Origin of the sequence: Agrobacterium sp. SORGH_AS 787 (assembly GCF_030819035.1) — a bacterium.
GTDB lineage: Bacteria > Pseudomonadota > Alphaproteobacteria > Rhizobiales > Rhizobiaceae > Agrobacterium > Agrobacterium larrymoorei_B.
In genome coordinates this window covers 173,015-230,685 of the sequence record NZ_JAUTBG010000001.1, presented here as the reverse complement: position 1 = coordinate 230,685, position 57,671 = coordinate 173,015, and the positions used below count along the sequence as shown (strand labels likewise).

53 protein-coding genes (1 of these 53 cut by a window edge) are annotated in these 57,671 nt (G+C 57.9%); 25 read left to right on the top strand and 28 right to left on the bottom strand.

The genetic code is table 11. The features are described 5' to 3' along the window. The 11 genes from QE435_RS00970 to QE435_RS00920 all read left to right on the top strand — a co-directional run. Positions 1–726: the 3' portion of an ABC transporter ATP-binding protein gene (locus QE435_RS00970; RefSeq protein WP_349039876.1), read on the top strand. The gene continues 42 nt to the left of window position 1, outside the view; only the last 726 of its 768 coding nucleotides appear in the window; the start codon falls outside the window, past its left edge; its stop codon occupies positions 724–726. A gap of 178 nt (positions 727–904) precedes the next feature. After that, positions 905–1,096: a hypothetical protein gene (locus tag QE435_RS00965; protein WP_349039875.1), complete on the top strand. Its 192-nt coding sequence runs from the start codon at positions 905–907 to the stop codon at positions 1,094–1,096. 128 nt (positions 1,097–1,224) lie between these two features. Further along, complete coding sequence (locus QE435_RS00960; protein ID WP_349039874.1) at positions 1,225–2,673, top strand: FAD/NAD(P)-binding protein; 1,449 nt, start codon at positions 1,225–1,227, stop codon at positions 2,671–2,673. A gap of 119 nt (positions 2,674–2,792) precedes the next feature. Next, on the top strand, positions 2,793–4,001 hold the full coding sequence (gene ssuD / locus QE435_RS00955; RefSeq protein WP_349041101.1) for an FMNH2-dependent alkanesulfonate monooxygenase: 1,209 nt from the start codon (positions 2,793–2,795) through the stop codon (positions 3,999–4,001). Positions 4,002–4,077: 76 nt separating this feature from the next. After that, entirely contained in the window at positions 4,078–4,671 is a 594-nt protein-coding gene (locus QE435_RS00950) for an alpha/beta hydrolase (RefSeq protein ID WP_349039873.1), read from the top strand. Positions 4,672–4,960: 289 nt separating this feature from the next. Then, positions 4,961–5,758, top strand: coding sequence for a MetQ/NlpA family ABC transporter substrate-binding protein (locus tag QE435_RS00945; RefSeq protein ID WP_306929989.1), 798 nt, complete (start codon positions 4,961–4,963; stop codon positions 5,756–5,758). Positions 5,759–5,868: 110 nt separating this feature from the next. Beyond that, positions 5,869–6,912: an ATP-binding cassette domain-containing protein gene (locus QE435_RS00940; RefSeq protein WP_349041100.1), complete on the top strand. Its 1,044-nt coding sequence runs from the start codon at positions 5,869–5,871 to the stop codon at positions 6,910–6,912. Beyond that, positions 6,893–7,546, top strand: a complete 654-nt coding sequence (locus QE435_RS00935; protein ID WP_309769077.1) for a methionine ABC transporter permease — start codon at positions 6,893–6,895, stop codon at positions 7,544–7,546. The genes QE435_RS00940 and QE435_RS00935 overlap by 20 nt, the downstream gene beginning before the upstream one ends. Positions 7,547–7,581: 35 nt before the next feature. Next, positions 7,582–8,832, top strand: a complete 1,251-nt coding sequence (locus tag QE435_RS00930; protein WP_349039872.1) for an SfnB family sulfur acquisition oxidoreductase — start codon at positions 7,582–7,584, stop codon at positions 8,830–8,832. A 3-nt stretch (positions 8,833–8,835) separates the two neighbouring features. After that, positions 8,836–10,068: an SfnB family sulfur acquisition oxidoreductase gene (locus QE435_RS00925; protein WP_349039871.1), complete on the top strand. Its 1,233-nt coding sequence runs from the start codon at positions 8,836–8,838 to the stop codon at positions 10,066–10,068. Positions 10,069–10,201: 133 nt separating this feature from the next. Continuing rightward, on the top strand, positions 10,202–11,572 hold the full coding sequence (locus QE435_RS00920; protein ID WP_349039870.1) for an LLM class flavin-dependent oxidoreductase: 1,371 nt from the start codon (positions 10,202–10,204) through the stop codon (positions 11,570–11,572). A gap of 29 nt (positions 11,573–11,601) precedes the next feature. On the opposite strand, the gene QE435_RS00915 is transcribed toward QE435_RS00920, so the two are convergent. The 14 genes from QE435_RS00915 to QE435_RS00850 form a co-directional block, all read right to left on the bottom strand. Next, complete coding sequence (locus QE435_RS00915; protein WP_349039869.1) at positions 11,602–12,390, bottom strand: ATP-binding cassette domain-containing protein; 789 nt, start codon at positions 12,388–12,390, stop codon at positions 11,602–11,604. 31 nt (positions 12,391–12,421) lie between these two features. Beyond that, on the bottom strand, positions 12,422–13,201 hold the full coding sequence (locus QE435_RS00910) for an ABC transporter permease subunit (protein ID WP_306929996.1): 780 nt from the start codon (positions 13,199–13,201) through the stop codon (positions 12,422–12,424). Positions 13,202–13,319: 118 nt separating this feature from the next. Then, a complete protein-coding gene (locus QE435_RS00905) occupies positions 13,320–14,276 on the bottom strand; it encodes an aliphatic sulfonate ABC transporter substrate-binding protein (RefSeq protein ID WP_349039868.1) in 957 nt (318 codons plus the stop codon). 307 nt (positions 14,277–14,583) lie between these two features. Beyond that, positions 14,584–17,343 (bottom strand): LuxR C-terminal-related transcriptional regulator, encoded by a 2,760-nt coding sequence (locus tag QE435_RS00900; RefSeq protein ID WP_349039867.1) that lies wholly within the window; start codon positions 17,341–17,343, stop codon positions 14,584–14,586. A gap of 92 nt (positions 17,344–17,435) precedes the next feature. Beyond that, complete coding sequence (locus QE435_RS00895; protein WP_349039866.1) at positions 17,436–18,524, bottom strand: DUF917 domain-containing protein; 1,089 nt, start codon at positions 18,522–18,524, stop codon at positions 17,436–17,438. A 1-nt stretch (position 18,525) separates the two neighbouring features. Continuing rightward, positions 18,526–19,614, bottom strand: a complete 1,089-nt coding sequence (locus tag QE435_RS00890) for a DUF917 domain-containing protein (protein WP_349039865.1) — start codon at positions 19,612–19,614, stop codon at positions 18,526–18,528. Between the two features lie 10 nt (positions 19,615–19,624). Next, positions 19,625–21,166 (bottom strand): hydantoinase/oxoprolinase family protein, encoded by a 1,542-nt coding sequence (locus QE435_RS00885; RefSeq protein ID WP_349039864.1) that lies wholly within the window; start codon positions 21,164–21,166, stop codon positions 19,625–19,627. 97 nt (positions 21,167–21,263) lie between these two features. After that, a complete protein-coding gene (locus QE435_RS00880) occupies positions 21,264–22,322 on the bottom strand; it encodes an ABC transporter ATP-binding protein (protein ID WP_349039863.1) in 1,059 nt (352 codons plus the stop codon). A gap of 93 nt (positions 22,323–22,415) precedes the next feature. After that, a complete protein-coding gene (locus QE435_RS00875; RefSeq protein ID WP_309769051.1) occupies positions 22,416–23,519 on the bottom strand; it encodes an ABC transporter substrate-binding protein in 1,104 nt (367 codons plus the stop codon). Positions 23,520–23,573: 54 nt separating this feature from the next. After that, a complete protein-coding gene (locus QE435_RS00870) occupies positions 23,574–24,377 on the bottom strand; it encodes an ABC transporter permease (RefSeq protein ID WP_349039862.1) in 804 nt (267 codons plus the stop codon). After that, a complete protein-coding gene (locus tag QE435_RS00865; RefSeq protein WP_349039861.1) occupies positions 24,377–25,309 on the bottom strand; it encodes an ABC transporter permease in 933 nt (310 codons plus the stop codon). The genes QE435_RS00870 and QE435_RS00865 overlap by 1 nt, the downstream gene beginning before the upstream one ends. 27 nt (positions 25,310–25,336) lie before the next feature. Beyond that, positions 25,337–26,110: an aspartate/glutamate racemase family protein gene (locus QE435_RS00860; protein ID WP_349039860.1), complete on the bottom strand. Its 774-nt coding sequence runs from the start codon at positions 26,108–26,110 to the stop codon at positions 25,337–25,339. A gap of 715 nt (positions 26,111–26,825) precedes the next feature. Next, positions 26,826–28,232, bottom strand: coding sequence for a PAS domain S-box protein (locus QE435_RS00855; protein WP_349039859.1), 1,407 nt, complete (start codon positions 28,230–28,232; stop codon positions 26,826–26,828). 282 nt (positions 28,233–28,514) lie between these two features. Continuing rightward, complete coding sequence (locus QE435_RS00850; protein ID WP_349039858.1) at positions 28,515–28,793, bottom strand: HU family DNA-binding protein; 279 nt, start codon at positions 28,791–28,793, stop codon at positions 28,515–28,517. Positions 28,794–29,285: 492 nt separating this feature from the next. On the opposite strand from QE435_RS00850, the gene QE435_RS00845 reads away from it, so the two are divergent. Together QE435_RS00845 and QE435_RS00840 are read left to right on the top strand one after the other, a co-directional pair. Then, the gene (locus QE435_RS00845) at positions 29,286–30,479 is read left to right on the top strand and encodes an HlyD family efflux transporter periplasmic adaptor subunit (RefSeq protein WP_349039857.1); all 1,194 of its coding nucleotides are present in this window, start codon (positions 29,286–29,288) and stop codon (positions 30,477–30,479) included. 3 nt (positions 30,480–30,482) lie between these two features. Then, positions 30,483–32,456 carry a glycosyltransferase gene (locus tag QE435_RS00840; RefSeq protein WP_349039856.1) on the top strand — a complete coding sequence of 658 codons (1,974 nt, stop codon included), beginning with the start codon at positions 30,483–30,485 and terminating at the stop codon, positions 32,454–32,456. Here the strand turns inward: QE435_RS00840 and QE435_RS00835 are convergent. Together QE435_RS00835 and QE435_RS00830 are read right to left on the bottom strand one after the other, a co-directional pair. Then, positions 32,431–33,582 (bottom strand): cache and HAMP domain-containing protein, encoded by a 1,152-nt coding sequence (locus QE435_RS00835; protein WP_349039855.1) that lies wholly within the window; start codon positions 33,580–33,582, stop codon positions 32,431–32,433. The two genes, QE435_RS00840 and QE435_RS00835, sit on opposite strands and share 26 nt — an antisense overlap. A gap of 437 nt (positions 33,583–34,019) precedes the next feature. Further along, positions 34,020–34,715, bottom strand: coding sequence for a TetR/AcrR family transcriptional regulator (locus QE435_RS00830; RefSeq protein ID WP_349039854.1), 696 nt, complete (start codon positions 34,713–34,715; stop codon positions 34,020–34,022). Between the two features lie 121 nt (positions 34,716–34,836). Here QE435_RS00830 and QE435_RS00825 point away from each other — a divergent pair, with 121 nt between their 5' ends. From QE435_RS00825 to QE435_RS00785, 9 genes are all read left to right on the top strand, one after another. Continuing rightward, positions 34,837–35,772, top strand: coding sequence for a hypothetical protein (locus tag QE435_RS00825; RefSeq protein WP_349039853.1), 936 nt, complete (start codon positions 34,837–34,839; stop codon positions 35,770–35,772). After that, positions 35,769–36,704 carry a hypothetical protein gene (locus tag QE435_RS00820; protein WP_349039852.1) on the top strand — a complete coding sequence of 312 codons (936 nt, stop codon included), beginning with the start codon at positions 35,769–35,771 and terminating at the stop codon, positions 36,702–36,704. Before QE435_RS00825 ends, QE435_RS00820 begins: the two co-directional genes overlap by 4 nt. 22 nt (positions 36,705–36,726) lie before the next feature. Beyond that, positions 36,727–38,148, top strand: coding sequence for an MFS transporter (locus QE435_RS00815; RefSeq protein ID WP_349039851.1), 1,422 nt, complete (start codon positions 36,727–36,729; stop codon positions 38,146–38,148). 7 nt (positions 38,149–38,155) lie between these two features. Beyond that, entirely contained in the window at positions 38,156–39,661 is a 1,506-nt protein-coding gene (locus QE435_RS00810) for an amidase (protein WP_349039850.1), read from the top strand. After that, the gene (locus tag QE435_RS00805) at positions 39,658–39,855 is read left to right on the top strand and encodes a hypothetical protein (protein WP_306930032.1); all 198 of its coding nucleotides are present in this window, start codon (positions 39,658–39,660) and stop codon (positions 39,853–39,855) included. Before QE435_RS00810 ends, QE435_RS00805 begins: the two co-directional genes overlap by 4 nt. A 101-nt stretch (positions 39,856–39,956) precedes the next feature. Next, a complete protein-coding gene (locus QE435_RS00800; protein ID WP_306930034.1) occupies positions 39,957–40,796 on the top strand; it encodes a transporter substrate-binding domain-containing protein in 840 nt (279 codons plus the stop codon). Positions 40,797–40,825: 29 nt separating this feature from the next. Continuing rightward, on the top strand, positions 40,826–41,572 hold the full coding sequence (locus QE435_RS00795; protein ID WP_349039849.1) for an amino acid ABC transporter ATP-binding protein: 747 nt from the start codon (positions 40,826–40,828) through the stop codon (positions 41,570–41,572). A 5-nt stretch (positions 41,573–41,577) separates the two neighbouring features. Next, a complete protein-coding gene (locus QE435_RS00790; RefSeq protein ID WP_309769033.1) occupies positions 41,578–42,258 on the top strand; it encodes an amino acid ABC transporter permease in 681 nt (226 codons plus the stop codon). Further along, a complete protein-coding gene (locus QE435_RS00785; protein ID WP_349039848.1) occupies positions 42,258–42,917 on the top strand; it encodes an amino acid ABC transporter permease in 660 nt (219 codons plus the stop codon). The genes QE435_RS00790 and QE435_RS00785 overlap by 1 nt, the downstream gene beginning before the upstream one ends. Before the next feature lie 74 nt (positions 42,918–42,991). Here the strand turns inward: QE435_RS00785 and QE435_RS00780 are convergent, their stop codons facing one another. From QE435_RS00780 to QE435_RS00740, 9 genes are all read right to left on the bottom strand, one after another. Continuing rightward, on the bottom strand, positions 42,992–43,792 hold the full coding sequence (locus tag QE435_RS00780; protein WP_349039847.1) for a Crp/Fnr family transcriptional regulator: 801 nt from the start codon (positions 43,790–43,792) through the stop codon (positions 42,992–42,994). Between the two features lie 326 nt (positions 43,793–44,118). After that, positions 44,119–45,060 carry a LysR family transcriptional regulator gene (locus QE435_RS00775; RefSeq protein ID WP_309769030.1) on the bottom strand — a complete coding sequence of 314 codons (942 nt, stop codon included), beginning with the start codon at positions 45,058–45,060 and terminating at the stop codon, positions 44,119–44,121. After that, positions 45,057–45,728 (bottom strand): aspartate/glutamate racemase family protein, encoded by a 672-nt coding sequence (locus QE435_RS00770; protein ID WP_349039846.1) that lies wholly within the window; start codon positions 45,726–45,728, stop codon positions 45,057–45,059. The genes QE435_RS00775 and QE435_RS00770 overlap by 4 nt, the downstream gene beginning before the upstream one ends. Next, on the bottom strand, positions 45,729–47,186 hold the full coding sequence (gene hydA, locus QE435_RS00765; protein ID WP_349039845.1) for a dihydropyrimidinase: 1,458 nt from the start codon (positions 47,184–47,186) through the stop codon (positions 45,729–45,731). A gap of 16 nt (positions 47,187–47,202) precedes the next feature. Continuing rightward, entirely contained in the window at positions 47,203–48,129 is a 927-nt protein-coding gene (locus QE435_RS00760; protein ID WP_349039844.1) for an N-carbamoyl-D-amino-acid hydrolase, read from the bottom strand. Positions 48,130–48,157: 28 nt separating this feature from the next. Beyond that, positions 48,158–48,823, bottom strand: a complete 666-nt coding sequence (locus QE435_RS00755) for an amino acid ABC transporter permease (RefSeq protein ID WP_349039843.1) — start codon at positions 48,821–48,823, stop codon at positions 48,158–48,160. A 2-nt stretch (positions 48,824–48,825) separates the two neighbouring features. Next, complete coding sequence (locus QE435_RS00750) at positions 48,826–49,503, bottom strand: ABC transporter permease subunit (protein WP_349039842.1); 678 nt, start codon at positions 49,501–49,503, stop codon at positions 48,826–48,828. Positions 49,504–49,510: 7 nt separating this feature from the next. Then, the gene (locus tag QE435_RS00745; RefSeq protein WP_349039841.1) at positions 49,511–50,254 is read right to left on the bottom strand and encodes an amino acid ABC transporter ATP-binding protein; all 744 of its coding nucleotides are present in this window, start codon (positions 50,252–50,254) and stop codon (positions 49,511–49,513) included. A gap of 49 nt (positions 50,255–50,303) precedes the next feature. Next, positions 50,304–51,149 carry a transporter substrate-binding domain-containing protein gene (locus QE435_RS00740; RefSeq protein WP_349039840.1) on the bottom strand — a complete coding sequence of 282 codons (846 nt, stop codon included), beginning with the start codon at positions 51,147–51,149 and terminating at the stop codon, positions 50,304–50,306. Between the two features lie 313 nt (positions 51,150–51,462). Here QE435_RS00740 and QE435_RS00735 point away from each other — a divergent pair, with 313 nt between their 5' ends. Both QE435_RS00735 and QE435_RS00730 read left to right on the top strand, forming a co-directional pair. Next, complete coding sequence (locus tag QE435_RS00735) at positions 51,463–52,335, top strand: D-amino-acid transaminase (protein WP_349039839.1); 873 nt, start codon at positions 51,463–51,465, stop codon at positions 52,333–52,335. Positions 52,336–52,582: 247 nt separating this feature from the next. Next, positions 52,583–52,984 (top strand): MarR family transcriptional regulator, encoded by a 402-nt coding sequence (locus tag QE435_RS00730; RefSeq protein WP_306930065.1) that lies wholly within the window; start codon positions 52,583–52,585, stop codon positions 52,982–52,984. Between the two features lie 3 nt (positions 52,985–52,987). On the opposite strand, the gene QE435_RS00725 is transcribed toward QE435_RS00730, so the two are convergent. The 3 genes from QE435_RS00725 to QE435_RS00715 form a co-directional block, all read right to left on the bottom strand. Beyond that, a complete protein-coding gene (locus QE435_RS00725; protein ID WP_349039838.1) occupies positions 52,988–53,398 on the bottom strand; it encodes an ester cyclase in 411 nt (136 codons plus the stop codon). Positions 53,399–53,856: 458 nt separating this feature from the next. Then, positions 53,857–55,275 carry an ATP-binding protein gene (locus tag QE435_RS00720; RefSeq protein WP_349039837.1) on the bottom strand — a complete coding sequence of 473 codons (1,419 nt, stop codon included), beginning with the start codon at positions 55,273–55,275 and terminating at the stop codon, positions 53,857–53,859. Beyond that, positions 55,276–55,941 (bottom strand): response regulator, encoded by a 666-nt coding sequence (locus tag QE435_RS00715; RefSeq protein ID WP_306930070.1) that lies wholly within the window; start codon positions 55,939–55,941, stop codon positions 55,276–55,278. It abuts the gene before it with no gap. A gap of 266 nt (positions 55,942–56,207) precedes the next feature. On the opposite strand from QE435_RS00715, the gene QE435_RS00710 reads away from it, so the two are divergent. After that, positions 56,208–57,506, top strand: coding sequence for an MFS transporter (locus QE435_RS00710; RefSeq protein WP_349039836.1), 1,299 nt, complete (start codon positions 56,208–56,210; stop codon positions 57,504–57,506). Positions 57,507–57,671: the final 165 nt, after the last annotated feature.

The following is a 57,671-nucleotide window of genomic DNA, read 5'->3' as shown; positions in this document are numbered from 1 at the left end:
ACGCAAGCGATCAGCGGCTTCAGTCTTGAGATTAAACCGGGAGAAGTGGTCGCCATCATTGGTGGCTCTGGATGTGGCAAAAGCACGCTGCTGCGGCTTGTGTCGGGTCTTGAGAGCGCGACGCGCGGCCGCATCATCCTCCAGGCTAAGACGCTTACCGAACCCGATGAACGTGTAAACCTTGTTTTCCAGGAACCAAGGCTCTTTCCGTGGTTGAGTGTTGCGGACAATATCGGCTTCGGGCTGACGCACCTCTCTCGCGAAGATCGTCACCTTCGCGTTTTGCAGGCGTTGGACCGTATGGGTCTGTCAACCTATGGAGACCGGTGGGTGCGCGAGCTTTCTGGCGGTCAGGCACAGCGCGTCTCGCTGGCCCGGGCGCTGGTGGTCGAGCCTGCGGTTCTGTTGCTGGACGAACCGTTTTCAGCGCTTGATGCGATGACGAGGACAGCGCTGCAAGATCATCTCTCCGATCTGTGGCTGGAACAGCGAACGACCATGCTGCTTGTCACGCATGATATCGAGGAGGCCGTGGTGCTGGCCGACAGGATCGTCGTGATGCAGCCATCGCCCGGACGAATATTCGAAACGGTCAATGTCGATCTCCCACGTAAACGGGATCGAAACTCCACCGCCGTCACCACGCTGAAACGCCAGCTGTCGGAGCTGCTGGAGCGTTCCTTAAGTGCGGGTGCACGTCATGACAGGCCAGCGGATGCTGCTTGAGTGCAACTCAAACAGTCCGCCCCTCAGAACGCTGTTTGGTCCGTTTCCAAGCGACACGCGGGAAAGCGAAGAGCTTTGTCAGAAATGGGTCAAAAATAGAATAGTGATCTTGTAGAGAATGTTGACCCGAGCGTCTTAGCTGGCGAAACTATACGTCTCAGTAGAAGGAGAACGTGAAATGTCTATCGGTTTCAATCTGTTTTCGCTCGATACATTCAGGATATTCCGAGTAAACGATCGCAAGGCGGAATTCGATGCTTTTGAAACGCCGCTGCCTCCTATCGAAAGCCTCGATCAGAGTAACGATCGGGATCGTGAGCAAGAAGCCGAAATTGCCTTCTGGGGTCTTGCCTGCTACCCCGTTATTTAGGCAATGATCCGTCTTCAGCATTTGTGGTGTCACCGGTTTTTGCGTCCTAAAATGCCTGGACAAAGAGAGTGCGAGCAATGGAGGTAACCCGTGTGTGCCCCAATTGCTTCGGGAAAGACGTAAAAACCATGAGGTCTTTTTCTCCAGCATCGTCTGGTCATGTGAGTGTGGCAATTGTTGGCGGTGGCTTTACGGGTGCTGCCGTTGCGGTGCATCTTGTGGGGGGCAAAGACATTCCCGCCGATGCATCCGTCGTGATCGTTGAGCCGCGATCTGAATTGGGGCGCGGTCTGGCCTATAGCGCGATCGATCCAGCACACAGGGTCAATGTCCCTGCGGCGCGAATGACCCTATTTCCCGATATACCAGATGATTTCGAGAATTATCTGAGAGGTCTGCCCTCCCATAACGATGATGAGTTGATCGCTCACGATGGTTCCCCCTATCCCCGGCGGTCCGTCTTCGGTGATTATGTTTCGGCACGTATTCAACCGTTTCTGAAGAGCGGGCGTATCGGACACTGGCGGACAAAAGTGGTGTCGATATCGAATAAAGCAGGCCGTTACGAAATGATCGGGGCTGATGGAAACGTGCTGCTGGCCGACATTGTCGTGTTGGCCGTCAGCCATCCGCCACCTTCTCTGCCGCGGGTGCTTCAGCCTTTCGAGAAAGATCCGAAATTGATTGGGGATTTCACGGTGGCTGACGCGGCAAACGCGATCGATCCGGCAGATCGCGTTCTCATCGTTGGAAATGGGCTGACCGCTGCCGATGTCGTTGCCTCTCTCAAAAGACGTCGGCATACAGGCCACATCACCGCCGTTTCTCGCAGAGGGCTGAGATCGCGTGGCCACGGGCCAGCGGGGCAGGAGCCTTTCGGCGATTTCCTGGCGGAGCGATTCCAGTCAGCCAGCGCGCTGCTTCATGCCGTTCGCCAACGTCTACAGGAGGCGGAGGATCTGGGTATGACCTGGCACAGCGTTGTCGACGCGCTCAGAGGGCAGGGGCAGGACATCTGGAAAAACCTGCCGGTTGCCGCGCGCAGACGCATTGCCCGACACCTGCGGCCGTTCTGGGATGTCCATCGCTTTCGGATCGCGCCGCAGGTCGAAGCCGCTGTGGAGGAGGCGATCTCAACCGGCCAGATGGATGTGCGTGCCGCCTCGCTTTCTTCCGTTACGAAAAGCGCCGGAGGCTACCGGGTTATGCTGCGGCCTCAACGCAGCAAAAATATTGAAGCGCTCGATGTCGATGCTATCGTCGTCACCACGGGCCCGGCCCATGGCGGCATTCTTCAAAGTCAGACAATGCTTCAGCAACTTGAAGACGCCGGCGTCTTGCAGGCTTGCCCGACCGGACTCGGTATCCTGGTCGATGCTCAATCTCATCCAGTATCGACTTCAGGCGAGAGCACGAGCTCGCTCTTCATTGCCGGTCCCCTCGCGCGCGGGACGTTTGGAGAGTTGATGGGGCTGCCCCAGGTGACGGAACATGCGATCTTCGTCGCGAGCGGTGTGGGTGATCTGATTCAAAAGGACGAAATCTCGCGTCGTGCAGATTACGTGGCCGCAGGCTGACGATCGGCGCTTTAAGAGAGATTTGTTCCGCTGTTGGTGCTCGTGTTGGAACGGGATTTCTTATCAATTTGGCAGACTTTTATAAGATCGGCGTCTACTCGATGCGCCCATAGGATATGATTATGACAGTTGATAAGCCTCTCGATTTTCTCTGGTTTATTCCAAGCTCTGGAGATGGGGCCTATCTCGGCTCCGATGAGCTGAGCAGGCCTTCCGACCCCGGTTATTTTCGTGAGATCGCCAAGGCTGCGGATCGTCTCGGCTATTCCGGTGTGTTGATCCCGACGGGTGTGGCCTGTGAGGAGTCTTTCATTCTGGCTGCTGATCTTGCGGCGCATACCGAGAGATTGAAGTTTCTTGTGGCGATCCGGCCCGGCGTCGCGTCTCCCGCCTATTACGCACGACTGGCCTCCACGCTCGACCGCGTTTCGAATGGCCGCCTGCTTCTCAACATCGTTGTAGGCGGGAGCGCTCAGGAACTTGCGGGTGATGGGATATTCCTGCCCCATGACGAGCGGTACGATCACGCGGATGAGTTCTTCCAGGTCTTCAACTCGCTGATAGCCACCGGCCACGCTCATCTCGATGGGCGCTATATCAAGGCCATCGATGCGCGCCTTGGTCTGCCGCCGGTTCAGCAACCCCATCCACCGATCTATTTCGGCGGCTCCTCGGATGCCGCGATCGATTTTTCCGCAGGGATCACCGACAAGTACCTGACCTGGGGCGAGCCGCCGCAGCAGGTCGCGGAAAAGATCGCCAAGGTACGGAAAGCTGCCGAGGCGCATGGGAAGAAGGTCACCTTCGGTATTCGGTTGCACTTCATCGTACGGGAGACGGATGAGGAGGCCTGGGCTGCGGCCGACAGGCTGATCTCCAAACTGTCAGACGAGACGATTGCCGCTGCGCAGGAGGTCTTCGCCAAGAATTCGGACTCGGTCGGTCAGGCCCGCATGGTTGCTCTTCATCAGGGGCGGCGTGACAGGCTTGAGGTTTCTCCGAACCTCTGGGCCGGTATAGGTCTCGTCCGCTCGGGTGCCGGCACGGCGCTCGTCGGTTCACCGCAGACAGTCGCGGCGCGGCTGCGCGAGTATCAGGACATCGGCATCGACACCGTCATCGCCTCGGGTTACCCACATCTGGAAGAAGCCTATCGCGTCTCCGAGCTGCTTTTCCCCGAAATCGGCCTTCCCGGCCCAAGAGGACAGATCCGTTCTTCCTTCGGAGAGCATCAGGTTTTCGGCGGCGGCGGGCATGGTGGCAACGTGAAGACGGCTTCCGCTTCTGCGCCTGAGCATCCGAAGGTGGCGGCCGCGTCACAGGGCTGACACCTGAAATCGTACAACACCAAACGCCCCGTCGCACATCCTCCGAGACAGCGGAGTCCGCACTCATGGATATCACATGTGTACGACCTTGATTGTTCCTGGACTGAATGGCTCACCTCCCGGTCACTGGCAGGACCATTGGCTTCGGGATGATCCTACCGCGAAGCTGGTCGATCAGGATGATTGGCAGTGCCCGGTGCTGGAAGACTGGCTGACGCGGTTTGAGACCGCGCTGGCCGGTGCGGAGGAGGCTTATGTGGTGGCACACAGTCTCGGCTGCCTGCTGATCGCGAACATGGCCAGCCGGCCGCTGGCGACCAGGATCAAGGCAGCTCTTCTCGTTGCACCGGCCTCGCTGGAGAAGGTAGAGGCGCTGCATCCATGCATCGTCCGCTTTGGCAGTTTTCCGGCTTTGACGCTTCCCTTTCCGAGCCTCGTTGTCGGCAGCACGACCGACCCTTACATGGATGCGGAGGAGGTGGCAGGGACTGCTGGGCTCTGGGGCAGTGAACTCGTTAATCTGGGTGCCGTCGGCCATCTCAATATCGCCAGCGGTTTCGGGCGATGGCCGCAAGGCTATGCGCTTTTCGAGCGCCTCATCAGGCCCACGTCCTTTGCGCTGGATCATTCCGAACGCCTCGTCTCGACAAAGACCGAGCAGGTAGCGTGAAACCTGTCATCACCTCACGACCTTTGTGTGTTGATTCCGCGAAGCGCTTCACAATGTCTGTCGGGTGAGCCTCTCAGGATGACCTCGTTTCGCTCAAAATTTTTCCCGTTGGTGCGCAATAGAGCAATTCAGTCTGCCGCTGATTTATTCCACACGATCGATTCTGCTGTGTCGGCTTACGATTTTTGAAACGTTTTTTCTCCAAGGCGTGAAGAAAAAGCGGTTCCTTTCTCCCAAAACGAATTAAATCTACTAATTTTCTATACAAATAAATTTTGAAGGGGCTTCCATGAAATTAACTGCTTTTCTTCTCGGCTTGATGCTTGCTTTCACCGGGTCCGCCTTTGCCGAAACTGTAAAGATCGGAGTCGTTCCCGGCGTTTACGGTGACTCTGTAGCCGCACTTGTGCCGGAGGCTAAGGCTGCTGGCATCGATCTTCAGGTCATTGAATTCAGCGACTGGACGACGCCTAATGAGGCGCTTCAAGCGGGGGATCTGGATCTGAACTACTTTCAGCACATCCCCTTTCTGACGAATGCTATAAAACAAAAGGGGTATGACATAACGCCTATCGGCGTTGGTACGCTGGCAAATATCGGAATCTACTCACTTAAACACAAGGATTTCGCCAGCGTTCCTGAGGGGGCGACGGTGGCGATTGCCAATGACCCGGTCAATCAGGGGCGCGGACTGCTGCTCCTCCAGAAGGGTGGGCTGATCAAGCTGAAAGACGGCGTCGGCTTTCTCGGCACGCTTGATGATATCGTCGAAAACCCGAAGAATGTCACGTTCAAGGAAGTTGAGGGTCCTCAGCTTGCGCGCATCACGGCCGACGTAGATCTAGCACTTGGATATCCTCACTTCATCATTGCCGCCAAGACCTTCGATCCCGGCTCTGCGCTCATCTTTTCCGGTGTCGACGATAAGCAGTTCGCCATTATTTTTGCTGCAAACAAAGCCAAGGCGGACAATCCAGCCCTGAAGAAGGTGGTGGAATTGTATCAGAACTCCAAGGCCGTCCGAGAGGCGATCGATAACGGCTTCGCTCATAATCCTAAGCTTTATACGATCGCGTGGGAAAAATGAGTGTGGCTCATTTCGATGCCTTCAATGATGTTGCGCTCCGAGCTACGGCGACGGCGCGCCCATCTGAGGATTTAGCCCCGTCACGCGTATCGAAGCCATTGCCGGGTACGGTGGGCTCGATCCGCTTTGATGCGGTTCAAAAAACTTACATCTCTTCCGCAGGCGCGGTAAGGGCGCTCAGCGATATTAGCGTTGATGTGCCCGCAGGTTCCGTCTTCGGTATCATAGGGCGCTCCGGTGCAGGTAAGTCCAGCCTGCTGCGTTTGATCAACCGGCTTGAGAGACCGAGCGGGGGACAGGTGCTTGTCGATGGCGAGGACATCTCCACCTTCGACGAAGATCAGCTTGTGGCGCTGCGCCGCCGCATCGGCATGATTTTTCAGCACTTTAATCTGCTGTCGGCCAAGACAGTCTTTGGCAATGTCGCGCTACCGTTAGTCGTTGCCGGTGTGCCAGCCCAGGAGGTGCGAGAGCGTGTTGCGGAAGTCCTGAAGCTTGTGGGATTGGAAGGGAAGGAAAATACCTTTCCATCTCGCCTGTCCGGCGGGCAGAAGCAACGTGTCGGTATCGCTCGCGCACTCGTCAGCCGGCCGGAAATCCTGCTCTGTGATGAGGCGACCTCCGCCCTTGACCCTGAAACGACGCTCTCTATCCTGTCCTTGCTGAAGGACATAAACCGTCGTCTCGGTCTCACGATCGTTCTTATTACCCATGAGATGAGCGTTATCCGGGAAATCTGTGACCACGTGCTTGTGCTTGAGGCGGGGGAGATCGCCGAAACAGGGCCAGTGTGGCAGGTTTTCGGCAATCCCTGCCATGAAGCGACGCTTGCGCTTTTGAAACCGCTTGATCGCGGTCTGCCCGAAGAGGTGACGGAACGGCTGGCCTCCTCTTGGAGCGGTCAGCGCGCAACAGCGCTGATCGAGTTCACCTACAAGGGGACCGACGGCTTGCAGCCCGACCTCAGTCGTCTGTTGCGTGTTCTCGGAGAGGGGACACACATCATCCAGAGTAATCTCGACCGAATTCAGGGCCATGTCAGCGGTCGGCTAGTCGTGGCATCTCCCGCCCGCGCAGACTTGGAGGATCTGATCAAGAGTCCCGATCTGGCCCACGCAGCAAGGATCATTGGTTATGACACCGCAGATGTTTAACCGCCTCTGGCAGGCTTTCCTCGATACGCTGACGATGGTGGGGGTCTCTGCGCTCGTCGCGCTTCTCGTCGGCATTCCGCTTGCGGTTTTTCTGGTGCTGTCCTCACCCGGTGGGCTTATCAATGCGCCCCGCGCAAACCGTGTGCTTGGAGCTGTCATCAACGGCTTCCGCGCAACGCCCTTCATCGTGCTTCTAGTGGCGCTTTTGCCCTTCACGCGTCTGGTGACGGGAACCACGATCGGCGTGTGGGCTGCCATCGTACCCTTATCGATCAGCGCAACGCCTTTCTTCGCTCGGATCGCGGAAGTCAGCTTGCGTGAAGTGGAACATGGATTGATCGAGGCGGCCCAGGCAATAGGTTGTCGGCGTTGGCACATCATCCGGCATGTGCTGCTCCCGGAAGCATTGCCGGGGTTGGTAGGCGGCTTTACCATAACGGTGGTGTCCATGATCGGTGCTTCGGCCATGGCTGGAGCAGTCGGCGCCGGAGGGCTCGGCGATATGGCGATCCGTTACGGTTACCAACGCTTTGACACCACCGTCATGCTGGCGGTGATCGTGGTGCTGATCGCCACTGTGTGCGTCGTCCAGTTCGTCGGCGATGTAACCGTGCGGCGTTTACGCGCCCGTTGACCGAGCGAGTTGGCAAGGCAGGCAGGAGTACAACATTGCCTCATAAATACGATATTGGCGCCATCGGCGATCCCGAGGCGTCACGGCGGCCACGGCCTCCAAAACCGGTACACCGAATTCGCGATGATAAGGAGGCCATCGAGATAGCCTATGCACTCGCCGAAAGCTTCCATCCGGGCGCTTCGGAAAGGGACAGAGAGCGGCGGTTGCCGTGGGAAGAGATCGAGGCTTATACGGAGAGCGGTCTTGGAGCGATCACCGTTCCGCGTGCTTATGGCGGAACGGGCGCGAGTTTCGAAACCTTAAGCAAAGTATTCGAAATTCTGTGCAGTGCGGATCCAGCTCTTGGACAAATTCCGCAAAATCATTTTGGCGTGCTTGCACTGGTTCACGATATCGGTACCGAAGAGCAAAGGGCGCGTGTTTATGCCGACGTTCTGGCCGGTTATCGTATCGGCAACGCCGGGCCGGAGCGGAAGACCAAACGTGTCAACATCGCAACCACGCGGCTTGAGCAGTGTCGCGAGCGTCTGCTGCTGAGTGGTGAGCGTTTTTATTCGACTGGCGCCATTTTCGCCCATTACATTCCCACTCGGGCATTGGATCATGAGGGCCGGGCAGTTCAGGTCTGGGTGCGAAGCGATGAGCCAGGCGTGACGGTGATAGACGATTGGAATTCTTTCGGTCAGAGAACGACCGCAAGTGGAACGGTGATCTTCGACAAGGTGGCGGTCGATCCGCTATTCGTCTTTCCCGTCCACGCTTTCCTGGATAAGCCGGGCCTCGCAGGACCAGTCTCTCAGATTATTCAAGCGGCAATCGATGCGGGCATTGCCTCAGCAGCACTGAGGGATACGCTCGATTTCGTGCGCGAAAAAGCCCGTCCCTGGGTGGACTCGGGCGTAGAGCGAGCAGTGGATGATCCGACCATCGTTCACGAAGTAGGGAGCCTCTTCACCAACCTGAATGCGGCACAGGAAATCCTCTATGAAGCGGGACGTTTGCTGGATGCCGTTGCGAAGGAACCGGTAACCGCTGAGAGCAGCGCTCGTGCCTCCGTGGCGGTGGCGGAGGCGAAGATCCTGACGACGGAGATTGCTCTTGAGGCCAGCGAGAAGCTTTTCGATCTTGCGGGGTCCGCCGCCACGCGTGCCGGTCATAACCTTGATCGCCATTGGCGGAACGCCCGCGTGCACACGCTGCATGACCCTGTCAGATGGAAGTACCATCTCATTGGTAATTACGAGTTGAATGGTGCATTACCAGCACGCCACCAGTGGAACTGAGATATGACCGATCCGCGCGTTGCAACACCTGCACCTGCACCCAGTCTGAGGCCGCATCTTATTACATCCGATGTGGAGGCGCTCGAGGTGGCACAGAATTTCGCAAATCGGGTTCGAGCCGATGCTTCTGCCCGTGATGCGGAGCGACGCCTTCCATGGAAGGAACTGGATGATTTCGTTGCGACGGGTCTCTGGGGAATAACCGTCCCCAAGGAATATGGCGGAGCCGGGGTATCAGCGGGCACGCTTGCACGGGTCACCGCCATAATCGCCGCTGCTGACGGGTCGCTTTCTCAGATCCCGCAAAACCATTATTACTCGCTCGAAGTCCTTCGGGTCGGCGGAAGCGAGGCTCAGAAACGGTATTTCTATGACCGTGTTCTGGCTGGTGAACGTACCGGCAATGCTTTGGCGGAAACTGGTCATAAGGATTTCAAGCGCCGCACGCAGCTCTCGCGAAACAAGGGTGAGCAATGGCGTGTGAACGGCACGAAGTCCTATTGCACCGGCGCAATCTATGCACATTGGATTCCGACGCTGGTATCGGCAGAAGAAGGTGAAGAGGTCAGAACCTATATCGTCTTCATCCCACGGACCGCACAGGGCGTCACCGTTCTGGACGATTGGGATGGCTTCGGACAGCGGGTCACGGGCAGTGGCACCGTGCGGTTTGATGACGTCGCAGTCGAGCCAGAATGGGTCATACCGTTTCAGGCTTCTTTTGAAGTGCCAACGACAATCGGCCCGCTGGCACAGATCATCCATGCGGCAATCGATCTTGGAATTGGCGAGGGCGCCTATGGGGAGATGCTGGCTTTTGTCCGCAGCAGAGCTCGACCCTGGATCGACGCCAAAGTTGAAAGTGCTGCCGAAGATCCTTTGACCCTTAGCGAGATAGGGCAAGTCCGCGTAAAGCTTCGCGCTGCGGATGCATTGTTGCGGAAGGCGGGGCGTGCCGTGGATGAGGCTATGGCCAATCCGACAGAGGACACGGTTGCCGCGGCGTCCGTCGCCGTTGCACAGGCTAAGATCTTGTCCACCAAGGCAGGTCTGCTTGCATGCAACAAGCTGTTTGAACTCTCCGGCACATCATCAACGACGATGGAAGACAATTTCGACCGATACTGGAGGAATGTCCGCACGCACACGCTCCATGATCCTGTGCGCTGGAAGTACCAAGCGATTGGCCAATACATACTGAATGGCCGCCTGCCGCCTCGCCACGGCGCGATCTAGTTTAGTCCTGGCCGCGTTGTCATTGATGCGTCCAGTAACATGAACCCGACGACGTCTCTCTAAATCTCTATTTTCGCAATTCCAATTGGAAAATCGATTGCCCGCTGGAAACGCTTCAACTCCTGGGAAAGTCATGCCGCCTCGTAAGAAGATACTCCTCAACGCCTTTAGCATGAACTGTGTCGGCCACATCAATCACGGTCTGTGGACGCATCCGCGTGATCGGTCGCACGAGTACAAGCGGCTATCCTACTGGACGGATCTGGCGAAGACCCTGGAGCGCGGTCTGTTCGACGGCCTGTTTCTGGCGGATATCGTTGGAGTTTACGATATTTATCAATCTTCGGTCGATCTCACATTAAAGGAGTCGGTGCAGCTTCCCGTCAATGATCCCACCCTGCTGGTGTCTGCCATGGCGGCGGCCACGCAGCATCTCGGTTTCGGTATTACCGTCAACACCAGCGTTGAAGCGCCTTATACTTTTGCGCGCCGCATCTCAACGCTCGACCACCTGACTGAAGGCCGTGTTGGCTGGAACATCGTGACTGGATATCTCGACAGCGCCGCCCGCGCGCTTGGTCAGACTGGAATGAGCGAGCACGACAACCGCTATGACCGCGCCGACGACTATCTCGACGTGCTCTATAAGCTATGGGAGGGAAGTTGGTCGGATGATGCCGTGGTTGTTGACAAGGCGCGCCGCGTGTTTACCGAGCCGGGTCGCGTGCGCAAAATCCATCATCAAGGCCCCTATTACCAGAGCGAAGGATATCATTTGTCGGAGCCCTCGGCGCAACGTACGCCGGTCCTCTACCAGGCGGGTACCTCCGGGCGCGGCCGACAGTTTGCGGGTCGCCATGCCGAATGCATTTTCATCAACGCCACCGATAAGGCCGCTGCTGCCAAGACGTCCCGCACCCTGCGCGCCGAGGCCGTCGCAGCCGGGAGGCGTCCAGAGGACATCAAGATATTCGTGGGCATAACGGTTGTGCCTGGACGAACCATCTCAGAGGCAAAAGCGAAGCTGGAGGATTACCTGGACCACGCCAACCCCGAGGCAGGATTGGCACATTTCTCCGCTGGCAGCGGTATCGATTTCTCTCGTTATCAACTGGACGAGACTATTGAGTATGCGGCCGGCAACGCAATTCAGTCCGTTACAAAATTGGCTCAGCAAAGAGGCTGGACCAAGCGTCAATTGCTCCAGGAGTTGGCGATAGGAGGGCGTTACCCTGTGATTGTTGGCGATGGCGCCCATGTTGCAGAGGAATTGATTTCCTGGCTAGACGAGGGCGAAATAGACGGCTTCAACCTGACACGAACCGTTGTACCTGAAAGCTATGTCGATTTTATTGACATCGTCGTGCCGGAATTGCAGGAGCGCGGCGCATACAAGACGGCTTACTCAGACGGCACACTGAGGAGTCGGTTGTTTGACGCTGGTAACAGATTGCCGGACAATCACTATGGCAGCAGGTTTAGGTGGACCGCTACGGAACAGTAACCTTGGCTTGCTCCCCATCTCACCATCGATCATGTGAACAACGCGTTCAATATCTTACCCTCGAGTGCGGCGAGTTCCGGCGCGCCGTGACGACGTGGGCGCGCGAAGGGGACCTCGACATCGAGCGTGATCCGGCCGGCATCGATAACGATAATCCGGTCGGCCAGCGCCACGGCCTCGGTGACGTCATGGGTAACGAGCACGGCCGTAAATTTCTGCTGCTGCCAAATATCTTCCAATAGCCGCTGCATCTCGATCCGGGTCAGCGCGTCGAGCGCTCCAAGTGGCTCGTCGAGTGCCAGAACCTGCGGCCGGGCGACAAGTGCTCGGGCGAGCGCGACGCGCTGCCTTTGTCCTCCCGAAAGAACAGATGGCCATTCGTCTGCGCGATCCTCAAGGCCGACATCGCGCAGGATCGAAAGCGATCGCTCTCGGACCTCGGAGCCCTTCGATATGCCGGTCAAGCCGACGCCCACATTTTTGGCTACCCTTGCCCAGGGTAACAAACGAGGTTCCTGAAACATGATCCGGGTGCGCCCGCTACCATCTTGTGAGGTTACTGTCACCGATCCGGAAGTCGGTTTGTCGAGTCCTGCCAACAGGCGAAGCAGGGTACTCTTACCGCAGCCGCTTTTGCCGATCACAGCCAGGAACTGGCCTGCGGGAATGTCGAGGTCGATGCCCTTCAAGACCTGCTTGTTGCCGAAGTCGCGGGTGACGCCTCGAAACGACACTGCAATCGGTAGACGCACCGGCTCCGGGCCTGCGGGTTCGGCAAAAGACGCTTTTGACACACTTGGGATGTTGACTACGGACATTGGTTCTAAGTTTCCCATCGATCTGGAGGCGTCAAGCGGGTTGAAAGGCAGGGTGCCATTTCAGGGTCAGCCGTTCGAGCAGGCGCGCAAGTGAGTCGGCAAGTTTTCCGAGCAGCGCGTAGATGATAATCGACAATAAGACGACATCGATCAGTAGGAACTCTCGGGCTTGCATCGCCATGTACCCGAGGCCGGAAGAGGCAGCAATGGTCTCGGCAACAATAAGCGTCAGCCACATAATTCCAAGCGCGTAACGCAACCCCACAAACATCGACGGCAGGGCACCGGGAAGAATAACTTGGAAAAAAAGCGTCCAAGGCGTCATGCCGTAAGTGCGTCCCATCTCAACGAGTTGGCGGTCGACGGTCTGTATGCCCAGCACTGTGTTCACGTAGATCGGGAAGAAAACGCCGAGCGCTACCAGGAACAGTTTGGCTTCCTCATCGATACCGAACCAGAGGATGACCAGCGGGATCAGTGCCAGATGTGGAATGTTGCGGATCATCTGCAGCGTCGTGTCGGTGAGATTGCGCGACAAGGCCGACAAACCGTTCATCAGGCCGAAAACAAGGCCGATAGTTCCGCCGATGACAAAGCCGGACAGAGCACGCGCCGTGCTGATGGCGATATTGTGCAGCAGTTCGCCGGATAGCAGCAGCCGCCAGAAAGCCTCTGCAACCGCGGAGGGCGGCGCCATCGTATTCGGGGAAATCCAGCCGAGGCGGCTCGCAATCTCCCACAGAATGATCAAGAGGGCGGGCAATATCCAGCCCGATATCTTTTCTATGACAAAGCGATCTATGCGAACCATTAAAACTGCTTCTCTGATGTGCAACGCCTAGCCTACAGCCAGACGGTCATATTGAATGGATACCGGCGCGCCACGGTCAGCGCGCCGATCAACTCTAGGAGAGATCGATTGGAAAACCTTAATTGGTACCTGGTGCCTTCCAGATCGCGTCAGCCACATTGATTTGTTTGGGAATCAGGCCAATTTTGAAGAACCGGTCCGCAGTTTCCTGCTGGCTTTTAACGATCTCTGGCGTAATGGGGCCAATACCGAATTCGGCACGGTTAGCAGCCAGTGTCTGCGCCTCAAGAGGTACATTTGTCACGTCATGCAGTGCCTCTGCCACTTTATCGCGATTGGCAGCAGCCCATGTTGCGGCGACTTTCAGGGCATCGATTGTTGTCGTGACCACGTCTGGATGGGCGATTGCGAACTTGCTGTTCGCCAAGAAGTAGGTCTTGACCTGCAGGGTTTCGGCAGAGGTGGTCAATACGCGTGGCTTGTATCGCGTTTCGGCGATCGCGAAGAAGGGGTCCCAGACCGCCCATGCATCGATCTTGTCGCTCGCAAAGGCGGCTGCCGCGTCCGGCGGGCTAAGATAGACTGGTGTGATATCCGAAAACGCGACGCCCGCCTTTTCGAGTGCTGCAACCAAAAGGTTGTGTGCGCTGGTTCCCTTACCGACCCCAACCTTTTTGCCTTTCAGATCGGCAACCGTTTTGATGTCTGACTGAGGCTTCACGAAGATTGCCTCGCCCGCGCCGTTGGAAGGAAGCGCGGCAACATAGGAGATCGCCGAGCCTGCTGCTTGCCCGAAGATCGGGGGAGCGTCGCCGGTCCAACCCAAGTCAATGGAACCCACATTGAGTGCTTCGATGATCGGCGGCCCTGCGGTGAATTCCACCCACTTAACAGTCGTTCCCTTCGGCTCGAGTGCTTTCTCGATGACCTTCTGCTGTTGGGCTATGACTGGAAGATTGGTCTTCTGGAAACCGATCCTGAGTTCCTTCAGATCTTCAGCAGAAGCAGGTGACAGCGAAAGCATGACGAGCATGGCGATGCCCGCTCCGATGACGCGTCGTATGGCAGCAAACATTAATGTATCTCCAACCGGGGTTGTCCTTGATCCAGATCTTGATCCTAACGACGCGGCGTGACGAGCGAGCCGTTTGTTTTTCTGATCGGAGCGGCTTGCGTGGAAAAATTTTGCCGGTTTGCGGCGTGTGCAGCGGTTGGATTCTGATGTCCGGATTTGTGTGGATATCATGCCTATAGTTGGCGTGCTCCCCGTCTGCCTTGTCGGGTCGCGATGCAATTTTAGTTTTGGCGACCTAGAGAACCGGTTAGCGCCCTAGTTGATGGACGGATTATCCTAGCCGTGCATCGCGTACCCACAACCTCTGTCAGTTGCTCTCTGTCAGTTTAAGATGCGCACTTACAGAAACCGCCATGCCGCGACGGCTGACGCCGAGCTTGGCGAAGATGTTTTTCAGATGAAATTTGACGGTGGTTTCCGAGATATGAAGTTCGCGCGCGATCTCCTTATTGCTGCGGCCATCGGATAAAAGCTTAAGTACGGTAACTTCGCGAGCGCTCATTAGGCCCGGCGTGGGTGAAGCGGACTCTTCATCCGTCGTTTTAAGGCGCGTCGTTCGCTGCTGACGACCAAGGCCGTGGCCGACGATGCGGCTCATGAATAAAACCGCGTCAGGGCTGAAGACCTTCAAGCCGAAACGGCGGACGATGGCGCGTAGCGTGGCGGCCAATTCCTGTCCCTCATCAGTAAACAGTTGCGTGGCCTCGTGGGTGCGGGCAAGAGCGATGGTCGATTGCAGATAGGCGAAGGCCTGTTGTTGCCGCCCCGCCTTCCAAGCAGCCTGTACCGCCATGATCTCGGCCAGCATGCGGTGATAGGCGTGGCCCAACGCGCGCGCTGAGACGATCAACGCCTCAAGCAACCGCAACGCCTCCGGCGCCTGTCCCTGGGCAAGGGCTAGGCGCGCCGCCGCGAGATCGAAATCATAGGCCTCACGCCATGTCCAGTTATCCGGTACGCTTGCATCTCTCAGCGATTTTGCCCGCTCAATGGCCTGTGTGGCGGATTCGAGCATGCCTGCCCTGACGAGCAGGTCGATGCGCATAATGGCAGCGGCAGTCTTCAATCGCGGCAGATTGCGTTCGACCGCCACTTCCTCCGCTTTGTCGAGCGCGGACGCTGCGGCATCGAAGCCGCTGACCTGCAGACGGCTGCGGGCCAGAAGCCAGAAGAGCCGCGTGAACAAATCCACCCAGCTTTCCCCGCGGATGAGCGGCTCCATGCATTCCGTGAGGCTTCGCTCCACCTGCAGCACCTCGCCCTGTTGATAAAGCGCATCGGCCATGGCCAGACGTACGATGGCAAGCAGGTTGCGGTCGGTCCAGTGCACCCGCTCCACCAGTTCCTCCGCCTCCCGGCAGAATTGAAGAGCGGCGGAAAACTCGCCTTTCAGCGTGCTGACGAGGCCAAGATGGATGAGCATGAAGACCTGGGCATAAGGCGTCTTTTCCTCCCGATAATAGCCGAGCGCCCTCAGCGCGACGCGTCGTGCCTCCTCCAGATCACCAGTACGTGTGTAGATGATGCAAAGGTGATTGAAGAGCCAGGCCAGTTCCCAGGTGGCGTGTGGCGGTAAGGCGGCTGCGGTGTGCTCCAGCCGTACCGCATGCTCGCGCGTCATGCGGCGATCTTCATAGACGTCGATCAGGCTGTCGATATGGTCGAGAACGCCGCGATCGACGGCAGCAAGCGCGGCTGGCGACCATTCGCCGTTCGTCTTCAACGTATCCAGCCGTTCGCGCCCGGCAGTGGCATTTCCGCGTTTTGACAGCACCACGGCATAGCAGACCATCAATCCGGGCGAGGCATGCAGGACATCGGGTGGGAAATTGTCGATCAAATGCTCCAGCACCTGATGACCCGCCCGAAGGAAGATGTCGACGCCTCCCGCCTTGCCGATGATTTCCTCGGCCATGCGGAAATCGCCGCTCTGTGCCGCATGAGAGACTGCGCGTTCTAGATGGGCACGGGTGGCAAACCACAGCGCTGCTTGCCGATGCAGCCCTTTCTTTTCCGCATCGGAAACGAAGACCGCATCCCTTTCGAGCGAGGTGCGCAGGACCGGATGCAGTGACAGCCAGCCATTCTGCCCGTTCTCGATGACCGGATGCATGCTCTCGATCATCGTCAGGTCCTCTTCCGAAAGCTTGTTGAAGCCGAGGTCGGAGGCAAGGTCGAGACGGAACTCCTGAAAGGGCGTGACGCCGCGCAACATTGTCAGGAGAGCGGGAGAGAGCCGGTTGACGACGGTTTCGCGCGCATAGTCTGTCAGGTCCGGATGTGTTCCGGCAAGAAGCACGCGCCGCTCCTCCTCGTTTGGCTCGTTGGCGAGGATGCCGGAAGCGAGCTGGGTCAGCGCCGGCCACCCGCGCGTGACCTCCATCAGAGGGTCGACAAGCGCCGTCATGGCATTGCCCGCCAGCAGCCTTCTTACCTCGGAGCGCCCGAATTCAAGATCCTTCGCCGTCAGTTCGGCCAGCACGCCGCGGGCTTTCAGCCGCGCCAGAGGCAGTCGCGCCGGGGAGCAGGAGGAGACCGCGATCCTGAGCCGGTCGGGTGCCGAGAGGATCAGTTCCTCCAGAAGGCCATTCCGACCAACCGTTTGGCTGTCACTGGTTTCGATCTCGTCGATATTGTCGATGAAGAGCACGGTGTCGCCGTCGCGGCGCGCAATGGCTTCCATGGCTTGCGTCAAGGCGTCCTGTTTATCGACCAGAGCGGCAAGGCCGAGCGACTTGAGCAACTCCCCGAGGAAGCGCTCAGGCGAAGCGATGCCGGATGCGGTGAGCCATGAGCAATGAGACAAGGCCGTGTCCGACATGCCGGGCAGCATCAATCGACGATCCATCAGCCTCTCATAGGCGGCCTTCATCAGGGCTGTCTTGCCGAAACCGGGCGGTGCGCGCAGGACGACAATCTGGCGTGCGAGCCCGGATGCTAGTTTCGATAGCAGATAGGGCCGCTCGATGCCGGAAAAGAGCATGCGCGGCGGGCCGAAACGCAATCCGGCTGCCGCGAAGGTTCTGACGGGATGCAAGGATTTTTCACGCAGGACACGGCTCGGCATCGGCTCTCTTTTCATTCCGGAACCAGCCTCATCCTCCGCCGTCTTTGGCCGGGAGATGAGCGCTGGTATCAGTGCGCGATGCTGGCCTTTCGTCAAGAGCCGAGTGGTTGGTAGGCTTGCGTCAGGCCAAAAGCGCTGGGGCCGAAGACGGCGAGCGCTTCCGGCGTGCGCATGATCGGCGGGACGCGCACCGCCAGTACGTTGACACGCTGTCCATAGCGTAGCCTCTCGGTGGTGATTGCTTCTGCCGTGTCGATATCCAGAATGGTGATGAGATCGGGCACGATGGCAAGCATGCGCCCGCCCTCTTCCTCGGCGACGAGATTTTCGTTCTGAATGCGGATTTTCACCTTCGGCTTGGAGGTGTCGAATGGCTCGATCGTGGCAATGCCCACGGACCAGCCATTTTGCTCCTTGCGCGCCACATCCGCCACCTTGCCGGAGGTTATGACCTCAGCATGACCGTAATGGGTGCCGGAAAAGAATGCGATCAGCGCCTCGACGGGATTGAGGTGCTGCGCTGCTGCTTCCCTCAGTGTCCGGCCAATGCCGATCGCAAGCGACATAGTGGCCGGGACAGAGACCCTCTTGGTCGTCTGCCCATCCATGCCGTAATTGACGATATAGGCTTGGCCACCCATGCGGATCGTTACGCCGCGCGCCAGCCATTCGGCCTTGGCGGCATCCGCCGTCTCGATCAGCACGCGGTTGCCACGCTCATCTGCGACTGCGACCGGGCTTGCCGGCACGCCATAGACGTTGAAGGTTTCCATTTCGAGCTGCGGGAAAGCGCGGCCCATGCCGTCGGCATCGATGACCGGCACACGCTTCTTGGCGGCAAGGATGATCGGCACCATGGAGTTGATGCCGCCTGCCTCGAAGGGGATGATGGCGTCCGCATTCAGGCCGGTGTGATCCTCATAGGTTTCGAGCGCCAGATTGCCTTCGTCGCCGGAGGGGATCTTCTCGATCAAGATGGTCGGTGCGCCCATGGCGCCACAAGCGACCACTGTCGCGCCATCGGGCACGTCTTCCAGCGCCATCAGATCCACAGGGCCGTATTTTTCTATGGCAGCCTTCGCCAGAAGCTTGCCGATATAGGGATCGCCGCCGCCACCGGTGCCGAGCACCGCGGCTCCCACGGCCAGATCGTCAATGTCCTGATCAGTGATGCGTGCCATTTCAGACGATCTCCTCAATGGAGGTGAAGGGTTCTTTCAGCCCGAAACAGGCTGGCCCGAAGACGTCGAGCGCTTCCGGTGTGCGCATGATTTCCGGCACGGAGACCGCGACCACGGTCACGCGCTGACCATAGCGCAGGTTCTCGCTGGTGATCGGCTCGGCGGTTTCGGTGTTCATGATCGAGATAAGATCCGGCACGATGGCCCTGACCTTCCCGTCCTGCCGGGCAATCAGGTTCTCGTTCTGGATTTCGATCTCCATCTGCGAGGAGAAGGGTGCGATCCCGTCGATGAGCGCACGGCCGATGGTGAAGCCTGCCTTGGTCTCGCGCAGCACGTCGACGATCTTGCCCTTGAAGATGACGCGGCCATAGCGATAGAGCGTCGAGGGCAGGAAGCCGAGGAGCGCCTCGATCGGATTGCGATGCTCGTCGTGTGCCTTGCGCAGCACCTCGCCGATGCGGATCGCGAGGGTAAGTGTATTCGGAATGGCAGTGCGCTTCACATCGGCACCGCTCATGGCATATTCGGCAATATAGGCGCAGCCGCCCATGCGGATGGCGACGGCGCGAGACAGCCACTCCATCTGCCGGTTGTCGACAGCCTCGATCAGGGCGCAATCGCCCCACTCGTTGCTGACTGCCATGGGCGAACCGGAGACGCCGTAAACGCCAAAGGTCTCCATCTCAAGGAACGGAAAGGCGCGCCCCATACCGTCCGCATCGACGATCGGCAGGCCAAGCCGTGCGCCGACGACCAGCGGAATGGTGGAGTTGATGCCGCCGATCTCGATCGGCATCGTATAGTCGGCCTTTTTGCCAAGGCGCTTTTCCAACCGCCTGAGTGAAGCCACCGCCTCCTCGCCGGACGGAATTTTCTCCACCAGCACGGTCGGCGCGCCCATCATCGCCGTCGGGATCACCAGGCAATCATCGGAAAGCTCCCTGGGATCGATCAGCTCCACCTCGCAGCCCTCATCCAGGCATTGCTGTACCATCAGGCGCCCGACGTAGGGGTCGCCGCCGCCGCCGGTACCGAGAAATGCCGCACCCACGGCAAGATCGGCCAAATGTTCTCGTGTCAGTTTCATTGCCGTCCCCTCAACCAATCACCAAATCGCCGACCGCCTTGACGCGGATGCGTGTGGCGCTGCCCGGTAGATAGGCGAGTGGCACTTCTTCGATATCCATGATCTTGACGGAGGAAGGGGTGGCACCTGCCTTGATCGCGCGTTCGGATGCTTCCGCCTTGGCCCCTGCCAGAACCGCGTCGCGCGAGGTTCCCTCCAGCGAGAAGATACGATCGACCTCGCCGCCAACCTGGGCAATGGCCGCGCCGATGGCATTGGCCACAGATGCGTTTTCGGGTCTCAGCACCTTGGAGGCGGAGGGCAGGTCGCGCGAGACGAGGATTGATCCGCCCCCGACGAGGATGACAGGCAAAGGCTCGGCGCTGGTCTTCATGCGGTCCACCGCCTCATCGACCATGCGGTGCATGGTGGCGAGCGCGGTTTCGATCGTCTTTGCCGGAATGTGCGCGACACGGGAGCGGTCGCCGATATCTTCCAGGCCCGCGGCCACCACGATATCCGTCGTCGTCATCGTGTCACCGCCGAAGACGAGCGCTTTGGTGGTGATCTCGTAACCGACCGAATCCGGGCCGATGCGCTCCCCATCGTCGCGCACCAGCGAACCGCCGCCGAGACCGATGGCCAGCACGTCCGGCATGCGGAAATTGGTGCGCACGCCGCCAATATCGACGGCGACAGCGGATTCGCGCGGGAAGCCGTGCACCAGCATCCCGACATCCGAAGTGGTGCCGCCAATGTCCACCACCATTGCTTCCTTGGCACCTGCCAGCATTGCAGCGCCGCGCATGGAGTTGGTGGGGCCAGAGGCGAAGGTCAGCACCGGATAGCGCTCCACATAATCCGGCGACATCAGTGTCCCGTCATTCTGGCTAATGAAAAAGGGAGCCGTGATCTCCAGTTCCTTCAACGCCTCGCGGAAGGACGAGACGACCTTGCGTGACAATTCCGCGAGAGATGCGTTCATGATCGAGGCGTTTTCGCGCTCAAGGAAACCAACGCGGCCGATTTCGTGGCTGAGCGAGAGGGCGATATCCGGCACCTCGTTCTTGAGGATTTCAGCGGCGCGCAGCTCCATTTCCGGCGTGACCGGTGAAAAAACCGAAGTAACGGCAGCCGTTTTCAGGCCGCGTTCGCGTACGGTGCGGGCGACCTCCATCAGGCCCTTCTCATCAAGCGGGGCGATGGTACGGCCATCGAATTCATGGCCGCCGCGCAGCATGAAGGTATGGCGGCCGAGCGTATCGGCAAGATCCTTGGGCCAGTCGGTCAGTGGTGGCAGGCCCTTGGTGGCTGGCAAACCGAGGCGGATCGCCGCCACTTCCAGCAGCCGCTTGCGCTCTACCACCGCATTGGTGAAATGGGTGGTGCCAATCATGACCGCCTGGATTTGCGAAACCGAGACGCCGGTCATGCCGAGAAGCTTCTTCAGCACCGCCACGATGCCCGAGCCGACATCGGCGGTCGTTGGACTCTTGCAGGCGCCCAATACCGCCGCGCCATCCATAAGGGCGGCGTCCGTATTCGTGCCGCCCACGTCAATGCCTATACGCATGTCTTTCTCCTATGACTGACAAAGGAAACCGGCCGCCCGTACGCTTCATCCGAGGGCGTTTCGTTTCGCTCGATTGTTTGTTTGGATGCTTTGGCCGTCAGGCCATCAGCACCTCCGACCGTTCGGGGTCCCAACTGACCCCGCAAAGTTGCCCTGGCGAAAGTCTTGCGACATGGGACTGGTTCTGTCTCTCAGCGACCATGTCCTGCCCGCCCACCGAAAGACGGTAGCGCACCAGTGCGCCCTGATAGGTTTCCGAGACCACGGTTGCGGGAAGGCCGGTTCCGGGCTCGCCGATGATGAGGTTTTCCGGCCTGACCACCAGCTTGACGGAAGACCCGCCCGCAAGGTCACTGGCGGGAAGGCGCGTCAGCGCCGTCTGTCCGCCGAAGCCGACAGCCAGGCGATCTCCCTCGCGGCCCTTCACAGTGGCATCGATCACGTTGGACTGGCCGATGAAGGTGGTAACGAAGAGGGTTTTCGGCCGCTCATAGATTTCCTGCGGCGTGCCGACCTGCTCGACCCGAGCCTTTTGCATCACGCCGATCCTGTCCGACATGGTGAGCGCCTCGTCCTGATCATGCGTGACATAGACCGTGGTGATGCCGAGTGTCTTTTGCAGTTCCTTGATCCAGTATTTCATTTCCTCGCGCAGCGCCTTGTCGAGTGCTGAAAGCGGTTCGTCCAGAAGCAGGATGCGGGGTTGGGTCACCAGCACGCGGGCAAGTGCCACACGTTGCTGTTCCCCGCCCGACAATTGCCGCTGATAGCGGTCTTCGTAGCCCATGAGGCCCACCTGTTTCAGTGCGAAGGCCACAGCCGTATCGATTTCGACGGGCGACTTCTTCCGAAGTTTCAGCCCAAACGCGATGTTTTCAGCCACGTTCATATGCGGGAAGATCGCGTAGTTCTGGAAAACGATGCCGATGTCGCGCTTTTCCGGCGGCAGGTAAGTCACGTCATCCGAGCCGATCAGAATCTGGCCGGAGGTCGGCCGGATGAAGCCCGCAATCATGCGCAGCGTCGTCGATTTACCGCAGCCGGACGGTCCGAGTAGCGAAAAGAACTCGCCCTGTTCTATGTGCAGATCGATACCGGCGACCGCGACGTTGTCGCCATAGGACTTGACGAGATTTTTGAGTTGAATGTCCGACATCGTATCCGATCGTCCTTCAGGTCCGCGCTTTGTGTCCGTTCTTCATTTGCTCGTTGGCGGGCGCCTTGTCGCAGGCGCCCGCTCTGTTCGGCGTCAGCCGGCGAAAATCTCGTTCACGGTCTCGACGATTTCGTCTTCGTTTTCGAGGTAGGCCTTCCAGTCAGGCAGCCAGAAATTCTTGATGGCATCGGCGCTGTTGACGATGCCGGCCTTGACCAGATTGTCCGGCAGAACGGCGTTCGATACGGTCGGGCGCAGATAGAATTCCTTGCCCATATTGGTCATGAAGGATGGCTCCAGCGCCCGGTTCAGCAGCGCATAGGCAAGTTTCTTCTGGGTCGGCTCCGAGTAACGGCTGATCGTGTAGGTCTGGGTCAGGATCGGCTGGAGTTCCTTCCAGTACATGACGGCGAAAGGAGCGCCCTTGTCGCGAGCCTGCATCGGCTCGGCGTCACTCTGTACCGCGATCACGACCTCGCCACGATCCATCAGCGTCTGCATGTTGCCGGTGAAGTCGGAAATCTTGGCGGGCATCAGTGCTTTCATCGCCTCGTAGCCGGCCTTCAGGTCGTACTGATCCTTGCCGAACAGCGAGCAGGCGACGAGGAAGAAGTCCATCTGGAGCGTGTTAGAGGTAATATAGGTGCCGCGCTTGCCGGCGAATTCCGGCTTCCACATGTCCTTGAAGCTGGTCGGTGGCGGATTGACGAGATCGGTTCGGTAGGCGTGGACATACTGGTTGAAGGCCCATGTGACACCAACACCGTTCGATGTCGCGAAGGGCCATAGGTTCTTGCCGTTCGGAAGATTGGGAAGGATTTCTTCAATCGTGTGGAAGAAATCGCCCGCACCCGCCGTCTTGAACATTTCCGGCAGGTTCCAGTTGGTGATGTCGAGCGGCGGCTTCTTCGGGCCGTTGGCGACGAATTTTGGGAACCACGGCCAGGTGGAATCATACTCGATCTTGCAGTTGAAATCCTTGGCAAAATCGGTCAGCAGGTATTTGTTCACCAGCTCGCCCCATGGGCCGCCCCATTCGCCGACGCGCAACACCGCGCCACCGGCATCGAAGACCGAGCCGTCGTAAGTGACGTCCTGCGAGAAGGCGTGGTTGATGTTGAAGAGCGGTAGTGTTGCCGCAGCAGCGCCGAGTTTCAAGAGCTTGCGGCGGTTGGGATCGAAGGTCTTTACGGTCATGTCCATGTTCCCCTTGTTGTTCGAACTTATGGATACGGGTTTATCCCCGGCGGATCAGCCGCCGAAGATGCGTTTCAGATTGACGAGTTTCGAGGTGGCCACCATCGAGACGACGACGAGGATGATGGCGAAGATGCCTGCGGCTGCCGCAGTCGGCTCGAAGGCGTAGCGAAGCGCCACATACATGGCCATCGGCAGGGTTTGCAGGTTCGGTGTCGAGAGAAACAGCGTCACCTCAAACTGGCCGAAGGAAATGATGAAAGCGAAGATCGTCCCCGCTGAAATCGCTGGCGAAATGATCTTCAGCGTCACCAGCCTGAAGGCAGTGAAGGGCGAGGCACCAAGCGAGCGGGCTGCCTCTTCCAGCGAGCGATCGAAGCCGACCAGCGCTGCCGTCACCGTGGCGATGACGAAGGGGCAGGTGACGATGACATGGCCGATGATGAGGCCTGCCATGCTGCGGGCAAGACCGATATCGGTAGTGACGTAGAAGACGTAGAGCGCCAGACCCAGCACCACGCCGGGCAGTACGATCGGCATCATGAAAAAGGCGCGAAGCGGCCCGACGACGCGGCTTGTCGAGCGGGTCAAAAAGAGAGCCGCCATGGTGCCAAGCACGGTGGAGATGGCGGTCGAAATTCCGGCCACCATGAACGACACGCCATAGGCAGAAAGAAAAGTTGGCGAGGTCAGGAAAGCGTAGACCCAGCGCAGCGACAGGCCCTGTGGCGGGAAGGTGAGATAGTCGCCGGAATTGAGCCCGGAGAGAATGACGATGACGACCGGCGTCAGCAGGATGGTCAGGGTCAACGTAGAGAGCAGCTTGAAGACCAGCGGAATGGATGTCTCTTCGCGCATCAGCTGCGTCCTCCAGTGGTGCGCATGGCGGCGCGGTGGTAGACGGCGATCGCCATCAGGCTTGTCACGAAGAGGACGACGGCAATTGCCGCGCCGAATTGCCACCGCCCGGTTTCGGCAACCTGCTGGTAGATATGGATCGGCATGACCATGACTTTCCAGCCACCCATCAACGCCGGCACGACGTAGGAGGAAATGGCAAGTGCAAAGACCAGCAAAGTTCCGGCCAGAATGCCCGGCATTGAGAGCGGCAGTACGACCGAGAAGAATGCCTTGCTGCGCGAGGCGCCGAGCGATCGTGCCGCCTCCTCAAGCGAGGGGTGGATCGATTTGATGATGCCGATGAGCGAGAGCACCATGAAGGGCAGGGTGATCTGTACCAGACCGACGACGACGCCAAAGATATTGTACATCAGCGGCAGCGGGGCCGAAATGATTCCGAGGCGGAGCAGGGTGCCGTTGATCAGGCCATTATCGCCCAGTAGCACCATCAGACCATAGAGGCGGATGACCATGTCGAGCTGCATCGATGAGAGAACGAGGATCATCAACAGCGTGTTGCGCCCGGGATTGACGGTCTTGGCAATGACATAGGCCAGCGGATAACCGAAAAAGAGGCAGACGAGAGCCACAAGGGCTGAGATACCCACTGAGCGTAGGATGGACTCGTAATAGATGGAGCGGGTGAAGATCCGCACAAAGTTGTCGAAGTTGATATCGCCGGAGAGCGTAATGACGCCAGCGACAGACTTGTTGAAGGCAAGACCGAAAAGTGATGCTGTCGGCACGACGAAGAAGACGATGAAGAACAGCATGGCGGGTAGTATCAGAAGCCATAAGCCCGCGCCATGTACGAAGCCCGGTTTGCCGATGCGCGAGGCTTTCACGTCGCCGTCTTTTCCCGATGCCGCTGTTATCGCCGTTGATGCCATTTGCGTGCGTCCCGCTCCTGTTCGCCTTTACTCCGCCGCCATCGGCAGCATCGCGCTGCGCAATGTATCGTAACCCAGCAATTGCTTTTCCGGCGGTGCGGGATAGGTGGTGCGGCTTTGCGTGAGGCCGGCTCTGACAATGCCTGCGGCAACCGAAATGGCGGTGGGAATAGGGTCGATAACTGGTACGTCGATGCCCTTTGCCAGCAGGCCTTCCCGCAGGCCTGCGGCACAGCCCATCAGCCCGGTGCAGCCAAAGATCAGCGCTTCCGCGCCGTCTTCTTCGACAGCCTTGCGGCCTTCCTCCACCAGTCGTTCTGCGGTGGCGGTAAGGTCTTTTTCGAGATCGAGCACGGGAATGTCGACGCTGCGCACTGAGGCGAGCTTGGAAGATAGACCGCAGAGTGCTGCGGTATTTTCGAAGGAGGGGATCAGCCGGCGCATGACGGTGATGACCGAGAATTTGTGTCCCAGCATGGCGGCAACATGCATGCCGGTCTGGCACGGTCCTACCACCAGCATGTTGGAAAGTTCACGACCGGGGCGCAGGCCGGGATCGCCCATGCAATCGATGATCACTGCATCGACACCTTCGCGCTCGGCCTGCAGGATTTCGAGCAGCGTTCCCGGAACCGACATCGCCGCCTCGAACTCGCTTTCAATTGAACCCGGCCCGGTTGCAATCTGGGCATGGGAGAGAACGATGCCCGGATATTCCAGCGCTTTCAGGTCGGCAAGCTTGCGAAAGCCAGCGGTGACGATGGGCGATACGACACGAACATGGACGGTATTGTCACGCATTCCCGGTATCCTTTGTCAATCGGTGCGCCGTGCTCATGCAGGCGAAATCGAAGCCGCGAAGGCAGGGCATCAAATGGAGTGCGGATGCAGATCCGCGCCTAAGATCATGTCCTACGGTGCATCGGCTCAGTGACATTCGGAAGCGTTCTGCGGAATAGGCTATTCTGTTTTTTGGATGGGTAGCCAGGGCGGCGAATATGTTTGGATCCTATACTTTTGGGTAGGTTGCCTTGCATATCACGCGTGCATTTTCGAGTTTCGATTAAATATTAATCCTATCGATAAGCTCTCTGATCAATTGACAGCCTCTGGTGATCTCAAGCGCGTTTCTCGGTTAGGAGCATCATTGCTAGCATTGGACTTAGAGGCCCAGGGGGTGGCGCGACGGGACTGAAGCATTTTGTTTTTCCGGACCGACAGCAACCGGGTCACGGGCGCGCTTAGCCAGTTGTTTGTCGAAACCGGGTTGCGCCTCTGCCCCTTCTCGCCGGGATCGAAGGGCAGCAGGCCTGCTATCGCTAGCGACGCACACTCGACCGGCAATTGACGCGAGATCTTCTATAACCCGAAACGCAAACATGTCAGCAACGGGATGCTGTCGCCCGTAGACTTCGAAAAGGCAGCAGAAGATTTAACCAGAGGGTGTCCACGAGGCTCGGGGCTATTCAGATCGAGGGGGCCTTGCGCATGGAAGATCAGCTCGAATGACCAGACCCTAGCGATCGGTGAGGGAGGACAAAGCCATCTCGAAATCACATATAAGCCCGGTATGGGCATAGTCCGCCACGACGTCTCCTCCAAGTTCGGACGTCGTCACCGCCTTTATGAGGCGGGATCCGAAGCCCTGGCGCGACGGAACAGTAACCGACGGACCGCCTCGTTCCTCCCATCGCAGGTTTAGCACTGCCCCGGCCGGATCGCTGCTGCTTGCAATGGACCATCGAAGGGCGACTTGGCCGCGATCGGTAGATAGGGCTCCATACTTGGCCGCGTTGGTTCCAAGCTCATGAAGCACCAGGCTTAGCGGAAGCACCGCACGAGCATTGACGAAGACCTCGTCACCTTCAACCTGAACGCTGTCCTGGGGATAGGGCGACATCGCTTTGCGGACGATGTCATGCAAGCTCGCGCTTTCCCAGTTGGAGATCGTCAGGAGATCGTAGGCCTTGGACAAAGCTTCCAGTCGCGCCTGGAGCACAGACTCCTGACTGTTGGGAGCCGCCGGGCCTAAGGTCTGCCGTACCACCGCGTTGACCGTTGCGAGCACGTTTTTCACCCGATGCGTCAGTTCACCGATCAAAAGGTTCTGCAGCCGCTCCGCTTCTTTTCGCTCGCTGATGTCTCGTGCGATCTTTGAGGCGCCGACCACGTATCCGTTTTCATCATAAATCGGCGAGACCCTGAGCGACACATGAACCTCGCTGCCGTCTTTATGGATTCGCCGCGTCTCGTGCGGTTCGACGTGGCCACCGGCCTTGATGCTGTCGATTATAACATTTTCTTCCGTAACCAGCTCCGGCGGAAGAATGATGAGGGCCGGGCGCCCAATGGCTTCCTCGGCAGAGTATCCGTAGAGCTTCTCGGCGCCTCGGTTCCAGCTGCGTATTTTCAAGTCGAGGTCGACGCTAATAATGGCGTCATCGGAGGACGCTATAATGGCAGCGAGCCGACGAGCCTCCTTTCGCGCCCGTTTCCGTTCCGTCACATCTATGGTCACTGTCGCAGCCTGCATTATCTGGCCGCTGTCGTTGCGGATGACGGATACGGAGTTGGACACCCATACAAGAGTGCCATCCCTTCGGATGTACCGTTTCTCGATCTCGAAATTGCTGCCGGTCTCCACCATGTGATGGAACTGCTCAAGGTTGCCAGGCAAGTCGTCGGGGTGAGTAATATCCTGCATGCGCAATTTAAGCAGTTCCGTCTCCGGATAACCGACGATCTCGCAATATCTTTGATTGACGGTGACAAAGCTGCCATCGAGATCGGTCAGCGCTATACCGCCCGTCGTCTGCGCAAAAATGGCTTGCAACCATATGTCACTCTGCGTCAATCCGGCCTCCGCGACAGCGCCTATCATAAGCAGCTTAAATGCACATATACTCAAGATAAATTCGGACATCGCAGACCCCGGGTCAAGCCCGCGATCAGCCTGATGTCGATCAAGCATCGAGTTTATGGGAGCGCACGAATTCGCTCATGCCAAACGCGGATTCAACTTTCACGCGCTGAGGGTCGTGAAGCGGAAATTCGATACAGATTATCGGATTGAGCGAAAGCCACAAATCTGTGGCTCTAAGCTTCCAATGTTAGGACAGTGCCGCGGCACCTTCCTTGAGGCGTTTTCTGCTGTGAGCCTGATTTGGATGCCCTGCCCAAGAGGGCAGGGCTGCCAATTCCGGGGTCACTTATTCAGCGCATCTTTGAGTGCTTTGGCAGGCGCAAAGGTCAACTTGTTCGAGGCCGCGATTTTCATGGCTTCGCCCGTTGCAGGATTGCGGCCCTCGCGCTCGGGCGAAGCCTTTACCTTGAACTTCCCGAAGCCAGGGATCGACGTTTCCTTGCCGGAGCCTGCTGCATCGGTAATGGCCTGGAAAACGGCTTCTACGATTGCCTTGCCCTGAACCTTTGTCAGTCCATTTTCAGAGGCGATCTTGTCAGCGATTTCGTTGGTTGTGGTCATGAGTTTTCCTTTTAACAGTAAATCAATCCGAAATTGGTGCCAGCTTCTGGCCGCGTTGTCATTGTCGACGATCGTAGCGTGGCTCAGATCACGTGGATGTCCACAACTCGTTTCGGCTTATAGCGTACTCTCTGTGTTTTCAAAGCACCTTACGCAAGGGTGTTATGAGGAATGGTATTTGGGCGTTTTTTTAAACTGCACAGGCCCTTTAGGGGTTCCCCGCCCACGGGATACGGAGGAAGTTGCTGCCTCACCGGTCGAAGCCGGGGCTCACTGCAGGTATAAACGGCATCTTTTCCGCGTGGTGGATTGAGGGTCTGGGGCCAGCTTTTTGGGGGCTAGTTTTCGTCTTGGCCATCTTGCGTCTCACGTAGTTGGATATCTGGTAAACGCGAGAATTCACAAGCCTCCCTCTACAGATACGAGCTTGCATGGTTCGTGTTGGGAGGTGTGCCGGCAGACATACGATTGTCTCGCGCAGATGGAGGAAAGATGAAGGCGATCAAGATCGGGCTCGGATTGTTATTGATCTGCGGAGCTCTTTATGTCGTGCTGGGAGAACAGCTAAGCGGCGCCAGTGCCAATGCGTTCATTAATGCGCGGCTCACCACCAGCCGCGCTCCCATAGCCGGAAAAATAGACCTGATTTCAAGACCTCTCGGCGCTCAAGTCTCGCAAGGTGATACTCTTGGCGCGATTGAGGATCCGCTGGTGGACAGTATCCGTCTGCTTGATCTTGAATTGGAGCAGGCAGACGTTCAGGCAGAGATTGCAAGGCTTCAATCCGTCATTGCTTCTTTCGATCAGTCCATCAAGTTGTTGCAGACCCGTGCGGCGATCTACAGCGAGGAGCGAAAGCGTCAGCTTGAAGCGCAGGCCCAGTCGGCTGAATCGACGCGAGCGGCGGCGGAAGCTCGTCTCAGGTACGCCGAACTCAGCCGCGAGCGCTCCTCGCGGCTCAGTGGGCAGGGCATATCGACCGCACAGTCCCTTGAACAGGCTCAGTCACTGGCTGAAGTATCCAATCTTGAGGTTGCAAGCGCAAAGGCTCAGGCGGCGGAAATTCTTGTTGCCCGCAAAGCGGCAGATCGCGGCGTTTTCCTCGGTGACGGTTTTAACGACGCGCCATATTCCGAGCAGAGAATATCGGAGATTGACGTGCAGCGCCTGGAGCTGAAAGCGCAGCTCGAGTCGAAAAAGCTCGCGCTTACGGCGGTGTCCGAGCGAATTGCAAACGAACGCCTCCGTGTGAACAGGCTATCGGCCTCGAACCTCGTGGCCAATGTCAATGGTGCATTGTGGGAGTATCTCTCAGCGTCGGGTGAAACCGTGCAGCGCGGACAAGACCTCCTGCGCCTGATCGACTGTGATTCCGCAATCGTGACACTGTCGGTATCGGAAAGCGTCTATAACACTTTAAGGGTGGGCGCGCCCGCGACCTTTCGTCTTAGCCGTAGCCGGGTGGTTCTCGAAGGATCGGTCATACGCCTCGCCGGCTCAGGGGCCGCCACGATTTATGAGAACATGGCGATCGCTCCGAGCCAGCGTCACCTGCAGCGTTATGACGTCGCCCTCGATGTTCCCGCTCTACGCAGCGACCCCGACCTCCGGTGTCTTGCCGGGCGCACGGGCAGGGTGTTTTTCGAGAACCGCGCCTTCGACTGGCTGAGAGTATGGTGGGGCTAACACGTGGAGACGTTCTTCTATCTCAGTGAGCTTCAGTCGAGTTTCGCCCACATTGCCCTCGCAATGGGATTTGCGCTTCTCCTGCCGCATTTGCTCGACAGCAAAAACTGGACACACAGGACGGTTCTGTTCGGCATCGGAATGGTGCTCGCCGTGCGATACATCTGGTGGCGAGGCACTGCGACTCTCGCACCGTTCGGTTGGACATTCGACTGTCTTTTCAGCTGGTCCTTCTTCGCGCTGGAAGCTTTGTCCGTCCTCTCTTCATTGAGCGCTTTCACGATCTTGACGCGAACGAGTGAGCGTTCTTCTGAAGTTGAGCGGCACAGGTCGTGGTGGGTGCCTGCGCCCCCTCCCAAAGTGGCTGTCATGATTGCCACTTATAACGAGGATCAAACCGTTCTGGAAAGGACGATTGTCGGTGCAAAAGCCAGCGATCACCCAGACGTTCAGGTGCTCGTTCTGGACGATGGGCGCCGAGACTGGCTGCGCGATTTCTGCCAGGAGCATGATGTCCGGTATCTCCGCAGACCAGACAATAAGGGCTCCAAGGCCGGCAACATCAATCATGCCCTCGACGTTTTGGCGAGAGACGATGCCCCACCGGATTTCATCGCGGTGCTGGACGCGGACTTTGTTCCGCATACGGACTTCATCTCACGAGCGCTTGCCCTTTTCCATGATGATGCGGTGGGACTTGTGCAAACGCCTCAGCACTTCTTCAACCCGGATCCCATTCAGCATAATTTAGGATTGAGCCGTTCCTACCCAGACGAGCAGCGTTTTTTCTTCGATCACCTTCAGCCGAGCCGCGACGCGTGGGGAATTGCTTTTTGTTGCGGAACGTCCTCGGTGATCCGGTGGAAGGCCGTGCAGGCGGCTGGCGGCTTCCCTACGGACAGCATTACGGAAGACTTCATGCTGACACTGCAGTTGCAGGAGCACGGCTATCGGACGGTTTATCTCAACGAAGCATTGACCGAGGGCCTGGCTCCAGAAGGACTGAAGGAATATGTTACGCAGCGCGCGCGATGGTGCCTGGGGCTGATGCAGATCGCGCGTGGCAGACTAGGCCCGTTTGCATCTAACAACCTGCGTCTGCGAGATCGTTGGAGCGTGCTGGATTCCGTTTTTTTCTGGCTGACGACATTCACCTTCCGTATCGCGTCGATGACATTCCCTCTCCTTTACTGGTTCTTCAACGTGACGGTGGTCAATGCCTCCGTCCCGGAGGTCATCAGCTACTTCGGCACATATATGGTCTGGATTCTGTTTGTGCTGAACTTCATCTCATCGGGGATGGTCATACCGATCGTCAACGATGTCAGCCAGTTGCTGGGTGCGATCCCCATATCGCGTGCCGCTATTGTCGGCTTGATAAAGCCCAAGGGGCACCCTTTCAGCGTCACGGCAAAGGGGGGAGACCGGACCAAGGTCGTTGTGCAGTGGAGGCTCATGCGGCCATTCATTATTCTGACCTCGCTCACCATCATCGGCATATTGATAGGACTCATGTCCGACCGTTTTGCGTTTAACGATGCAGGTGACGGCAAGGTCATCATCCTGTTCTGGACCGTCTATAATCTCGTCATCCTTGCAGTCACCTTGGCAGTTTGCATAGAGCTTCCGAGATTGGAGAAACATTATGCGGATCGTCCCGAGCGCGTGGTGATCAACCTGGGCGGCAAGCTGAAACGTGTGTGGATGACGGATCTGACGCAGGAAACGGCCCGACTGCGGGGCTTGAATACAAGTGTCGCCACAAAGATCATCATGAAGATCAATGGGATAGGGGATTTCGAGGCGACCGTTCTCGAGCAAACGGACGACGGCGTCGTCGTTTCTCTCGGTCTTGCAGAGACTCAGTATCAGATCCTCCTAAAACGCCTCTATGCGCAAGGCGCCGTTCCAAGCGTCACCTCCACAAGGCTGTCGGCGATCCTGAAGGATGCTACCGCCCGTCTTGCCCGTCCATAGGCTGCTTTGCCTTGTCTGTGTCGTCGGGCCGGTCCATGTTTGCCTGCATCCTTGAGATCGCCGAGCCGATGGTTGCAAGCTCGGAGGTTCTGTAGCTCTCATAGGGGTAGACGTCCTCTCCGTCGGCGACGGCCTTCGCACTGTTGGCGAGATGATGGAATGGCCGAATGAAGGAAATGATGAACAGCGATGTCAGGGCAAGAAGAAACAGGCAGAGCATGGCGAGGTTGAAAAGGAGCTGGCTGGAGAAGCTGCTCGCTGGCTCGCTGATCGCGTTCGCATCGATCCTTGCGACGATCGACCATCCAAACTTGGGGAGGGTACGATAGCTGGCCTCAGGCAGCGTTGCGACGAAATAGTTTTTTCCATCGGGCCAAACTTCCAGGCTGACACCCGTCGCCCCGGTTCTCGCTCTTCCGAGGCTTGGCAGGTCCAGGTTGAGGATGCTCTGCTCCTCAGAGGATATCACGGCGGTACCCTCCGGGTTCACAATAGACACGCCAACGTTAAGCGCGTTGCTCAACTCCTCCACGTAGGTTTTAGCCCATTCCAGATTGAGATGGAGGCCAAGAACGCCAACCACAGTTTGGTCAGCACCTGCAATGGGTTTGGCCATGTCAAGAAATCTCAGGGGTTCCCCGTTCTCCAAGGCAGGGAGCTTTGACGCAAGGAGTACCGCTTCATGGGCGTCACCCGCAAAATCCCCCTGGAGACCTTGCTGAAACCATGGACGAGTAGAGACATCTTCTCCTTTAAGAAGACCATTCGATGCCACTTGGACACGTCCGTCACTCCCCGCATACCCAGCCCAGGAGATGATCTGGCCTGTGCCGACGAGTGTCGAGAGGTCGTCCTGGATGTTCGCCGGTTCGGTGGCGGAAAGCGATTTCGCCAGGATTTCGAGGTTGGCCCATTCTCTGTAGAGGGAGGCGGCAAAAGCCGTCTGCACCCCTCGGGCTCGTGTTTCGACAGCTGTGCGTAGGCTCAACTCCTGAAAGCTCCGAACCTTATCGTTGACAACATTGAATACGATTGCGGCTCCGACGAGGAGGCAGACAAGCATAAAACCTAGCGTAATCAGAGTAAGCGACGGCAGCCGGCTGTTCGCGAGGGTGGGCTTGGGCACTGAATATTCCTTTGCAACGTCTACCGGACATTAAATTCCCCGGAAGGTTGCAGCAATCTGCCGATTATAACGGGTCGTTTATCCGTCCGTAGTCACACTCATCGTCGCTCGTCAGGAGAGGCTGCTACTTTCGCCATCGGGTTTGCATAGTCAGTTGGTCGATCAAGGGGACAACCCTGCCGGTTAGCAAGGGACGTTCTTGCTCTCTCAAGGCTTCGTGAGTGGTGGCGAATGTCTCGGCGAGTTTAGGCAGCGTTGCGCCCGTCGTGATGATACTGGCCATAAGAGGATCATCTACAGGGCAAAGGCAGGCGGCAGAGGACGGGCGACGTACCTTTCGTCTGCCTTAATCTGGATGCGTTGGATGCCGACCTTGATCTTCGTTTCTCAAGATTGTCGCGGGCAGGGTGCTGACGGCATGGCGCCGTCAATATCCCTCAGTCCTGTCCGAACCCTTTTAGGATGATATCGATGATCCTTTTCACTTGGCTCTCGTCAAGCGCATAGGCTGGAAGGGGCGGCAGCTTCTGATTATTTTCAAGTGAGAGAAGCTCAAAACGCCTGGAAACCGGGTCGAGATTGGCCAGCATATGGATCGCAGAACCGCGCGCCAATTCATACTGCCAGATCGCCTCGTCTCTGGAATAACGAGGAAAGGTTCGGCAGATCGCGTCGATAAAACGACGGGCGACATGCTCGTTCAACCCGAATGCGTCGTACCCGGCTCGCGCATCGACGCGCATCTGGAAAATATTTCGCACATAAAGGCTACCGCCATCCTGTGACCGTGAGACCGTCAGAATAGGCTCGATCAAAGCTTCGAGAATTTGGCGTGGCTGAAGCGGCTCGCCATTTGCCGTCTTTTCGAGCTTATCGAGTTGCGCCAGTCTCTCGCGGTTGACATCGCCGGTAATCTCCTGCGTAGCCAAGCGTACCAGCGCATCCTTTGACTGGAAGTAGTAATTGACCGCCGCTCCATTTGCGCCGGACGCAGCGGTGATATCGCGCACAGTCGTTCCGTTCGGCCCCTTGCGTGCCACCAGTTCCTTCGCCGCGCTCAGTATGGTCTGGCGCGTCAGGTTACGCCTCTGGGCTCCGTCCTCTTCCCCTTCGGGATCGTTGATAAATTCCATGCCTCGCTACCTCCGTGCCGATCAGGTCTAACTAAAAAAAACTGCTTGCACTACCTTTTGTTTGAAGATAACGATTAAAACAGATGTTTGAATTATCTGTTTTAGGCGGTGGATGATGCTGATGCAGAGCGCGGGTCAGGAGCGCCCGGTCGACACGGGCGACTATGTTTATGCACCGATACGCGGCAGACCCCATCTCGGAATGCCTGGCGATGCGCAACTTGCCTTCTGGGTCGCTCCGAACATCGAACATTATGAGTGGATGCCGCCCGTCAACCCGAACCGGCATCCATGGCCGAGGGTGATGCCTGACGTACTGAACTATTCCGTTCGCGATTTCGGCAACCGGATTGGCTTCAGGCGGATCTCTGACGAGATGGCGAAGCGAAACATCCGGGGCTCGGTATCGCTGTCTGTTGCAGTGTGCGACCACTTTCCCGACATCATCAAGCGCTGTAACGATCTCGGCTGGGAGCTTTTCAGTCACGGGGTCTATAATAGCCGCTACTTTTACGGCATGAGCCCGGAAGAGCAGCGTCACGTCATCATAGACAGCCGCGAAACGCTGGCCAAGGTGGGGCAGACGCTGGATGGCTGGCTGACCCCGGCGATCACACCCGATCTGGAAACGCAGGAAATCCTTGCGCAGGAAGGTGTGCGCTACACGCTGGACTATTTTCACGACGAACAGCCTATGCCGCTGAAGCTCAAGACCGGCAAGCTGATCTCGATACCCTATTCGATCGAGATGAACGACACGCCGATGGCACACTGGCACAATATGTCGGTGGCCGAAATCCTTGCCTCCCTCAAGGCGCAGTTTGACCGCCTATATGCCGAAGGCGCCGAAAATCCACGCGTCATGTGCTTTGCCATTCATCCTTTCGTCTTGGGCCAGGCGCACCGCATCGATGCTTTCGCGGCGTTTCTCGATTATGTGAAGTCGCACGATAGGGTCTGGTATCCCACAGGCCGTGAGATTGCTGACTGGTACTATGATCGTCACTATGACGTGGTGAGCGATTGGCTCGCTGCTGTTGAGGGAGAACGCGGATGATTCTTCCCACTGGTCCCAGCTATCTCGAAACTCCACTGCGCCGTGACAACCAAATGGACCACGATTTCTACGGCTTTCGCGACACCTGGAGTGAAAAACGTCTGACCTGGCAGAACGGTGCCAGGCTGGGTGTATGGCTGCAGATCGCGGTCGAATGGTTTCCTTTGAATATCAGCGGTAAGCCGTTTCTGCCGGTCGGTGCTCCGAACCGGCCCTGGCCGGATAGCGAGACCTACACGCAGCGTGACTATGGGAACCGTGTCGGCATTTACCGGATGATGGACGCCTTGAAGGCGAGGGGGCTTTCGGCCTCCATGCTCGTCAATGCCCGTCTCGCGAAGCGTTATCCCATCCTCATGCGATCTATCCTGGATGACGGCTTCGATGTGGTCGCCGCAGGTCTCGATGCTGGTGCGATTCATCATGAAGGGCTGGCGGAAGACGAAGAGCGGGCGATGATTGCCGAAGCTCTCGCGATCTTTGCGGGTTTTGGTGTGTCACCCATTGCATGGCACTCGCCATCCTGGTCGCAATCCACGCGAACGCCGCGGCTGCTTCTCGAAGCGGGTCTGAAAGCCATGGCCGACTGGGCGAATGATGAGGCGCCTTATCTGTTCGAGACCGGAGCCGGCAGCATCATCTCGCTACCAGCGACGATGGAACTCTCAGACCGCGAGATGATCATGCTGCGTAAGCAGAATCTTGCCGATGTCGAGGAGAGCTTCATCGCTGCCGCCCGGCGTCTGTGGAATGAGGCGCGCGACAGCGGCCATGGCCGTCTGCTGACGCTGAATGTTTCGCCCTGGTTGATGGGCCAGCCTTATCGCGCTGCCGCCTTTGAACGTATTCTCGATGCCCTATTCGCTCTCGACGGAACCGTTTCCGTTGGGGTTCCTGAGATCATTGCCGCAACCGACGGCCTTACACCTTAACAGCCCGTCGTAGAGATTAGCCATGTCGCAACAACCCCGCCCGAGCGGGGAAGGTAGCCTATTGCTGCTTTCCCTGTCGATTTCGGTCGCCTTTTTGATGGAGACGCTGGACAGCACGATCATCGTGCCGGCCATCCCTGCCATGGCCGCCGATTTCGGGGTTGAACCACTGCGGATCAATCTGGCGATTTCACTTTATCTCGTTGCGCTTGCAGCCATGATCCCGGCCAGCGGTTGGCTTGCCGATCGCTTCGGTGCAAAGCGGATATTCCTTTGGGCCATGGCTGGTTTCATGGTGGCGTCAATTGGTGCCGCTCTGTCCGTTTCGCTTGAAATGCTGGTGGGCATGCGGATCCTGCAGGCTGTCGCCGGCGCTTTGATGACCCCCGTTGGGCGCCTCCTTTTGATCCGTTCGGTGCGCAAGGAAGAACTCGCCGCCGCAATCGGGTGGATGTCCATGCCGGCTCTCGTCGGTCCCGTTCTCGGTCCGCTGGTGGGCGGTTATATCGTCACCTATGCGAGTTGGCCGTGGATATTTCTCGTAAAGATGCCATTCGGAATTGCGGGTCTTATTCTTGCCGCACGCATGTTGCCGCCGGACAGACTCCATCCGCCCGGTTCCTTCGACGTCGCTGGTTTCGTCTATTGCGCCGTTTGTCTGGGGGCGGCGCAGCTTCTCCTCGACCAATTGGTGCATGTCTTCCTGCCCGTTCCTGCCATCGCCACACTCTTCGCAGCCATCCCCGTTATGGCCGTGGCGTTCCTGTGGCACTCACGCCGTCGGCAGCGTCCGGCACTTGATCTGACACTGCTGAGACTTCCTCTGTTTCGCGTCGGTTTTTTCGCTGGCGGTCTTTCGCGACTTGGCCTCAATGCCTTGCCCTTTTTGCTGCAATTGCAACTGCAACTCGGTTTCGGCTGGTCTGCGGCCCGCGCCGGCTGGATCGTCTTTATCGTCGCGGCCGGAGCCCTGGTGTTCAAACCGCTGATGCGTCGCGTTCTTGCCGCCTTCGGCTTTCGGACAACTTTGTCCGTTAACGCGCTGCTTGGCGGTGCAATAGCGGCGATCCTTGCGTCTGTCGGGCAGCAAACCCCCGCGGTGGCAATCGGAGTGCTGGTGTTTGGCTTCGGCCTGTGCCGCTCGCTGCAATTCAACACCGTCAATACATTGCTGTTTGCCGAAATCCCGAGCGAACGCCAGAGCGCCAGCACCGCTCTCGGCGGCGTAGGGCAGCAATTGTCGATGGGGCTCGGCATTTCTGTCGCCGCTGTTCTCGTGGTGCAATTCCAGAACGCGGGTTTCACCGTTCCGTCACAGGCAATGTCCTCCGCGATGTTTGTCGTTGCAGGGCTGACCGCCATTTCCGGTCTGCTCTTTCTTCGCCTGCATCCTGCCGATGGTGCGGTTGTCAGCCGTCACCGCATCTATATCCAGAAAAGTTGAACGTTCTATGCCAGAAGTCAGAACAAGCACCCACTCCAAGACCGCGATCAAGACCGGCCATGACGCCGCTGCGCTCTGCCCTGCAAGTTTAAGTGTGGCGGATGCGTCGCGCCAGATCGACGCAGGCCTTCTGTCCCCAGTTACACTTCTCGAGGCAGTGCTTGCGCGCATCGACAACTTAGACCCAATCATCCATTCCTATTTGCGTCATGACCGCGCTGCGGCCCGGCAGGCGGCCCAGGCAGCAGCGGAACGGGCAGGGCGCAAACGGCGTCTCGGGCCGCTCGATGGCATACCCTTTGCGGTGAAGGACAATATCTATACTCGCGGGCTGGAAACGACCGCCGGTTCACGCGTCCCGCAAAAGCATGATCCATCCATCAATGCGACCTTGGTGTCCCGGCTCCAGGCGGTGGGCGCTGTCCTTGTCGGAAAACTCAACACCTGGGAATATGGCACGGGGACGGGCGCGGTTTATGACGATCTTCCTGTGCCTGCTGCCCGCAATCCGTGGAACCCGGCCCATTATACTGGCGGTTCCTCCAGTGGCTCTGGGGCCTCCGTTGCAGCGGGCACCGCGCTTTTCGCGATTGGCACTGATACGGGCGGCTCCGTTCGTCTTCCTGCTGCCGCCTGTGGCGTCGTCGGCTTCAAGCCTACTTTTGGTCGTATCAGCCGCCACGGCATCATGCCCAACTGCTGGAGCTTCGATACTCCGGGCCCGATTACGCTGACCGTGGAGGATTCAGCGCTCGTCTATGACGCCATAGCGGGATACGACCCAGACGATCCGGTCAGCCTTGATGCCGAGGCAGAGCCCCTGGCGGGTGCGCTCAACGCCAGAGCGTCACGATTGAAAGTCGGTTTCGTACGCACGCTCGGCACAGATCACGGCTCGATGGATCCTACCATTCTCGCCGCTCTCGACGAGGCTGCGGAAGCGTTGCGGGCAGCCGGTGCCGATGTCAGGGAGATTGCGCTGCCCATACCGGCTGCCGATTACAGGGCGATCAGCGTCCCCATCAACCGCAGTGAAAGCTTTTCTATTCATGAGCGGGATTATGTCGAACATCGAGATCTTATGGGCCGTTCTCTGCGCGAGAAACTAGAAGTCGGCATGTATATGCGCGCTGCCGATTATCTTGCAGCCTTGCGTCAGCGGCGCGCACTCGTTGCCGCCACGGACAGCGTTTTCGGCGAGGTGGACGTCATGCTTCTGCCAATGACCTCGCGCACCGCCCCGCGGGTGGACGACCAAGCCGCGGTGACGGATTTCACCACGGGGTCGGCCGGAAGTCCGTTTTCGCTGACGGGGCATCCGGCACTGTCCCTGCCGGCAACCATCAATCAGGAAGGCTTGCCGGTTGCTATTCAGCTGGCTTCCGGATTTCGAAAGGAAGCAGTCCTCCTCGCGGCAGCATCGATGCTTCAGCACCATTTCAATCCGTCGCCGCGCCGTGCCGATCCGGCGCATACGATCGCTCTTCACCTGCGACAGGGTACCGCACAATGACAGATCCAATCGACAACCTTCGTATCGCTGTGAGTGTTATCTGGCGCGGCTGCGGTGAGGCACCGCCGACCGGCGAAAATCTTGATCGCGCGGCAGCCAACCTGGCCGATGCGTTGGCGAGCGGCCGCAAGGTGGCGCGCATTGACGACAAGACATTTCAGCCGCTTTACGGACCGCGACGGGACCTGGAATAGGCTTTTGTGCACAGCAAAAATAAAACAAGTGAATAAAACAACCATTTGAAATTTTCATTCGATCCACTAGACTGCTTTCAACAACCAAAAAGGGGAACATCATGAAAGCTTTGAACCGACTCGCCATCGTCGTCGCAATGACACTCTCTGCCGCGCCTTCTTTCGCTGAGAGCCCGATCAAAAGCGCGCTGGATGGCAATGCGCCTCCCTATGCTCAGCCCAAGCTCGATGGCAGCATCGAAGGTCTGACGGTGGATATGACCCAGGAAATTTCCAAGCGCATTGGTCGTGAAATCACCCTCGACGCCATGGCTTTCTCTGCCCTCGTCCCAGCGCTTCAGGCGGGCACCTATGATATGCTTTCCGTACCGTTCACCGCGACGAAGGAACGGTCGGATGCCTTCCTTCTGACCGAAGGCATATGGTCGGCGGATCTCGCTTTCCTCATTCCCGCACGCGGCGATCAGGTGACCGACTACGCTCAGTTCAAGGGCAAGACGATCGCGACGAACAAGGGCAACGCTTACGAGAAATGGGCGCGCGAAAAGGCGGGTGACTACGGCTGGACCGTGGAATCCTACGGGTCGCTCAGCGATGCGGCACAGGCCGTGCAGGCCGGTCGTGCCGATGCTGCCCTGGTTGGGGTTGCCACCGGATACACCATCGCCAAAAAGTCGCCCGCTCTCAAGGTTTCCGATTTGAGAGTGGAGACCGGACAGTATTACTCCTACCCTGTACCGAAGGCATCTCCAGAACTTCGCGCGCAACTCGATCGCGCCATCGAATGCATCAAGGCCGATGGCACCGCGGCCAAGCTCTACGAGAAATGGCTGGGTACTGCCCCTGCCGCTGGATCTCTGGAGGTCACGCCACAGCCTGGCATCGGACCTGTCGGTCTCGGCAATTACGACGCAACGCCCCACGACCTGGCCTGCAAGTAAGACGTTTCCGGGAAGAAGGTCCGCATCTCATGTCGAAAACGATCATGCAGCCCATGCTCGACATTCAGGCGCTCTACAAGTCCTTTCATGGCGTAGACGTCCTGAGGAACATCAATCTGCGTATCACACGTGGTGAGTTGGTGTTTCTGATCGGGCCTTCAGGTTCCGGGAAGTCGACGCTCCTTCGGTGTTGTAACCGACTTGAGGAGCCAAGCGATGGCGCCATCATGGTGGATGGCGTCAACATCATGTCGCCGAAGACGGATATCAACCTGATGCGCCAGCGCATCGGCATGGTCTTCCAGTCTTTCAACCTCTATCCGCACATGACGGCTGAGGAAAACGTCATGCTGGCGTTACGACGGGTTCAGGGCAAGTCCACGGAGGAGGCGCGCGACATCGCACACCGCGAGTTGAAGCGGATGGGATTGGGCGCACGTCTCACCCACTATCCTTCACAACTCTCAGGTGGCCAGCAACAGCGCGTGGCGATTGCCCGTGCGCTAGCCCTCGGACCAGGCGTCATGCTTCTGGATGAGCCGACCTCGGCACTCGACCCTCAATTGGTAGGGGAGGTTTTACAGGCCATGCGGGAAATGAAGGCCGAAGGCATGACCATGATGGTGGTCAGCCATGAAATGCGTTTTGCCAGGGAGGCGGCCGATCGCGTCGCCTTCATGGAGGCGGGAGAGATCATCGAGCTTGGTGCACCGCGAGAGCTTTTGGCCAAGGGGCCAGACAGCCGTGCCTGCCAATTCATGTCGCAGGGGCACTGAGCCCCATGGATCTGCACGGACTGATCGCTCTTTTCTTCAATGTCGACGTGGCCGTTCAATATCTGCCGGACCTCTTGGCCGGACTTTGGGTGACGCTTTCACTTTCCGTCGTCATCGTGGTGTCGGGCCTCTCGCTCGGCCTGGCACTCGCTGTCGTGCGGCTGATGTCGCATCGATATGTCGTGATGTTGCTGCGCCTATGGGTGGATTGTTTTCGCGCCGCTCCGCCGCTTGCAGTGGTTCTTCTGATGTATTTCGGTTTACCGAGTCTGGGGATCACACTCTCCGCCTACTGGGTGCTCTGGTTGACGCTGACCGCGATCCTTGCCGCGTTCTGCGAGGAAATCTTCTGGGCGGGGATTGCTTCCATCGGAAAGGGCCAGTGGGAGGCGGCACGTTCCACCGGGCTGACCAATGCTGGAACGTTTCGTTACGTCATCCTGCCGCAGGCGATGAAGATGTGTGTTCCGCCGTTGACCAACCGCGCCATTAGCATCACCAAGAACACGGCGCTCGGCACGGCAATCGGCATGCCGGAACTGCTGAATGAGGCGCAGACGGCGCTCTCCTTTTCCGGTAACGCCACGCCGCTTATCCTTGCGGCCATAGGTTACCTCATCATTTTCATGCCGGTCATGGCACTGGCCGGAAGACTGGAAAAACGTATGGTTTGGGGTGCGCGTTGATGAATGGTTTTATCGAGCAGTTCTTCAACACGGACGTGATGGTACAGGCGCTTCCTTATCTGTTGAAGGGATTGCTCATCACGCTCAGCCTGACCTTGTTGCTAGCGCCGCTCGGCATGGTGCTCGGCCTTTCGCTGGCACTTGCATCCAATCCGCGCAATCCGGCGATGCGGATTTTTATCCGGGGGTGGATCAATATATTTCGTGCTTTGCCACCGTTGGTGCTGATCATCCTGACCTTCTCGGGTCTTCCTTTTCTGGGCGTAAGGCTGCCAGCGATGGCCTGCGTCATCATCGCGCTTCTCCTGAACAACTCCGCCTATTTCTGCGAGATCTTCAGGGCTGGCCTCGGCTCTGTTTCTTCGGGCCAGCTCGAAGCGGCGCGGTCGACAGGACTGACAACCGTCGACGCTATGCGCTACGTCGTGCTGCCCCAAGCCGTGAGGAATGTTCTTCCCGATCTTGCGTCCAACAGCATCGAGGTGATGAAGAGCACATCGCTCGCGGCCATTATCGGCGTGGGAGAATTGCTCTACGTCGCAGGCAACATTCGATCCGTTACCTACAACACCACGCCGCTAATGCTAGCAGCCATCATGTATCTCGCTATCCTGCTGCCCTGCGTTCGGCTGGCCGGGCGACTGGAGCGAAAACTATAGGATCATGGGCGTGGGAAGGGCTCTCATCGCACCAAGGCTTATAGGGTCATTGGGCGTGATGGCTCAGGGCACTGTCAGGCTCCGCCTACGTCTCCCTTACGAGCGCTTCTACGGAACGTTGAGGGCTGGTACTCGGAGGAAAAACGTTCGCCTTCGCCAACCAGATAGTCATTGAAGAGACTGAAATATTCCCGTTCAGGTGCACCATAAGACTGCTGAGCGAAGTCCTTGAGAGCCCTACGATCACGGATCGTCACAATGCCCCTTGAGGCGTGGACCAGATGTTTTTCTTCCAAGCTATGGAAAGCCGTGGTGATACTCGGGCGACGAAGAGCCAATATTTGCCCGAGATTTTCGTGGGTCACTTTGATCTCGTTGTGCCAAACTCGGTCTCGGCACATCAGTAACCACCGAGCCAAACGGACGTCAATCATGTCCACAGCATTCGACTGGGCCGCGTAGGCCATTTGTATCTGAAATGCCAAGGAGAAGCGCCTAACGACGTCGGCAACGACAGAGTCCTCCTCGACAGCACTCAGGAAGTTGCTCAACTTCATTCTGAAACCGTCGCCTGGAAGGTGCATAACCATGTCAAAAGCGCTGCATGCCGTTGGGTCTGTCAAGGCCCAGGGGGCAAGCCCTTCATATCCGATCATGCCGACGGCGAACGTATCGGACTTAGCAGACGGAACCTGAACGGAGATGATGCCGGAGTTGAGAAAATATACATCGTCTAGGGTCTGGCCCCGGCAGGCAATCCGATAATCTTTCGGAAGCGAAACGCTTTCAAGCTCAGCAAAAAGGCGACGCCTCGAACGTGCGGGTAGAAGTGTCAGCAGCTGGTTTTGCGGATGAGTATAGGGAATGTCTACCATATATCTTTTCCAGCTGGGGCAAGAGCGGTTGACTCCCAGCCGCCCGCGCCCATGGTCGTAAGCGAACGATAGTGAACCCTAACATACCTCATAGGAGGTGTCGAATCACGGAGGCGAACGGTACATTTCTGGACGGTCGCCGAATTGCAGCCTGTGTTCTGCTGACCGGCACCTTCCATGGTCCTGTTTCGGGTGTGGTTTTGAGTGCGAGGATCAGGTCGTGGTTCTTTCGCCTGCTGTTCGGGCGGACGCGGAAGCAACACCGCGCAGCGTCTGCATCCAGACGAGCTGCTCGTGCTTGATAAGCTCGGTCGGCTCGTGCAGCGCTAGCGTGTTCCGAAGATCGCCGGCATGCCGCCCACTGCGAAATCCGTCAGCGCTTTGCGCATTTCCGAAATGAAAGCGTGTTGGAGGCGCGAGCGAGGTACGCCCTTGCGGGTTATTAGGACTGCCGCAAGCTCGATCGGTGGTAGAAAATCACACTCGACGAGACCGAGGCCGGCATTGAATGCCGCCGTATAGGGATCGATGACCGCAGAGCCGATACCGGCACGCGCAAGAACAGCCGCCGTCGAGCAATAGCGAACTTCAACGCGTGGCTTGTATGCGACACCGTCACGTTCGAAGGCGGCGCGGACGAGGCGACCAAGGGTCGAGTCAACTTCAAGCCCGACGAAGTCGTGCTTCGCGAGTGTTTCGGCATTGACGACAGTATCGGTCGTTTCCTCAGTCCTGGGGACGACCGCAACCATATGGGTGCGCGCCAGAACCTCGACATTGACCGCAGGATGTCGTTCCAGGGCAAGTGCAAGTCCAATATCTGCATTGCCGCTCTGAACAGCGTCCACAACATGCTCCAACCGGCGGACATCATAGGCGATGGAGACATCTTTGCGCTCCTTGAGAAACCGCCTCATAGCCAGTGGAGCAACAGTATGTCCCAGTGGCGGGGTGGAAATCACCCGCAGTCGCCCCGAGACGCCCTGGCGCATATCCTGTGCACGCGAGGCAAAACCTCTCAGCAGACTGAAAACCGGCTTGATATCTTCATGCAGCGCGACCGCCTCTTCCGTTGGCTGAAGACGTCGATGCAGACGCTCAAACAGGGTGACGCCCGTTTGCGTTTCCAGTTGGCGAATACCGTTGGAGACTGCTGGTTGGGAGATGCCGAGCTGCTCGGCGGCCTCGACCGTGGTTCCACACCGCATGATCGCATCAAAGATTTCCAGGAGGCGAAGCGAGAGATCGGATTTGCCAGGGTCGATCATGCCGTTCCCGCCATGAGCGTACCGAACGCCATGGCGACGGCTGCCTGGGTGGGATCGATAATCGGGCAACCGATCTCCGCTTCCAGTCTCGTGCGATGGCCGGACATGCCGGCGCAACCCAGCACGATTGCGCCGGCACCCAGCGCTTTCAATTTGCCGGCAGCGCGGAGAAGGAGCTCGTAGCTCTCCTCCCCATGGCCGCTATCGGCAACACTGATAGACCCCTCCAGCGCAATTTCGCCCGCTAGACGTTGATCGACACCGAGCCGGCGGAGATTGCGCAAGTGGCGCGGGATAGAGCCCTCGGACACCGCGATGACGCCAAACATATCGGCGAGTGCCAGGGCATGAAGGACGCCAGCATCCTGAATGCCGTAAACCGGCATGCGGGTGATGGACCGGGCGAGGTCCAGTCCGGGCTGTGAGTAGCATGCCAGAATATAGGCTGCAGCATCAGGACGGGATTCGATCACCGCCGCCGTGTGGAGCGCTGCTTCGTCCACGTGACGCTGCGTGATGATGCCCGGCGGCGCATGCTCGATGGTGACGCATTCTATGGTTGGACCACCAATACGGGTGAAGCCGGAAAGCGCCATTCTCAAGCCATCCGTTACGCTTTCAGAACTGTTGGGATTGATCACCAGAATTTTTTGCGCGTTCTCATCCATTCAGGGTGCCACCTCATGGCTATATCGCGCTGCGACCTCGAACTCTACCGCACGATGACCGGGCATAGCGCCCGTGTCGACAGGCTGTCTTGCGATGAACCGGCCTTCGCCTCGGTCTGCCTTTAGAACGCCCTTTTCCACAATCACCCGGCCATGGTTCATCACGAGTTCCGGCCAGCCTTGGATATCCATTCCCTCGAAGGGGGTGTAGTCCATATTGTCGTGCTGCATCTCCAGCGTGACCTTGCGGCTCTCGTCTGGATTCCAGATCGCGATATCGGCATCGAAGCCCGGCAAGATCGCGCCCTTCTGCGACAGGCCGAAAACCCTTGCGGCATTCGAACTGGACAGTTTGACGAAATCCCCAAGCGTGATCCTTCCTTTACTAACGCCTTCCGAAAACAGATAGGGAAGCCGCATGGCAATACCTGGCATGCCATTGGCAATTTTCGGATAGGGCGCATCCATCCCGTTGAGGAATTTGCCGGACGCGTCGGCTCTGTAGGGCGCGTGATCGGACGAGACGCTTTCGAATGTCCCGGCCCTTATGTGTTGCCAAAGTCTCTCCTGCGTTTCACGATCACGCAAAGGCGGCGAACAGATGTATTTGGCGCCGTCCATACCGGGCCGGTCAAGGTCAGCCCGGGTCAGAGCAAGATATTGCGGGCATGTTTCGGCGAAGATTTTCGCGCCAGCGAATTTCTCCCGCCTGACGATATCCGCACCGCCTTGTGTGGAAACGTGAACGATGAAGAGTGCTGCATCCACGAGCTTGGCAAGCGAAATGGCGCGGTTGATCGCTTCTTCCTCTGCCAGTTCCGGCCTGCTCAGCGCATGATATTTGGGTCCCGTGAGGCCCGCCTGCGCAAAGCGCCGGTTCATCCACTTCACCATGTCATTGTTTTCCGCATGAACCATGGTGAGCGCACCATGGGTCTTCGCCATGGTCAGAATGTCCAGCATTCCACCGTCGCCGATATTCATCAGATCATAGGTCATGAAGACCTTGAAGGAGGTGATCCCTCTGGCGAAAACCCCCGGTAACTCGTCGAGAACGGCAGGCGACGGATCGGAGATGATGAGGTGGTAGGAGTAGTCGATGACGGAATTGGGGACGGCCCGTCCGTCATAGGTGGCGATAACCTCGGCAATCGACTGACCACGGTGCTGCGCGGCAAAAGGCACAAAGCAGGAATTTCCGCCAAAGGCCGCGGAGACGGAACCGGAATAATAATCATCCGCCGTCATGATCCCGGAGGAGCTTTCCTGGGCAATGTGACAATGCGCCTCGATACCGCCCGGCAAAACGAGACGGCCACCCGCATCGATCCGCCGCTCTCCGCCCGAAATCTTTTCCGCAACAGCAACGATCTTGCCGTCGGCTATGCCAACGTCCGCCTTGAATGTCTCATTTGGCGTGACGACCGTGCCGCCCGAAATTACCGTATCGTAGTGCATCATGCTTTCCTGCCGCTCAAACCGAAATGATGGCACCCGTCTGTGACGTGATGCGGTCATAGTGCTCGATCCGCCGATGACGGGCAAAGTCGAAGATCGTCGATTTGCCAAAGGCGCATTTGGCGAAATCGCAGTCAGCCAGGATCAACTCATCTTCTTCCGTTTCGGCCCGTGCCAGAACGAATCCGTCCGGATCGACGATGATCGAGCCACCCATCAGCGGATGTCCGTCTTCCATGCCGGCTTTCGCGATGCCAACCACGTAGGTCGCATTCTGATAGGCCCCCGCCTGCAGCGAGAGATCCGAGTGAAACAGGCGCTTTTCCACGCCTTCGGCGCTCATCTGACTGTTCACCGAAGGCGTGTTGTAACCGATGGTGATCAATTCGACGCCTTGCAGGCCCATGCAGCGATAGGTTTCCGGCCAGCGGCGATCGTTGCAAATCGCCATGCCCATGATAACACCCTCATTGCGCCAGACATTGAAGCCGAGATCGCCAGGTTCGAAGTAGCGTTTTTCCAGATGCTGGAAAGCGCGCTCTGGGTCATATTCGTCATGGCCTGGCAGGTGCACCTTGCGATATTTGCCGATGATCTCGCCCTTCCGGTTGGTGACGATCGAGGTGTTGAAACGACGCCCCTCCGGTGTCAGCTCGGCGTAACCGAATGTCATCGCGACACAGAGGTCCCGGGCACGCTCGAACAGGGGCATGGTGGCGGCATTGGGCATCTCGGTTTCGAACCATGTATCCACTTCTTTCCAATCCGGCATGTACCAGCGGGGAAAAAACGTGGTCAACGCGAGTTCGGGATAGACGATCATTTCGGCACCACGCGCAGCGGCTTGCTGCAACAGTTCCACCATGCGGGCAACTACAACGGCCCGGCTATCACTTTTTTGAATGGCGCCGAGCTGCGCGCCGGCAATGATCAATCGCGTCATGAGAATGTTCCTTCCTTGATGTTGCCCATCACGCTGCGAGGCTGCGTTGAAAACGGCTGACCAGCCGGACAACGGGCCATAGAATGACGAGGTATATGAGAGCCGCCAGCACCAGCGGCGAGGCGTTGTATGTAATCGACCGCGCCATGTTGGCGGTGTAAAGAAGCTCCGAAAGGGAGACGACGGAGGCAAGCGAGGTGAGCTTGACCACCTCTACCGTGTTCGACAGGAGATCGGGTAGAACATTACGCGCCGCCTGGGGCAGCACCACGCTTGTCAGCGTCTGCATCTGACTGAGACCGGTGGACCGCGCCGCCTCCCACTGACCCTTACTGACGGAAAGAATGCCCGCCCGATAAACCTCTGCATAATAGGCGGAATTATTCAGCAGAAATGCGAGCACCACCGCCGTAAAGGGTGAAATTTCGATGCCTGCGAAAGGCAGCCCGGAATAGATGAAGATCAACAGGACAAGCGGCGGCAGCGCACGAAAGATATCGGTCAGGACCAGAGCGGGCAAACGCAACCAGCGTCTTGGGCTGAGATTGGCAAGCGACAGCAGTAGACCGCCTATGAGACCGAGCAGAATGACGGCGGCGCAAAGTTTGGCCGTCATCCATAGTCCCGAAAGCATCAGCGGCAGGGACTTCGCCATGATCGTGAGATTGAAGAACTGATCCAGAAGGTTCTGCATGATTATCTCCCCTGGCTCTTATCGCGACGGCGCTCGAACAGGCGTGCGGCCACTGCAAGCGGCAGGAAGAGAATGAGATAGGCGATGGCTGCCAGCGACAGCGGAGTCGCACTTCCTGAAAAGCTCTGCGCGGTGGTTGTCGCCGAAAGCACCTCCTCGACGCCGATGACGGAGCCGAGAGCCGTCATCTTCGTGATGGCAAGCACACGGTTGACAAGCGGCGGAATGGCAAGCCGTACGGCCTGCGGCAGCGCGACGTAATACAACGTCCCGAAGACACCGAGCCCGGTGGAGATTCCTGCCTCCCATTGCCCACGCTCGACCGACAGAAATCCAGCCCAGAAGATCTCTTCGGCGAAGGCTGCAAGAGTGAGGGACAAAACGACGAATAGCACCATAGGCCCGGACAGACTGAGACCGACTCCTGGCAGGCCGAAGTAGAGCAGGAGGATCAGGACGAGTGGTGGCAGAGCACGGAAGATATCGGCAAAACAGATGATCAACACGTTCCAGAACCATATTCGATAGGTCCTGACGCAGGCGAGAAAGAGCCCGAGCAACAGACCGGTGAAGACCACTGCTACACCGAGACCGGCCGCGACCAGCATGCCCGACAGCACATCTGGGAGATAGCGAAGCATCACATCCAGATTGAAGAAGGTGGTGAGAAAGCCGCTCATCCCACAATCATCCTCTTACGCGTGACAGAAAGGCTTTCGTCCGTTCTGCTTTCGGAGCCCCGAAAATATCCTCGGGCGGGCCTTCCTCCACCACGACGCCGCCATCCATGAACACAACTCGATCTGCAGTTTCGCGCGCAAACCCCATCTCATGGCTGACGACCAGCATCGTCATCCCCTTGGATTTCAAATCTTTCATCACGGCTAAGACAGAGCCGACCAGTTCTGGATCGAGCGCGGATGTGGGTTCATCAAAAAGCATGACCAGCGGATCGAGAGCGAGTGCACGGGCAATCGCGACCCGTTGCTGCTGACCGCCAGACAATTCCGCGGGCATGGCATCTGCCTTATGGGCAAGACCGACCCGCTCTAGCATATCGATTGAGCGAGCCCTTGCCTCGTCAGTGGGGCGGCCTAACGCCTTGCGCTGGGCCAGCATCACATTCTTCACTACGCTCATATGCGGATAGAGGTGGAAACCCTGAAACACCATGCCCACCTTCAATCGCATCCGATCGAGATCGCGGCTGGTGCCGCTCATGATGTTTCGCCCATCGATGATGATGTCACCGCTGGAGGGCTCCTCGAGCCGATTGCAGCAGCGCAACATTGTGCTCTTGCCGGAGCCCGAAGGCCCGATGATGAAAACCAGCTCCCCCTTCGTCACTTTCAAGTTGATGTCGCGCAGGACGACATTGTCGCCAAAGCGCTTCTGTAACGAAATGATTTCCAGCATGGGACGGTTCAGCATCGGCGGCTCCTGCAAGGGAGTGGCAGGCGCTACCTGCCACTCTTCGCTGTCATTTCAGATTGCAGGACGGCGTATGGTCATCCTCGACATATCCCTCGAAACCGGGCACGCCGTAGCCCTTCGTGGGAGTCACGATAGTCGTCCCCGCCGTTGGTACGACGCCGAACCATTTCTCCGAGAGCTTGGCAAGCGAACCGTCGATCTTCAGGCACTCGATGACCTTGTCGATCTGGTTTCTGCCTTCGACGTCATCCTTGCGGAAAGCCAGCGACCAGACCAGACCGGTCGGATACTCATAGGATAGCTTGACCTTGGGATTCTGCTTCGCGGCCCAGGCCGCGACCGTCGATCCGGCTAAGTTGGCGTCGGCGCGGCCAGCGATGACAGCCGCGACGGCGTCGGTATTGGTGCCGTAGCTTTCGACCTTCCAGCCGTATTCCGCCTGACGTTCACGCAGGAAGCTGTCATAGGCAGAGCCCTTGTTCACGGCTATGGTCTTGCCTTTGAAATCGTCAAGAGATTTGTAGTCCGGCCCGCTGGCAGGAATGACGAAGGAGAAATTGGTATCCATGAAGCCTTCGGTGAAGAGAAGATTGGCGGCTCTCTCTTTGTTCACCGTTACGGGCGCTGCCAAAAAGTCATAGGTCTTCGCCTGCAATGCCGGTATCAGACCTGAAAACTGGGCAGATGTGAGTTCTACCTTCTTGCCAAGCCGCTCGCCGATGAGATTGACGAGATCGACGTTGAAACCTTCCACTTTGCCATCAAGGGTCGGCATCGCGTGAGGGGCGAACGTTCCGTCAAGAGCGGTCTTGATCGTTCCTTCGGCGTGAGCACAGGAAAAGGCAAGGAAGAGCGATAACCCGGCAAGGCCGGATTTTTTGAAAGTGACCATCATTGTTCTCCACTGGAAGTGCCGTTTTGGCTTCTTATGGGGAGGATGATTTCACGGCCTCTGCTGCACCGCAATATAATTATTGATTATCATACGAATAGAATTATGCGTGTTTCAAATACGAAAACAGGCAGAAAACCTTCTTTAAGTCAGAAATGCTATCGTTTTATCAGCTGCTTAGTGATGTCTGGCTGCTGTGACAGTCGACAGTTAGGCGCACGGTGCCGACAGCTTGGACAGCCTTGCATCCTGATGGTCGCAGTGCCAGACAGGGATCACGGCTGGTAGGCATAGGACAGGCAGAGGCAGGATCATGAACAGAACGGTTTACTTGAATGGTGCATGGGTTGCGGAAGGTGACGCGAAAGTATCGGTCTTCGATCGTGGCTTTCTGTTTGCCGACGCCATCTATGAGGTGACAGCCATCATTCAAGGCAAGCTCGTCGATTACCCCGGTCATCTTGCCCGCCTGAAACGATCTGTGGATGCGCTCGGTATTGCCATGCCGGTGGCGGAAGCCGAATTGCTGGAACTGCACAAGGAAATCGCGCGGCGCAACGGCGTCGAAGATGGTCTTATCTATCTGCAGGTGTCCCGCGGCGTTCAGGATCGTGATTTCGTTTTTCCAGAAACGATGCAACCGACATTCGTGATGTTCACCCAGACCAAGAAGGTGCTGGACAATCCGAAGTGGAAGACGGGCCTTTCCGTCAAGACTGTCCCTGAGGGCCGCTGGTCGGACCGGCAGATCAAGACCGTTCAGCTTCTCTATTCGTCGCTGCGCAAGACGCAGGCCAATCGGGAAGGCTACGACGACGTCCTCTTCGTCGAAAACGGCTACATCACCGAGGCAAGCTCCGCCAATTTCCATATTGTCACGCAGGACGGCACACTCGTTACACGCGATTTATCGAACGCGCTGCTGCACGGCATCACTCGCGGCTCCATTCTGCATCTTGCCAGACAGGCCGACCTTGCCGTTGAAGAGCGCGCCTTCACGCCAGAAGAGGCCAAATCCGCATCCGAGGCCTTCGTGACGTCTGCCACCAGCTTCGTCACGCCGGTGGTCAAAATGGATGGTGACACGATCGGTAACGGCGAAATCGGCCCCATCAGCCGTCGTCTGCTGGATATCTATATCCGCGAGCAGATCGCAGCGGGCATTGCTGTCGACAGCCCATCGTGACTGGGCTTGTTGCGAGCTTTCGTGCCCACAAGCGGTTGACAAACCTACGCTTCGGTCATGCCTCAGTCTGAGGTCTCACTCTGCCACATCCGTTTCACGATGCTTTTGGCTATCCGCTAATTGCGGGCATGTGGGATAGGCATTTCGCTTTATGCCAGCGTCGGGTATAAGTTGAATGAGCACTTGTCCGAAATGAGCTGAAACACAGATGACGGATAACCAAGCCGGTTCCGCATATGAAGATGCCTTGACGCTCGGCGAAGATCTTCGCCACACGATCGGTAACTTTGTCCGTGCGATCAGATTGCAAGCGGATACGCCGACCACATCACAGTCCGAGACACTCGGCCTTTTGGAAAGAAATGGCCCGTTGAGCGTGACGGAACTGGCAGGCATGCGCAAGGTCAAGCACCAGAGCATGCGCCTTGTAGCAAACCAACTGGAAAGGGATGGGCTCGTTGACAAACTGCCCAACCCTGCGGACGGGCGCAGCCAGCTCCTGTCCATCACGGCGGAGGGGCAGTCTCAGCTGTCCCAATCCAGGGAAATCAGGACTTCGAAGATCGCCTCTCTTATCGAAGAAAGACTATCCAATCAGGAAAGGCAGACACTTCAAACCGCGATGAGCATTATTGCGAAGCTCTGTTAGCGATCACGCTTTTGCCAGAGCAGAGACGACACTCGACAATGTGTTGAGGCCCCAATGCTCTGCATACTTATTGTCGCGGATACGCACGATATCGATCACGCTAATGGCAACAGTTTTTCCCGTTGGCGGAACGCCCATCAAAGTCCCTGAATGAATGCCACTGATGGTTTTACGGGTCGTCACCTTATCTCCTTCGGCGACCTGATCGTGGATTGTTACCTTCAAGTCCGACAAGGCGGGACGAAGAACATTCTGAAATGTGTCCCACATGCTCAGCGGGCCGTTCGGCATCCCTGAAGGTGCTGAATGGTTGATGAAGTCGGAGGCCATCAACGCTTTGAACTCCTCCTCATTCCCGTTCTGAATGACCTCAATATTGAAGCGGCGAACCACTTCCTTGTTTTCGGCGGACATGACAATTCCTCTCACACAGACAGGGATCAAAATATACAGTTAGACTGTATATTTTGATGTAAGCTTCTTTTGTCCTTTGTGCAAGGTTTGCAAGGTATCGTGCGGCTGGTTGCAGCCGGTCACTACCAACGGCCCGAAACGCCCTCAGCTTGCGACGTATCGAATGCGGGTTGTCATGAACTTTCTGCAGATTGCGGTGCGGGCAGGTATCGTCACTCAATAGGGCGCCGTACGGATTCAACGCCAGGGAAAACACGAGAGCATTCCAGCGATATCACCTCCACGTATGCTGTGGCTGGATATCTTTCGCTGCATGGCGACCGAACCCACCACCAAAGTTGGTCTGCTCAATTCCAAGAAGACGAAAATTGCGCGAAGACCGATGAGCGGAGCGGTTTGCATTCTAGATCTGACTAGACGACCGATGCGCTTTCTTTCACCATCGGGGGCTCATGTTGTCAGTCCAACGACTTCGGTTGAGAGCGCCGCAGGCTGAGCCGGGCGCTCAAGCCGCGGCCTGAAGCGGTGTCGCTAAGAGTGATTAAGCCACCGTGGAGGTCGGCGATGCGACGCGCGATTGCAAGACCGAGACCTGAACCAGGCTTCGCGTTGCCGCGTGCAATCTGGTAAAAGCGCTGGAAGACACGGCTACGCTCTTCCTCGGGAATACCCGGCCCTTCATCCTCGACTGAGATTGTTCCTGTCATCTCGTCCGTGATCACGCGCACAGTTACGCAATCGCCGTTGGCGCTATGGGCAATCGCGTTATCGACAAGGTTGGCGATGATTTCCTTGATAAGAAGCGGGTTGCCCGTGACATCGATGGGATCGTCGGGCGCATCAAGCACGATATCGATGTTGCGGCTCAGAGCCTTGGGCGCTTGCTCCGCCAGGACATCGGCCGCGAGTCGGCTGAGGTCGACGCGCTGATCGAGATCGACCGCGTCGCTCTTCGCATCGACGCGTGCCAGCACGATCAATTGCTGAAGCATGCGTTGCAGGCGGGCGACGCCGTTCTGCGCTTCGCTTAGTGTTTCAAGAAGGTTGTCCTGGCCCGCCGCCTGCCGTTGCAGGAGTTCCAGATGCAGTTTGATGCCGCCGAGGGGCGAGCGCAACTGATGGGAGGCATCGGCAGTAAAATCGCGCACGCCGGCGATCGTCTCATCCAGGCGCTCCATCAGTGTGTTGATTGCCGAGACGAGATCGACGGCCTCCTCCGGCACCCGCGCGGTATCGATGCGGGCAAAGGGGACGGCGCCGGGTGAAGCCCGTCCCAAAAGCTCCTGGCTGATTTCGGTGAGCGGTAGGAGCCCACGCAGAATGGCCATGTAAGAGAGAATGGCCGCTGCACTCAGAAGGACGGCCTCGAAAAGGACGAGGACCACCAGCATCCGGGCTTCCATATTGAGACGGCTGTTGAGAGTCTCTGCCATTCTGAAGGTAAGCGGTCTTGCAAAGCCGTCAACGACGCGGCTCGTCATCGCAACGCGCACCTGGTTGTCATTCAGAACCGCCGGCACATGGGCAATTCGGTCGAGTGGCGCGGTTCCGGTGTCCAGCGCGCAAAGATCCTGGTCGCCTCGCTGAAAGCCGCCGCCATCTGAAATACAATAAGCAAATGTATCGTTCGCGTCGTCGCGCAAGATCTCGATGGCGCCCTGTGCGAGCCTGTCGTCGAGATGGGCCGGGTCCTGCGCGGTCGCGCGGTCAATGATGGAGACGAGCGCTGCATCGAGTAAGCGATCCTGCGTCAGGCTCACGACGCTGTGGATGAGAAACGCGCCGCCGATACCGAAGACAATCGCAAGCACAGCGACCGGCAGCACCATATTTTGCAGAAGGCGCCGACGAATGGAGGGCGTGGCATTCGCATTCATTCACTCGACCTCGAGAATATAGCCCACCCCGCGGATTGTGCGAATATTGGGACCATTCGGTTCCAGCTTCTTACGCAGGCGACCAAGATGCAATTCCACGGCGTTGGGCGTCAGTGCGTCATCGAAATTCGAAATCGCCGAGGCAAGCCGCTCCTTCTGCACCACCTGTCCCGCGCGGCTGAGAAGAAGAACGAGGACTGAATATTCCCGCGGACGGAGGAAGAGCGTATGCCCGCCGAGCTTTACCGTGCTCGAATTGCGATCAACAGAAAGTGCGCCGCAGGTCAGTATCGGGCTGGGCTGGTTCTGACCGCGCCGTACGAGCGAGCGCACACGGGCCTCAAATTCCTCAAGCGCGAAAGGTTTGGTGAGATAGTCGTCTGCTCCCACGTCAAGCCCGGCGACCCGGTCAGGAATGGCATCGCGCGCCGTCAGGATCATCACCGGCGTTGACGAACCAGCCTGCCGCAGCGCCTTGAGCACCGTCAGCCCGTCCATTTCCGGCAAACCGAGATCGAGTACGACGAGAGCATAATCTTCCTCGAGGGCCGCAGCGAGCCCGTCACGGCCATTGCCGACACTGTCTACCGCGTAGCCGGCGGCCACGAGCGCCGAAACGATCCCGCGCGCCAATGACGGGTCATCCTCCACAATGAGGACCCGCATGCCTTCCTCCCTCGTCACGATTTGCTTCCGGCTAGATCAAGCATGGAGGACGGGTACGCCACAAGACAATTTCTTGCCGCCCAGGTGCCGTGACAGGATGGTGACAGGAATTCCGATGTAAGCGGTTGGAAATCAGTTTGGTCAAGCACCATGTCGTGGCCCCGCCGTCGCCAAGCGATGTGGGCCAATACGACTGAAGCGCGACCGTTCGCATGAAGACCGGAGGACCCCAAAGGGGGTGAGGTCTCGTGCATAGGGAGAAAAATATGACAACAAATACACGCTCATCCCGCGTCGGCACCGTATTGCGCGTAACAAGCGGCAATTTCCTGGAAATGTTCGACTTTTTCCTTGTCGGCATCTATGCCAGCAATATTGCCAAGACCTTTTTTCCGTCCAACAATGAAGTTGCATCACTGATGCTGACCTTCATGACCTTTGGCGCGGGTTTCCTGATGCGACCGCTCGGTGCGATCTTCCTTGGAGCCTATATCGACAAGATCGGGCGCCGCCAGGGCCTTATCGTCACGCTCTGTATCATGGCGCTCGGCACCGTGCTCATTGCCTTCGTGCCCGGTGTCCAGACCATCGGTCTCTTCGCGCCGCTTCTCGTTCTTATTGGTCGCCTGTTGCAGGGCTTCTCGGCAGGTGTGGAGCTCGGCGGCGTCTCAGTCTATCTGTCGGAGATGGCGACACCCGGCAAAAAAGGTTTCTACGTATCCTGGCAGTCGGGCAGCCAGCAGGTTGCAATCATGGTCGCGGCCCTCCTGGGCTATGCATTGAATTCCATGATGCCGCAAAGCACAATGTCGGAATGGGGTTGGCGCATACCCTTCTTCATCGGCTGCGGCATCGTTCCGTTCCTGTTTTATGTTCGACGCTCGCTTGAAGAGACACAGGAGTTCGCGGCCCGTCAACATCGCCCCACAATGACGCAGGTATACCAGACGCTGGCGGCCAACTGGGGCATCGTCCTGCTCGGTATGCTGATGGTGGTTATGACGACGGTGTCCTTTTATGCCATTACCGTTTACACGCCGACCTTCGGCAAGACCGTCCTGAAGCTCTCGGAAACCGACAGTCTTCTCGTGACGTTCTGCGTGGCGCTGTCGAATTTTTTCTGGCTGCCGGTCATGGGCTCTGTTTCCGATCGGATTGGTCGCAAGCCTGTCCTCGTGGTTTTTTCGGCGCTCGCGCTGGTGACAGCTTATCCGGTGATTGCCTGGCTCGTTGCAGCGCCGAGCTTCGAACGCATGCTGATCGCCGAACTCTGGCTCAGCTTCCTTTATGCCAGCTACAACGGCGCCTTGGTTGTTGCGCTAACAGAGATCGTGCCTCCGATCGTGCGGACAGCAGGCTTCTCGCTTGCCTATTCGCTGGCAACCGCGATCTTCGGAGGCTTTACGCCAGCCATCGCCACCTACCTCATTGAGGAGACTGGCGACAAGGCGGCCCCCGGTTATTGGCTTGCCTTTGCAGGCGGTTGCGGTCTGGTGGCGACACTTCTCGTCTATCGCAAGGTGACGGACGGCGCACGACCTAGCGCCATGACCGCCAAAGCGTGACGGGCAAAGTCGCAGGATACCATTCCCGTCACGCTGTCTTTTTACTCAGTCTCTCTCGCTGAAATTTAGTTTCATTAGGGGGAAGGGATAGAGACGCGTTGTGGCGGTCGTCTGCGCCTCTCGGATCAGTTCGTCCGCTAACGTAACAGCAGGGATCATTTTATG

Coding starts and splice junctions, on each gene's coding strand:
- QE435_RS00855 (WP_349039859.1), bottom strand. CDS start 28,232: ATGTCCGAATTTATCTTGAGTATATGTGCATTTAAGCTGCTTATGATA.
- QE435_RS00770 (WP_349039846.1), bottom strand. CDS start 45,728: ATGGATGAGAACGCGCAAAAAATTCTGGTGATCAATCCCAACAGTTCT.
- QE435_RS00895 (WP_349039866.1), bottom strand. CDS start 18,524: ATGGCACGCATCACTGATCAGGACATTGACGATCTGGCCGTGGGAGCC.
- QE435_RS00850 (WP_349039858.1), bottom strand. CDS start 28,793: ATGACCACAACCAACGAAATCGCTGACAAGATCGCCTCTGAAAATGGA.
- QE435_RS00945 (WP_306929989.1), top strand. CDS start 4,961: ATGAAATTAACTGCTTTTCTTCTCGGCTTGATGCTTGCTTTCACCGGG.
- QE435_RS00740 (WP_349039840.1), bottom strand. CDS start 51,149: ATGGTCACTTTCAAAAAATCCGGCCTTGCCGGGTTATCGCTCTTCCTT.
- QE435_RS00750 (WP_349039842.1), bottom strand. CDS start 49,503: ATGAGCGGCTTTCTCACCACCTTCTTCAATCTGGATGTGATGCTTCGC.
- QE435_RS00830 (WP_349039854.1), bottom strand. CDS start 34,715: ATGGAATTTATCAACGATCCCGAAGGGGAAGAGGACGGAGCCCAGAGG.
- QE435_RS00745 (WP_349039841.1), bottom strand. CDS start 50,254: ATGCTGAACCGTCCCATGCTGGAAATCATTTCGTTACAGAAGCGCTTT.
- QE435_RS00805 (WP_306930032.1), top strand. CDS start 39,658: ATGACAGATCCAATCGACAACCTTCGTATCGCTGTGAGTGTTATCTGG.
- QE435_RS00960 (WP_349039874.1), top strand. CDS start 1,225: ATGAGGTCTTTTTCTCCAGCATCGTCTGGTCATGTGAGTGTGGCAATT.
- QE435_RS00810 (WP_349039850.1), top strand. CDS start 38,156: ATGCCAGAAGTCAGAACAAGCACCCACTCCAAGACCGCGATCAAGACC.
- QE435_RS00780 (WP_349039847.1), bottom strand. CDS start 43,792: ATGGTAGACATTCCCTATACTCATCCGCAAAACCAGCTGCTGACACTT.
- QE435_RS00825 (WP_349039853.1), top strand. CDS start 34,837: ATGCAGAGCGCGGGTCAGGAGCGCCCGGTCGACACGGGCGACTATGTT.
- QE435_RS00785 (WP_349039848.1), top strand. CDS start 42,258: ATGAATGGTTTTATCGAGCAGTTCTTCAACACGGACGTGATGGTACAG.
- QE435_RS00915 (WP_349039869.1), bottom strand. CDS start 12,390: ATGTCCGTAGTCAACATCCCAAGTGTGTCAAAAGCGTCTTTTGCCGAA.
- QE435_RS00845 (WP_349039857.1), top strand. CDS start 29,286: ATGAAGGCGATCAAGATCGGGCTCGGATTGTTATTGATCTGCGGAGCT.
- QE435_RS00875 (WP_309769051.1), bottom strand. CDS start 23,519: ATGACCGTAAAGACCTTCGATCCCAACCGCCGCAAGCTCTTGAAACTC.
- QE435_RS00910 (WP_306929996.1), bottom strand. CDS start 13,201: ATGGTTCGCATAGATCGCTTTGTCATAGAAAAGATATCGGGCTGGATA.
- QE435_RS00795 (WP_349039849.1), top strand. CDS start 40,826: ATGTCGAAAACGATCATGCAGCCCATGCTCGACATTCAGGCGCTCTAC.
- QE435_RS00720 (WP_349039837.1), bottom strand. CDS start 55,275: ATGAATGCGAATGCCACGCCCTCCATTCGTCGGCGCCTTCTGCAAAAT.
- QE435_RS00775 (WP_309769030.1), bottom strand. CDS start 45,060: ATGATCGACCCTGGCAAATCCGATCTCTCGCTTCGCCTCCTGGAAATC.
- QE435_RS00725 (WP_349039838.1), bottom strand. CDS start 53,398: ATGTCCGCCGAAAACAAGGAAGTGGTTCGCCGCTTCAATATTGAGGTC.
- QE435_RS00900 (WP_349039867.1), bottom strand. CDS start 17,343: ATGCCGAGCCGTGTCCTGCGTGAAAAATCCTTGCATCCCGTCAGAACC.
- QE435_RS00965 (WP_349039875.1), top strand. CDS start 905: ATGTCTATCGGTTTCAATCTGTTTTCGCTCGATACATTCAGGATATTC.
- QE435_RS00950 (WP_349039873.1), top strand. CDS start 4,078: ATGTGTACGACCTTGATTGTTCCTGGACTGAATGGCTCACCTCCCGGT.
- QE435_RS00890 (WP_349039865.1), bottom strand. CDS start 19,614: ATGAAACTGACACGAGAACATTTGGCCGATCTTGCCGTGGGTGCGGCA.
- QE435_RS00870 (WP_349039862.1), bottom strand. CDS start 24,377: ATGCGCGAAGAGACATCCATTCCGCTGGTCTTCAAGCTGCTCTCTACG.
- hydA (WP_349039845.1), bottom strand. CDS start 47,186: ATGCACTACGATACGGTAATTTCGGGCGGCACGGTCGTCACGCCAAAT.
- QE435_RS00715 (WP_306930070.1), bottom strand. CDS start 55,941: ATGCGGGTCCTCATTGTGGAGGATGACCCGTCATTGGCGCGCGGGATC.
- QE435_RS00815 (WP_349039851.1), top strand. CDS start 36,727: ATGTCGCAACAACCCCGCCCGAGCGGGGAAGGTAGCCTATTGCTGCTT.
- QE435_RS00820 (WP_349039852.1), top strand. CDS start 35,769: ATGATTCTTCCCACTGGTCCCAGCTATCTCGAAACTCCACTGCGCCGT.
- QE435_RS00935 (WP_309769077.1), top strand. CDS start 6,893: ATGACACCGCAGATGTTTAACCGCCTCTGGCAGGCTTTCCTCGATACG.
- QE435_RS00735 (WP_349039839.1), top strand. CDS start 51,463: ATGAACAGAACGGTTTACTTGAATGGTGCATGGGTTGCGGAAGGTGAC.
- QE435_RS00865 (WP_349039861.1), bottom strand. CDS start 25,309: ATGGCATCAACGGCGATAACAGCGGCATCGGGAAAAGACGGCGACGTG.
- QE435_RS00790 (WP_309769033.1), top strand. CDS start 41,578: ATGGATCTGCACGGACTGATCGCTCTTTTCTTCAATGTCGACGTGGCC.
- QE435_RS00880 (WP_349039863.1), bottom strand. CDS start 22,322: ATGTCGGACATTCAACTCAAAAATCTCGTCAAGTCCTATGGCGACAAC.
- QE435_RS00920 (WP_349039870.1), top strand. CDS start 10,202: ATGCCGCCTCGTAAGAAGATACTCCTCAACGCCTTTAGCATGAACTGT.
- QE435_RS00800 (WP_306930034.1), top strand. CDS start 39,957: ATGAAAGCTTTGAACCGACTCGCCATCGTCGTCGCAATGACACTCTCT.
- QE435_RS00925 (WP_349039871.1), top strand. CDS start 8,836: ATGACCGATCCGCGCGTTGCAACACCTGCACCTGCACCCAGTCTGAGG.
- QE435_RS00710 (WP_349039836.1), top strand. CDS start 56,208: ATGACAACAAATACACGCTCATCCCGCGTCGGCACCGTATTGCGCGTA.
- QE435_RS00860 (WP_349039860.1), bottom strand. CDS start 26,110: ATGCGTGACAATACCGTCCATGTTCGTGTCGTATCGCCCATCGTCACC.
- QE435_RS00905 (WP_349039868.1), bottom strand. CDS start 14,276: ATGTTTGCTGCCATACGACGCGTCATCGGAGCGGGCATCGCCATGCTC.
- QE435_RS00760 (WP_349039844.1), bottom strand. CDS start 48,129: ATGACGCGATTGATCATTGCCGGCGCGCAGCTCGGCGCCATTCAAAAA.
- QE435_RS00755 (WP_349039843.1), bottom strand. CDS start 48,823: ATGCAGAACCTTCTGGATCAGTTCTTCAATCTCACGATCATGGCGAAG.
- QE435_RS00885 (WP_349039864.1), bottom strand. CDS start 21,166: ATGCGTATAGGCATTGACGTGGGCGGCACGAATACGGACGCCGCCCTT.